The sequence below is a fragment of the Roseimicrobium gellanilyticum genome (genome assembly GCF_003315205.1).
Lineage (GTDB): Bacteria > Verrucomicrobiota > Verrucomicrobiia > Verrucomicrobiales > Verrucomicrobiaceae > Roseimicrobium > Roseimicrobium gellanilyticum.
In genome coordinates this window covers 171980-229650 of the sequence record NZ_QNRR01000006.1, presented here as the reverse complement: position 1 = coordinate 229650, position 57671 = coordinate 171980, and the positions used below count along the sequence as shown (strand labels likewise).

The window sequence follows — 57671 nt, the reverse complement described above, 5'->3', positions numbered from 1 at the left end:
GTTACACTTTGCCACCGAAGGCGAAACGCCGTGCCAATCGCGGCGTGTGGGGGCTATTCCTCCCCCTCGCGATGCACCTGGAGAATGCGCTGGAGAGCGTCGAGAAACTCCTCCGCGTTCTCCATGGGGAGCATGATGGTGTCCCTGCGGCCACGTACATCCTCCGTGATCTTGATGAAGCGACCCCGGTCGTTTTCCTTCAGGTCGAGAAAGAAGATTTTTCTTTCTCCAACGATCTTCTCACTATGCAGCGGGGGCGCGCCGCGCGGGTGCTGCTGATCATCACCACCGAATCCAAACATGCTCATCGTTCCTCCTGTTGCTGCTGCTGCGGGCTCCTGATATGCCGGGTTTGGGTGGAGTTTAGGGGGCGTGTGCTCCCATTGTCAACTTTTTCGGCACATCCCGTCGGGCTGGAAATGCCTTATCCCAGTGATCCCGCAGCGTGGAGGGCAGCAACTAGCGGGCGAAAATCTCGTCCGCCTTGAAGAAGCGTTTGAGCTCGGCTTCGGCGTTCTCGGGGGAGTCGGAGGCGTGGGCCACGTTGACCATCATGTCGCCGCCGTAGTCACCGCGGATGGTGCCCTTGTCCGCCTTGCGGGAGTCCGTGGGTCCAAGGAGGGTGCGCACGCGCTCGATGACATTATCCCCGCTGAGGGCGAGGGCGATCACCGGTACGCTCTTCATGAAGTTGGCCACTTCGGGGAAGAAGGGCTTGTCCGCAATGTGGGAGTAGTGATCCTTGAGCACCTCGTCCGTGAGCTGGATCATCTTCATGCCGCGAATGACGAATCCGGCGCTTTCAAAACGCTTGAGCACTTCGCCGCAGAGGCCTTTGGAGACACAGTCGGGCTTGAGGAGGATGAGGGTCGTTTGCGCGGACATGGGGCGGGGTGTTTAGGTCAAGCCCGTGGGGTAGTCAAGAAGTGGCCGCAGGATTCCTGCGAACTCTCTGCCAGGAGTCATTTTACTTTGCGTATGCGGCGCAGCGGTTGCTCCAGCCTGCGAGCCAGCGTTTTTCGCCCCTTTCGGCGGGACTGTTGGCCACGCGACGGGCCAGCACCTGCTGGGAGGACTTTGCAAAAGCGGCGGGGGCGCTGGCTGCATCTGCCGGGCGCATGTTGATGAGAACTTGGAGAAGGCCCCAGCCCTCACCCTTGTAGCGCTCCTTGGGATTCAGGCCTTCGCCTTTGAAGTTTACATAGTCAATGAGGGCAAAATTTCCCGCCGCCGTCTGGCGCAGGAAGGCGATGTTCCGCTCGACCAGGGCCCCATTCTTTCCGGCTGCCTGCACCAGGCGGGGAGCGGCCTGATCGAGCCGCGCGATGATGAACAAGGTCTGCTCGCTGATCGTTGAGGCGAGCAATTTCCGGAGATCCTTCTGCCGGCTGCCTTCACGGTCCCTGGCAAAGGCGGCTTGATTGGGCCACGGACAGTCTTTGGTGGAGAGCAGCCATGCGGGCAAATTCACGCCTCGCTGGCGAAACCATTGCACGAGCTTGGGAAAGCTTTCCTCAAAGGGACCGTCCACGCCCTCCGGATACCAGATGAAATGACCGATGCCGAGGGAGGCGAAGTTCTCACCCGAGTTCCAGCTTGTCAGTCCTTCGACGGTGCCAGCACATTCATTCTGCCAGATACGCTTCCCAATACGCTGCAGGTCGGCGTCGTTCAGAGCGTGTGCATAAGAGCCAAAACTAACGACGCTTAGAAGAAACAAGAGGGTGTATCGAAACCAACTAAGGGGGAGGAGGTTCATGCGTTGTGGTGTGGTCGCGGTGGAGCCCGGGCACAGTCGAGAGGCCGGCACAAGCCAATCGCGTATGAGGGATTTTCCGGATGCCGTGCAAATGACAACTAAGCCTTAATTGAGGCACGTTTGCGTTGCCTCGGAAAAAAACCATACCTAAATTTAATAAATATTGCAGTCCCGCTGACTCTAAATCATGCCTTATCTGGCTTTCAACCTCAACAACGGTAACGAATTCATCTTCGACCTCGAAGATGCGCGACTCTCTTTAGGGAGGAACAGCCGCAACGAAATCGTCATCGACAGCTCCCAAATCTCCAGCTTTCACGCGGAACTGACGCGTCGACCTGATGGCAGCTATGAGGTGATTGATCTCAAGTCGTCGAACGGGACCTTTGTGAATGGCAAGCGCGTTGAGCGTGCGGTACTGCGCCCGGGTGACAAGGTTCGCTTTGGTGGACTCGAGGCAAAATTCAAGGATTCCCAGGACACGGAGAACGGCCAGCCGAGAGGCAGCGGCAAATCCGTGGAAGAGAAGAAGCGTGAAGCCCAGCAGAGTGGCGCACCCGAGTCAAAGACCGAGGCGGTGCAGCTCACGGAGCGTGCGGCTTCCGTCAGGAACGGAGGCGGCAAGGGACATCAGGCTGCCATGGCGGCTACCAGTGCCGTGCCGGTACTGCGCGATAGCAAAATGCCGTTTTCCGCACCTGCGTCGTCGGGTGCCGCCCGCTTCGGCAGTCCACCCGCCAAGCCGGCGAACCGTGAGGAAGACGGTGTTCCTGCGACCGCTCCCATCACCTTCGAGCCAGCCGCGCCCTCCTCCCTTAGCATGGCTCCTCCCGTTGGGTTGAGTGACGCTCCGCTCACGTTTGCGGCACCGCAGGGCTTGTCTGCCATGCCGCCGCCTGCGTCGCTCTCGGCAGCCCCGCCGCTCCCTGCGCCGCCGCCCGCGCCACCGCAAGCCCCTCCTCAACTCGCACCGCAGCCCGCTCCGCAGCAGCCTTCCATGAGGACGGCTGGCGGGCGTCAGGCGCCGTCCACCGCCACGAGTGCCGTGCCCACACTCAAGGCGACGCGTTCCGTGCGCGTAGGTCTTGGGGCGATGTCTTTCAAGCCGCCGCAACTTCAGTCCCTTGATCGCAGCACAGACACTGCGGCCGGCGATCCCAAGAATCAGGCGATCGTGCCGCCTGCGGCTCGATCCAACAAAAACGGTGGTGGCCGGCCGGCCCCTGCCATGAAGGACACGAGTGTGGTGCCCACGCTCAAGTCCACCCGCGGCGTACGTGTGGGTGCCGGAGCCATGCCGGCTGCTTTTGCCAGTCCTCCGGTGCAGGGCATGCCGCCCGTGGCACCGATTGATCCGACTCCGACTCCGACTCCTGCTCCGGTTCCCGTGCCTCCTGGCCCGGCGGGTGTGAATGTGCAGCCGCTGGTGCTGGACGCTCCGCAGGGCTTCCTCACACCACCGTTGCCTCCGGGCTCCATGTCAACCGGTGCAGCCGCGCCGCCAGCCCCGGCCCCGGCCCCGACACCGCCAGCCGCTCCGGTCCCAGCGCCCGTAGATGCACGTGCGGAATCAGAGGAAGTGGTGCACGCGAGGATGCAGTTCGCCGAGGTGCAGCGGGAGCTCAATCAGTCTCTTGTGGAGCTGAATGCCGTGCAGGCCCAGATTGCCGAGCACCGTGCCGCGGAAATGCGCACGCGCGAACGTGCCGGTCGTGAAGGCCAGGAAGCGGAAGCCTATCTCGCGAAGCTGGCCCGTGATATCCGCGAAGCGGAGGAGAAGATCTCTGTGATGGCTCGTGACGTGTCCACGCGCGAGAGCAATGATGCTGCACTGGCTGCGGCTGCTGCCTCCCGTGTGGATGATCTCAACAGGTCCGTGGGCACCATGCAGTCCCGGCAGAAGGATCTGGAGGAGAACATTGCCGGTCTCTTCAACGAGCGTACTGCAAGGGAAAGAGATCTGGCTGAAGTCAACGCACGCCTCGCCGCGGCCCGTGAAGAAGTTGAGACCGCGAGGAAGCTCCAGCAGACCGTGGCTGAACAGACACGCGAGGCGGAGACGCGTCTGCGTGACGCTGCCACGAAGGCCAATCAATCGCAGGAAGCTCATGGCATGACGGAGGAGCGCGTTCGCGCGCTTCAGGCGGAACTGGCCGCTGCCCAGGAACGGCTCCAGTCGATGCGGAACGAGTCTGACCAGGCTGCCAAGGCGCTGGAGGAGCGGAAGGGCGCGACGGAGCTGGCCATCAGTCAGCGTGAAGAGCAATTGCGTGTGCTCGACATGCGCGTGGCTGAGCACGAAGCGAAGCGGAACGCTGCCGAGACCCGCCTGATGGAGCTTGCCGGTACGGACAACCGTCTCGCCTCTGCGAATGAAGCACTCAAACTGATCCAGGAGCAGCAAACGGCTGCTGAAGTTGCCCTTGCGCGCCTGCGCACGCAGCAGGATCAGGAGAGGACGGAGATGGCCCAGACGGCTGAGAAGCTGGCTTCTGTGATCGTGCAGCAGACCAAAGCCTCCACCCAAATGGAGACGGTCCAGAGGGAACTGACCGACCGCGAAGCAAAGCTGGCCGTGGCCAAGGATGCGATTGCCCAGGCGGAAGCTGCGGCGGCAGCGCGCCAGATGGAACTGGAAAAAGCTTTTGCCGAGAAGCAGGCCTCCTTGGAAAAGGCTGCCGCCGAGCGCGAGCAACAGGCGCGTGATGCCGAGGGGAAGGTCCAGTCGATGGACGCGGTCCTTGCGGCACTCACGGGAAGAATCAACGAACTCCGCGAACTGGAGAAGGTGCTGGTGGAGACCAGACCCCGACTGGAGGCCGTGGAGGCCCGGCGCAACGAGGCGGAGGCATCGCTGACTTCGCTTTCCGCGCAGATGCATGAGCGCACCCGCGAATTGAGCGAGGTGGCAGGGCGAGTGAGCGCGCAGGAAAGCGTGCTGAAGGAGATTGCGGCTCGCGAACAGGAGGCGCAGGCAGCCCTGCAGACTGTCCGCAAGGAGAACGAAGCCGAGCGTGCCCGCCTGGAAGAACTGCGTGCGACCACGGCAGAGGGTGAAAAGGCGCTGGGGGCAAGACGAGCAGAACTCGAGCGCGTCGTGTCGGACATGGAAAGCGCCGCGCGTTCCTCCGAAGAACGTCTCGAGCAGTTGCGCCGTCAGGAAGAGGAGGTCATGCGCAAGCTGTCCGACCTCGCCTCCACGGATACGAAGCTTCAAGATTCTGCGAAGACGGTGCAGGCTCTGGAAGAGCAGCGAGCCCGTGTTCAGGAGCAGATTGCGACCCTCAGTGTGCAGCGCGAAGAGCGCGAGCAGGAAATTTCCGCCTCCGCCGAGAAGGGCGCTGCGCAGCATCTCCTGGTGCTGACACTCTCCCGTCAGCGTGCTGGTCTGGAAGAGAATGTGGCAGAGCTGACCACGGCGACCGAGAAGACCCGCAAGCTGCTGGCAGATATCGAGGCCAAGAAGACTGAGACCGAGACCAAACTCGCGACTCGCACCACCGAGGCAGAGAAGGCGCTTGCCGAGATGGAGCAGAAGGTCGCTTCCGAGAAGAAGGCCTTCGAAGAGTTCAAGACGAAGCGCGAGGAAATCGACAAGCAGCTCGCCTCGCTGAAGGACACCGAGAGCAAGATCGCTTCCGCGCGTGACCTCCTTGCTGCGACCAACAAGGGCCAGGAGGATGCTGAGGCCAAACTCAAGCTGGCGCTGGAAGGCGCGAAATTGGAGCAGCAGAAGCAGGAGGGACTCGCGGCGAAGACGGCGGAGTTGCAGCGCTCCATCGAGACCCACAAGCAGCAACAGGAATTCCTGCAGGAGAACATTGCCAAGCTGTCCCAGGATTCCAGCGCGCAGTTTGCGCTGATCGGAGAGAATCAGGCTGCAGCAAGAGAGGCGGGTCGTGTGCTCGCGCTGAAGCAAACAGAGCTGGCCAGTGTCGAAGACCAGCTCGCCATTGCCTCCAGAAAGCGGCTGGAGCTTGAGAGTCAGATCGCGGAGTTCCGCGACATTGAGCAGAAGGTTGCCGGAGCCAAGGAAGCGTTCCAGACGCTCGAACGCCAAGCGGCAGAAGAGACGCAGCGACTTGCGGCGGCCACGCAGGAGAAGACGCAACTCGATCAAGCCCTGGTTGCCGCCAAGCAGGAGATGGAAGGCCAGCGCACGCAGCTCGACGCTCTGCGCCAGCAACAGGAGCAGGCGAAGCGCGAGATCGAAGTCGCGAAGCAGCTCGCCGAAGCTGAGAACCATCGTGCCGTCGGCATCCGCGAGGAGATGGCGCAGGTGGGTGCCGCGATTGCAGCGCGCCAGGCGGACGTCGCCGCGACCGAGAAGAAGCTCGAGGCGGTGCAGGCCAAGCTGGTGCCGGCAGAGAAGCGCCTTGCTGACCTGCAGGATCTCGAAAACCGGGTGCGCGAAGCACAGGCCGCCCTCAAGGCCACCGAGCAGCTTCGCACAGGGGAAGAACGCAACATTGCCGATCTCGAGAAGCAGCGTGAAAAGCTGCGCCGCGACATTGCCGGTCTGACGACCCAGGAGACCGTGGACCGCGCCAAGGCGGATGAGCAATCCCGTCGTGCGAAGGCGGAGGAAGCGCGAGTTGCGGAAGCCACGAAGCAATTCGAGCGGGTGTCCATTGCCATCCAGCAGATGGATGCGAAGCGCGCCGAGGTCGAGAGCCGTGTGTTGGCTGCACAGGAGGAAGAGAAGGCTGTGCGCGCAGGCATTCCCGCAGTCACCGCGGAGATGGCCAAGGTGCGTGAAGAGCTCCAAGCCATCCAGACCGAGCGTGCACGTGAGGAGTCGAAGGTGAAGATGCTGAACGATGAGTTCGCAGCGACCACCGCCCGCCATGAAGCCGTCACTGCAAAGTGCGCGGAACTGGAGCAGTCGCGTGTGGCTGTGGAGCAGGAAATGGCGGCTGTGCGAGCCCAGCAAGAGCAGGCCACTGTGCGCATGGCCTCCCTGAAAGCAGAAGAGGAAGAGCTCAAGGCCAGCACCGCCGCGGCGCGCGCGCGCCACGAGGAACGGGAAGCTGCCGCCGCAGCGCGTCTTGCCGAGATGGAGAAGGCTTTCGAGAACCTGCGTCAGCAGGAGGAAGCCCTGGTCAACACCTTGCAAAATCATCGTCGACAGCTCCAGGAAGAGGAATCAGCGGGCGAAGCTCTGCGGCAGAAGTTTGCAGCAGCGGAGTCGCGCTACTCTGAACTTTTCCGCAACGGCGACAAGATCCTCTCCATCAACGAAGCACTCGAGCTTGCGGAAGAACGCAGGCGCGAGATGAATCGCGGCCTTGCCGGCATGGCCGAGCAGGAGCTGGGTCTGCAGGTGCGGCTTACCGCGCTGGAGGAGAGCATCAAACGGGACACGCGGCGCGAGGAAGAACTGCGTCGCGAACGTGAGCAGGCTGAAGAGGAGAACCGCCGCATGGTGGAGCGCCTGCGTGGTGAGTTCGATGGGATGAAGCAGCTCTTCAGTGATCAGCTCAAGCGTGAGGAGACGTCGCTGGCTTCGAGGATGAAGGAGCGCATCGCGGATATGCAGCAGAAACATGACATCCTTTCGCGAGGTCTGTCTGCTGCCGCGGATGAGCAGACCGTCATCTTGTTTGCCAACGATCTTATCAAAAGACTGGACCTTATAGACATTCTGATTCAGCGCTACACGGGCACGGGTCAGGACGGAGTGGAGCAGCAGCTTCGCACGTTGAGGGCGTCCTTCGCAGATATTCTTTCCCAGCATGGCATCGCTGAGTTCCGCGTGGATTCAGGCACTGAGGTCGATGTGGCTCTCCGTCAGCGCATTGCCGTGGTGGAGAACGTCACCGGTGAGCAGCGGCCGCGTGTCGTAGAGAGTTACCGCCCTGGCTTCGTCTATTCTCCTGATGGCGCCCGGGAAATGATTCTACGCAAGGTCGAGGTCAAGACTTCGAGCGAATAATGGCTCATACCGCTTCGGTTGCTTGTCTTGATCTGCGAATCCTGCTAAGGATCTTCAGTTCAACCCTCGAATCATGGCGGAATTTGTCGGCATCGACCTCGGCACCACATTGTCTGGTCTGGCTTATCTCAAGCCGGATGGACATCCTGAAATCGTCCCCAATGCAGACGGAGAACGGCTAACGCCCTCAGTCGTCTACTTTGATGCGCATGAGGAGGTGAAGCTGGTGGGCAGTTCCGCTCGCGATGGCGGGGATCCCAACCGTACGATCTACCAGATCAAGCGGCACATGGATGACCCGGATTATTTCGTGGAGATCGACGGGAAGAAGTGGACGCCTGCGGAAGTCTCCGCGCTGATTCTGAGCAAGCTCAAGCGTGAGTGCTCGCGCATTGTGGGTGACATCAAGGAGGCGGTGATCACAGTGCCGGCGAACTTCAATGAGCTGGCACGCAAGAGCACCATTGCTGCGAGCGAGATGGCCGGCATGAAGGTGCGGCGCCTGGTGAATGAACCAACCGCCGCCGCGGTGTACTACGCACACAGCCAGGGGGTGCGTGGCAAGGTGCTGGTATTTGATCTGGGCGGAGGCACGCTGGATGTGACGATTCTCGAGGTGGATGGCGACGGCTTCCGCATCATGACCAGTGAAGGCGCCCGCCACCTCGGAGGTTCAAACTTTGACGAACAGCTTCTGGATCTCTATGCGGATGAGTATCGCAAGCAGACCAGCGCCGAGCTCTTCACGGATGAACGCCAGCGCCGCCGTGTGCTGAATGCGGCCGAGGATGCGAAGAAGATGCTCAGCAAGCTGCAGCGCGTGAATGACACCATCGGCAACGATGTGAATGGCATTGCGCGCATCGACTTCACCAGGGATCAGTTTGAGAGGCTTGTGACAAAGCTGCTCACCCGCGCCATCATGCTGGTGGAGCAGGCGCTCGCAGGGGTGAATCTGAAGCCCAGGGACATCGATCACGTCGTGCTGGTGGGAGGTTCCACCCGCATCCCGAAGGTGAAGATCGCGCTGGAACGTTTCTTTGGCAAGGCGCCCAAGTCTTGCGGCAATGTGGATGAAGCCGTGGCCCTGGGCGCGGCGCTCTTCGCAAGGAAGTCCGCGCGCGTGCGCGAAGTGTGCAATGCCAGCTATGGCACCCTGGCTTACATCGTGAATCAAACCACGGGTGAGGAGGGGGTGAAGAACTCGATCGTCATCCCGAAGAACACACCCATCCCCTGCTCGCACACGCAGATCTACATCACCTCCGATGCCAACGAGCGTTTCATTGAGGTGGACATCACGCAAGGTGAAGATGAGGACCCGCGCTTCGTGGATGTGATTGGCAAGATCACGCTCGAAGTGCCACCGAATCGTCCTGCGGGATGCGAGGTGGCAGTGACCTATAGCTACGATGAAAACCAGCGTGTGCGCGCCCTCGTGGTAGACAAAGAAAGCGGTCGCTCCCAGGAAATCGCCGTGACCTACAAGGGCGCCGGCATCCTCACGGATGAGGAGCTGGAGAACCGCGGCTCCATGCTGCGGCAACTGCGCATTGAGTAGCGAGAACTTTTGAAACCCTCCCCCAGCATGTTCGAGAAGCTCAAGACCATCTTCAAAACCAAGGAGGCTCCTGCGGAGAAGCCAGCCCAGTCGCGCAATGGCAGCAATGGGGATAGTGTCCTCTCCAAGGTGACCAGCGTGGGACGTGAGAAATCATCCCGCGCACCCGTGCCGCTGGCACCTACTGAAGGAGAGGCAAAGAAATCGGCGCCGGCTGCTCCTGAGAGTCCCACACCGGCACCAGCGCCCGCTCAACCGCAGGCACTGCAACCTAAGGCCCCGGCGCAACCGGTGGGGCCGTCGCCTGAGGAGATTTGCGGTGTCACTGCGAAGATGAGCAAGGACGAGGTCCGGACGCGTCTGGCCTTCCTGTACAAACGCTACAACCGAGCCACCAGCAGCCTCAACGCCAAGCTCCGTGCTGAGGCGAACGATGTGCTGGATGCCGTGGTGGCCGTGCGGGAGAAGGTCTTTGGGCCGATTTGAGGACGAGGCGCTTTCAGAAGCCCGGCGGTTTCTGGGTTGTCTCCACGATAAACTCCAACTTGGCACCTCCCACGCCCAGGGCCGCGCGCAGTGGCGAGGCAGGATCGTAGGTGTTTTTCGGAGCTTCAGCTCTTGGATCGGCGGGCACCACGAACCCAAAGGTGCGCTCTCGGAAGTTGCCATTCTGCACGTATTGTTTGAGTTCGGCCGAGGTGACGGCCTCAGGCGTGCCGCCACTTTTGGGAGTGAAGGTGTAGCTGTCCGAAGTGGAGTCGTAGCGGACAATGTAGTCTGGCAGACGCTCCTCCACCTTCTCGACCAGGAACGAAACGGCTCGTTCCAATTCCCGGCCTGCGGCAGGGCTGTTGATCTGAAGGGTCGGGAAGGACCAATGAACCTCCTGTGTGCCGAGCCAGAGCAAGAGGGGAACAGCCGCCATCAAGGCAAGTATGCCAATCACCCGGCAGGCCTTCGAGAGACTGTCTTTGATACCTGGCATCAGGACCTTTGTGAGTTGCGCTGCAAAGCCTAGCTTCAGCAGGGAAGATTGTCGATGCAGGGACCTGACATTTTCCAGCCGGGTGCGGCGTTTCGTCCAGATGCTCCGTGTCTTGTTCCTCGCGTCTGCCCTGGTGTTTCTGACAGGTCCACTGCCTGTGCAGGGCAACGAAGTGGATCCGTTCTGGCCGGAACGTGATTCGCCCAAGCTGACCACCCCTGAGTGGATTGGTGAAGAGGGTGTCGACGCTGCCATCACAATCTCCATCGATGACATGCGGGACACAGCGAAGTACGAAGCCTTCATTCGCCCTATCCTGGAAAAGCTGAAGGAGGTGAGCGGTGGGCGGGCACCGTTCAGCATCTTTACGTGTGAAGTGCCGCCGGATGATCCGCAGCTTCAGGTGTGGCTGAAGGAAGGGGTGAGCATGGAGGTGCACACCTTGAAACACCCGTGTCCGCTGCTGCAGAAAGGGGACTTCGCCGCGGCGAAGGCGACGGTGGATGGGTGCATAGATTTGCTCAGCCAGATCCCCGGAGGAAAGCCGGTGTGTTATCGCATGCCGTGCTGCGACTCCATGAACAGCCCGAGCCCGCGCTTCTATGCGGAGATCTTCCACAAGAAGACATCTGTGGGGAACTTCCTCACGCTGGATTCCTCGGTGGCGTGCATCCTGACCAGCAAGGACAAATCCGTGCCTCAGGAACTCACCATGGATGCCCAGGGGCGCGAACGTTTCTGGAAGTATTACAACCCCCAGCCGGCGCATGTGGTGAAGTCCATGCAGAACTTTGGGACTTACATCGAGGACTATCCTTACCCGTATGTGATTGGTGAGCGTTGCTGGGAACTGCCCATCACCATGCCGAGTGACTGGCTGGCGCAGAATTTCCAGGGGAAGAACAACGATGCGACCGTGGATGATTGGAAGGCGGCGCTCGATATCATTGTGCTCAAGAAGGGCATGATGAACCTGTGCATTCATCCGCACGGCTGGATCCAGGCGTCGCAGATGGTGGAGTTCATCCAGTACGCGCACACGAAGTATGGGAAGAGAGTGCGCTTTCTCAGCATGAAGGAGGCGGGGGACAGGCTGGCGAAGCTGGACATCAGCAAGCATCGTCCGCAGCCACGCAAGATGGCCGAGGCTCCGCTGCCTGAAGGTGTGAAGGTGGTGGACGCGCAGGGGCGCGACAACGGGGTGCGCTTCGTGGATCTCAATGGCGATGGCCATGATGACATCGTCTTCTCCAATGCCGAGCGCTACGGTGTGTACATCTACAATCCCACCGAGAAGAAGAACGTGGATTGGCGTGTGGGGTGGACCTTTGTCATGCGTGAAGGAAAGGCGGGCGATGCCAACTCGATTCCACAAATCGTGCGGGCCGATGGCACGAACAACGGTGTGTGGTTCAAGCACGGATCCATGTGGGTGCAGAATGAGGACACGGACAGGCTGCCAGGCGTGGTGCGACGCATCACCTATGAGCAGCTTCTCAAGCAGCCGGGGCCGCCACCGCGCAGTCCAGAGGAATCGCTGCGCGCGCTTCGTGTCAAAAAGGGTTTCGTGGCGGAGCTCGTGGCTCAGGAGCCGATGGTGCAGGATCCCATCTTCATCGATTGGGATGAAAAGGGCCGCATGTGGGTGGTGGAGATGGCGGACTATCCACTGGGCGTGGATGGCCAGGGGAAGCCCGGTGGCCGCATCAAGATCCTTGAGGACACCGATCGTGACGGAGTCTACGACAAGGCCTCGTTGTTTCTGGATGAACTGCAGAATCCCACCGGCCTGGCACCATGGAAGAATGGCATCTTCGCACTCGCAGGTGGCGAGCTCTTCTTTGCTGCGGATACCAATGGTGATGGCAAGGCTGATGTGCGGGAGACGTGGTACGTCGGATTCAACAAGGGGAACTCACAGCACCTGGCAAACGGCCTCTGCTGGGGACTGGATGGCTGGTTCTACGGGGCGAATGGGGACAGTGGCGGCACGATTCAATCGGTGAAGGGCGGCGCTGTGCATGACCTGAGTGGACGCGACTTCCGGTTCAATCCCGTCACGCGGGAGTTTCAACTCCAACCAGGAAAGACCCAATGCGGCCGCTGGCGCGATGATGCCGGGAACTGGTTTGGCTCCAGCAACAGCTCCATGGGCTGGCACTACTTCATGGATGAGCGCTATGTGGCAAGGAACCCCAAGCTCGCTGTGCCGACCCTGCGTCGCGTGATGAACACAGGTGACGACAACAAGCGCGTCTTTCCCATTGCCACGCAGATGCGCAGGCTGAATTGGCCGGATGCTGTGAATACGCTGACCTCCGCGTGCAATGCCATGCCTTATCGTGACACGGTGTTTGGCGAAGGTTATCGCAACTCCATCTTTGTACCCGAGCCGGCAAACAATCTGGTGCATCGCGAAGTGCTGCAGCCGGACGGCATCAGTTTCACCGGACATCGCGCCGAAGATGAGAAGGACAGTGAGTTCCTCGCCAGTGAGGATCCGTGGTTCCGCCCAACCATGGCGCGCACGGGCCCGGATGGATGTCTCTATGTGGTGGATATGTATCGACTCGTGCTGGAGCATCCGGAGTGGATTCCCAAGCAGATGCAGGCGCACATGGATCTGCGTGCAGGTGAGGACAAGGGGAGGATCTATCGCATCCGGCCCGAGAGTCTGGAAAAGGAAAGGGTTGTCTATCCTTGGGAAGGAGAGGACCGGCTTGCCTGGGACCCGGGCAGCAATGTCTCCCTGATCTACAACCTGGGCAGCAACAACGGCTGGAAGGCGGACACGGCGCAGCGATTGCTCATCGAGCGGAATGCCACCGAAGCCGCGCCCATTGCCTCAGGCATGGTGGAAGGCTCCGCGGAGGTGCCGCCTCCATTTCCTGATGTGGTCAACGTGCGGGCGCTCTGGACACTGCATACCCTGCGAGAGCTCAAGTCCGCAGATCTGGAGTTTGCACTGAAGTCGTCCCTGCCTCTGACGCGGGTGCATGCGGTGAAGCTCAGCGAAGCTCATTTGGGAGAAGAGGAAATCCTGGCGCAGGTCTGCAAGCTCGCAGAAGACCCGGACCTCCGTGTGCGAGTGCAGGTGGCTCTCTCGCTGGGGGAGTCTTCCGATGTGCGTGTGCCCAGGGTGCTGCGGGCGCTGGCCAAGCGAGATGAAGGAAACAAGGATGTGCTCGCGGCGATCCTTACCGCCGTGCCCAGGCATGAGAAGGAATTGGCCGCCGACATCAAGACCTGGCAGACGGCGCTCAAGGCGGAGCCGAAACGCGCTGCCGCGCCGGCGCCCATGGTACTCACCAATGCCAATCCGGACCGCGAGAAGGTGGTGAAGCAGTATGGCAGTGCGGCGCAACTCACGGGCAATCCCACGACAGGTCATGCGCTGTACACGAACCTCTGCTCCGCGTGTCATCGGCTGAAGAATGAAGGCGTGGAAATCGGACCGGACCTGGGCATGGTGGCGGCGAAGCCGGTGGAGCAGATCATCGAGGCCATCATGGATCCGAACCGCGCGGTCGAGGCGCGCTACACGACGCAGACGATTACCACGAAGCAGGGGCGTGATGTCATTGGACTCGTGACGGAGGAAACGCCCAACAGTCTGACCGTGCGCACGACCGGGGGGCTGGAGACGATTCTGCGTGCGGATATCACCAAGCAGGGTGGCAATACCAAATCCCTGATGCCGGAGGGTTTGGAAATGTTGCTGACGCCGCAGCATGTGGCTGACATTTTGTCTTACATCCGGCAAAAGTAATCAGCATCCCATGAAACGTCCCTTCATCCCCTGTGTCCTTGGCTTTTGTGCCCTGCTTCTGCTGAGTTCGATGGCTCGCGGGCAGGAGAAGAATGCGGATACGTGGTTTCGGGAGGGAGTGCAGGCATTCTTTGACGCGAAACCCAAGGAGTCGGTCGTGGCGTTCGACAAGGTCATTTCACTGGAGCCTACCGCAGCACCGCAGCTCTGGCAGCGGGGGCTTTCTCTGTACTATGCGGAGGACTACAAGGAGGGACGCAAGCAATTCGAGCTGCACCAGACGGTGAATAGCAATGACGTGGAGAATGCGGCGTGGCATTTCATCTGCGTGGCGAAGTCCGAGGGGGTGGAGGCGGCACGGAAGGTGTTGATTCCCATCTCAGGCGATGCACGGGTGCCGATGAAGGAGGTGCATGATCTCTTCGCGGGGAAAGGAAGTGAAGAGGCCGTGCTGAAGGCGGCGTCTGCCGATGATGGGAGTGAGGAGGTGAAGAAGAATCACCTGTGCTATGCGCACCTGTATCTCGGGCTGTACTATGAGGCGCTCGGTGAGAAGGAGAAGGCCAAGGCGCACATGGTGAAGTCTGCGACGGAGTACAAAATGGACCACTACATGGGGAAGGTGTCGCAGGTGCATGTGAAGCTGCGGGGGTGGTGAGGTGGGCGCAGAGGCAGAGACTCGGAGAAGCGGAGAAGCGGAGATGCGGAGATGCGGAGATGCGGAGGGCTGCTGGGGAGGCGGCAATGGTGCGGCGCGCGTTCTTCGTCGTTTGTCGTCAGGCCGGAGGCCCAGCGTCCATTGGCAGGCGGGACGCCCAACCTCCTAAATGAAAAAGCCCTCCGGATTGCTCCGGAGGGCTGGGTACTTTGAACTCTTTCGAGCTCAGAGAAGGTGTTCCAAGTGAATTAGAACGTGATGCTGAGGCTCACGCCGCCGTAGATGCGGTCTTCTTCACCGGCGTCATCGAGGTCTTCCAGAGGAAGGTTGCCAGCGATGTAGGGGGTGAGGGTAGCGGTGCTGGTCAGCTTGATCGGAGCGGCAACGCCCACTTTCACGTGGTTGAAGCTGCTCACGCCGTAGTAGTCATCGCCGAGGGAGACGAGGGCTCCGGGGACGAGGCTGATACGGTCGGTGATCGCGAAGGTGTGGGACACGCCGACTTCGAAGTAGAAGCCTTCGGTGGTCCAGTCGTAGTAAGCGCCGCCGCTCACGTCCACAGGACCGAGGGCTGCGGTAGCCACGATGCCAAGTTCATTCACGTCTTCCACGCCGGACTCAACGTCGCCGAAGTAGAAGTAGTGGGTGTACTTGAGGCCCACGTTCACGGCGCCCAGGTCAGCCATCACGGCGCCATAGAGGTCGAGCTCATGGAAGGAACCAGGAGGGTTGCCGAACACGCCGGAGTCATCAGCGGAGGTGCCGAACCAGGCGCCAGCGTTGACGGAGATCACGTCGGTCACCGGGATGGTGGCGTCCAGGGAGGTGGAGACCAGGTTCTCAGCGAACAGCACGCCACGGAACACGTAGTGTGAGTCGTAAGCGATGGAGGCCGTGATGCCGAGGGGTTCTTCAGCGGCAGGAGCCTGAACCGGGACGGGAGCCTTGCCAGGGGAGCCGGCGAAAGCCGACGCGGCCAGCAGCGACAGTGCCGGGGTAAGCAGGGAGCGGAGTTTCATGCAGTGTGTTTTGGTTTGGTTGGTGTTAGTCGGTTGAAATACCACCACTGCCAGCTCCACGGACGAATCCGTGACGTCGGAAAAGGTGTATTTCGAGCGCCGAAAGTAGCGAGCTTTTCCCAGCTGTGAAGTTTTTTTCGCACGATCGGGCACGAAAAGTGCCCTAAAATTGAACATTTTTGCCCGCAGGGGTGTCGTCGGTACGCCGTACACACCGAACTCCCTCAAAAGCAGGGCAATTATGGCCCCTCAAAAAAGAAGGCGGAGGCCCTCAAAAGACGGGCTCCGCATGGAAAACAAGGGGCCGGTTCCACCGGCCAGGGTGCTTCTGAGACAGAAAAATCAGGCCATGTCCGAAGACAGGACGGAATTGGCCTTCCGCTTGGCCAGCATTTGGGCTTGGGCAATCACGCGTTCGGCGGTTTCATCGAACCGGTAGCCGTGGCAGCTCGGGCAGTGAAAAGTTCGCAGGGTGACGATGGAGCCGCAGCCCTCGCACACCTTATAGTCGGACGGTTGTTCCAGAATCTTGGCCGCTTGCTTCAACCGTTCTTTGGAGTCGCTCATGCTTGGTTGGGATGTCTTACTGAATACGCGCCATGTCAAGCGGGGGACTCACGGCTCACGCCTGGAAAAAACAAGGCGCGGTGTGATACCGCGCCTCTTGCCCGCAAGGGTTGGAATTGTCTGGCGAGTGCCTCGGCCTCAGGCCTTGGCGGTCTTGCCGAGCTTCTGGGCCACCCGGCTCTTGAGACGGGAGGCGGTGTTCTTGTGAAGGGTGCTCGTCTTGGCGGCCTTGTCAGCGGCGGAAGCGAAGTTGTTGTAGGCTTCCTGAGCGGCCTTGGAGTCACCGCTGGCGATCGCCGCGAGGACTTTCTTCCGGAGGGTGCGAACACGGCTCTTGGTGGCCTTGTTGCGCGCGGTGCGTGCCTTGATACGGCGGACGTCTTTTTCGGAAGAGCGGATGTTCGGCATAAAGCGGGTGTGAAATGCGGGGCGGAGTGTTTAAGGCACGATCAGCGCCGTGTCAAACGGGATGCAGCGAGTATTTCAGCGAATCATTTGTACCCGGAAATCATGGCGCACAGGGCCTTCTTTTGGGGGCCACCGGCATGGCGCACGGTTACCATGTACACGCCGGTCCGTTTGGGGGTCACATGCAGGGTCACCCCCCAGCCACCAGCAGTCTTTTCCGCTTTGGATTCGATGGGTTTGCCCTCGGCATCCAGCACTTGGGAGGCGATTTGCACGCCACTCTTCGGAGACACGGCGAGACACACCCGGTATTCGTTACCCTTGAAGAGCTGGATGCGCACGGCCTTGCCCACGTCGGGTGAGAGTTCGCGTTCCCAGATGTCCGCACGGAAATCAAACCCCTGGGACTCCTGAGTCTTGGCGAGTTCGACGAGTGCTTCTTCTACTTGGGATGCTTCATCGGCACGGACAGGAGCGAAGGGCATCAGGACGCAGGCGGCGAGAACGCCCAGAAATCGGCGCAATGGCAGGCAGGCACCTGCCCGTGGAGAGAGGCGTGAGGGATGGGGAAAGTCGTTCACACTCATGGATACGCTGACGGATTCCAGTTGGCCAGTCCGCCACTATAACGATCACGCCTCAGTTTGCACCCGATAGTTCAAACGAAAACTTGCTGACGGCAAAAACCCGTCTTTCATCGCACGCACCATGGCGCGCCTTGTTTTTACGCTGGAGGACGGTACTGAAATAGAGACGGAGCTCGACTCCGATGTCATCACGATCGGCAGGCATGCCGACAGCATCGTGGTGCTTCCCAGCGCGTCTGTGTCCAGCCATCATGCCACGGTGAAGCGCCGTGGAGACAGCTATTACGTGCAGGATCATGGCACGACGAATGGCACCAAAGTCAATGGCGTGGAAGTGGAGGAAGCCAAGCTCGAGGATGGTGACCAGCTTTCATTCGGCGATGTCCCGGCCGTTGTGCATCTGACGGATGCACCGGCCATCCCGACAGTGACTCCGCTGCCAAGTTTCTCCAAGCTCCCTCCGGGAGCCCCGGCTCTTCCGCCGAGCAGTGCAACCTCAGGCGTCACCGTATCTTCCACAAAAGGCAGCGGCAGGTCTGCCCAGCAGGTGGCACAAATGGCGCGCACCTCTGGCGTGCGCGGCCGCTCGCCTTCGTATTCACGCACGGTACAGTACAAGGAGTCTACCGGTTGCGCGGGATTCCTGACGTTTCTTTTCTTCCTCCTGCTGGCGTTTCTTATCGGCCTGCATGTGCGCCACGGCGTGGTCACCGGTGGATTCCTGCTGAAGGACGTGCTGATGAAGGCGCGTGAAAAAACGGAGTCCGGTGTGGAAAAACATTCGGAACCGGAAAAGCCTGCTGAGGGCGCGCCGGCACCATCACCTGCTCCAGCCGGCGGTGCTGCTCCCGCAGCGCCGGCGACGCCAACTCCGGCGCCGGGCGCGGGCAATCCTGCTCCGGCAACACCCGCTCCTGTAGGTGGTGGCGCCATGATGATGGACGCGAATAACTAGGCCGGTCAGGCGAGGCTTAAGTCTCCGCGACCCCTTCAGGGTCAAAACTTATTTTTGTTGTCGCACCCAGGGTGTCGGTCGCTGAGGCTCCCTAACCCTGGGCTGCGCTCCTGCGCCCCTTCAGGGCGCGGCTGCGGGACCGATGGATATGCTTGCGAGCTGCTTTGTGTCTATGCGTGCAAGGGTCGACAATGCTGACCAGGGGTGTTCCGTTACGCAGCGCTTCCTGCTGGGATGAGGGCGGGAACTGGCGTTTCTTCCTCGAGATTGTCCGTGTCGAGTTCCGGTTGGTGGCGTCCGGCAATGAGTGAGTAGAACACCGGCACGACGAAGAGCGTGAAGATGGTGCCCACCACCATCCCAGTCACAAGCACGATGCCGATGCTGTTACGTGCTTCGGCGCCGGGACCGGTCACGAGCACCAGGGGGAAGTGGCCGAAGACGGTCGCGGCGGAGGTCATGAGCACCGGGCGCAGGCGCGTGAGTGAGGCCTCGCGCAGGGCTGCCATCTTCTCCAGGCCTTGCGCCTGGAGTTCATTGGCGAACTGCACAATCAGGATGCCGTTCTTGGCGATCAGGCCCACCAGCGTGATGAGGCCCACCTGCGAGTAGATGTTGATTGTGGTGAAGTCGAGGAAGGTGAACATCAGCGCGCCGGAGATGGCGAGCGGCACGGAGCCGAGCAGCACGATGAGGGGATCGCGGAAGCTGCGGAATTGCGCGGCGAGCACGAGGTAGATGAGCACCACCGCGAAGCCGAGCGTCACGGTGAGTGCGGAGCCTTCACGGCGGATCTGGCGGGACTCGCCTGCATAGTCGAGCGTGACGCCTGGGCCGCCGGCCTTTCGTGCTGCTTCTTCCAGGACGCGCAGGCCTTCTTCCTTCGTCACGCCAGGTTGCACGCCACCGAAGATGCGCACGGCATTGCGTTGCTGGAAGCGGTTGAGCGTGCGTGGCGCGGTGTGAGCTTCGATGCTGGTGAAGGTGGACACCGGCACGAGTTCGCCTTCGGGAGTCTTCACCTTGAGATCGAGCAGAGGGCCCACGGCGGCGCGATCGTTGTCGCCAATCTGGGGGATGACCTTGTAGCTGCGGTCGAAGTAGTTGAAGCGATTCACATAGGCGCCGCCAAGGAGCGTGCCGAGTTCCTGGCCCACGCCCGCGAGGTCGAGTCCAAGGTCCGCGAGGCGCTCGCGGTCGATCATGACCCGCGCTTCGGGACGGTCGATTTTCAGGTCTGTGTCCACATAGAGGAACTTGCCGCTCTGGAAACCAGCGCCGATGATCTCGCCGACGGTTTGGAGCATGTTCTCCAGTGGCTCGTTCGTTTGCAGCACCAGCTCCACATCATACTGGCCGGGGGTGGGAAGCGGTGGGTCGAGACGCGGGAAAACACGGAGACCGGGCACGGAGGAGACCGCGCCATAGACTTCGCCGTACATCTCCGCGGTGGTGCGTCCGCGATTTTTCCAATCCTTCGCCACCATGCCGCCGAAGCCGCCCCAGCCTGCGGTGAGAGACCACATGTACTCCGCTTCCGGAAAGGCGGTCACGGCTTCCACTAGCTTGAGTGACTCACGATTGGCCGCCTCAATGGTGGAATCTGGAGGGGTGTCGAGGAAGAGGCTGATGTGGCTCTGGTCTTCCACGGGTGCGAGTTCCTTTGCCGAGAACATGTAGAAAGGCCAGGCGGCAAACATGACCACGATGGCAACGAGCACAATGACGGTGCGCATCTGCAGGGCCACATCCAACATGCTGGCGTAGACATTCTTCACACGTTCGAAGGTGCGGTTCACCAACCGCGTAAGCCAGCCTTCCTTCCCCTTGGCATGAACGAAGTGAGCGCTCATCACGGGAGAGAGTGTCAGGGCGACGAAGCCGGACACAACCACTGCGGCTGCCAGCGTGATGGCGAACTCCAGGAAGAGTGAGCCAGTCAGGCCTCCCTGGAAGCCAATCGGCGCATACACCGTGGCGAGCGTGATGGTCATTGCGATGATGGGGCCCAGAAGCTCTCGCGCTCCGATGAGTGCTGCCTGCATGCGTGTCTTCCCCTCGTGCACGTGGCGTTCCACGTTTTCCACCACGACGATGGCGTCATCCACCACCAGGCCCACGGAGAGCACGATGGCGAGGATGGTAAGCAGGTTCAGGCTGAATCCGCAGGCCAGCATGATCGCTGCCGCGCCGATGAGTGAGATGGGCATCGCAATGAGCGGCACGAGTGCCGTGCGAATGGATCCCATGAAAAGGAACACCGCGAGACCGACGATGAGCACGGTCTCGATGAGCGTCTTGCTGATTTCCTTCAGCGCGTCACGCATGAACATGGTGCCATCCCACGCGAGGTACATCTCGATGTCCTTCGGCAGGTTGGGGCGGATGCGGTCCATCTCTTCCTGCAGATTCCTGGCCACATCGATTTCATTGGAACCGATGAGGGGCCAGATGCCGAGGTACACACCCTCCTTCTTGCTGTGCTTCGCAATCATGTCCGGCTCTTCGGCGCCGAGTTCTACCTTCGCGACATCGCTGAGCCGCACGATGGCTCCATCGCGGTCGGTTACGATGAGGTTGGCGAACTCGTCTGTGGAACGCAGGTCGGTGTTCGCAAGAAGGTTGATCTCCACGAGGTTGCCCTTGGTGCGTCCCACGGCCGCGAGGAAGTTGTTGCGGCGCAGCGCGGCCTGCACGTCACCGGGAGAGAGGTTCAACGCGGCAAGGCGATCGGGATCAATCCAGACGCGCATGGCAATCTGTCGACCGCCTTCAATGGTCACACGTTGCACACCCGGAAGTGTGGCGAGCTGCGGTTGCAGCGTGCGGAGGAGCCAGTCTGTCACGGCGGGCACGCTACGCTCCGTCGAGTTGAAGCTCAGGTAGAAGGTCGCGTAGGGTCGATCCGCGCGCTGCACCTCCACGGCGGGAGGCTCTGCTTCCGTGGGAAGTTCCGCGCGGACCTGCTGTAGACGCGCGGTGACTTCCGCAAGGCCTGCGGTGATGTCGTGATTGAGCTTCAGCCGAACCGTTACCGTGCTGATGCCTGCGCGGCTGGTGGACTCCACATGGTCCACGCCACCAATCTGCGAGACCACACGCTCGATGGGGGTGGTGAGGAAACCTCGCACGGTCTCCGCACTCGCGCCGTAGTACAGCGTGGTGATGATGATCGAGGAGCTCTCAATCTTCGGATACTGCTGCACGGGTAGCGAGCTGATGGACCGCCAGCCAACGAGGACAATCACCAGGTTGACGACGATCGCGAGCACAGGGTGCTTGATGAAGATGTCGGTAAATGAGCGCATGAGATTCCGGCCCTCGGTGGAGTGGAGGAAGAAGGTGGGGAGGAGAGTGATGCGGCGGGAGCCGCTCGCTTGATTGCTTAGTTGGCCTGGCCTGCGTCCTTGGGAGCCTCATTGGCTGCCGCGACGAGCACAGCCTCGCGCAGTTTGAAGGAACCGGAGGCGGCCACGCGGTCGCCCGGCTTCAGACCGGACTCGATGAGCACCTCGTCGCCGTTCACGGCGCCGCTCTGCACCAGGCGCATGTGGGCCCGGTTCGCGCCGTTGGCTTCGGATGAAATCACAAAGACGTGGTCGCCCTCAGGGCCGCGACGCAGCGCACTGATGGGGACCGCCACGGCGGTGCGGGAAGCTCCGACAGGCACGCGGACACGCACGGAAGCACCAGGTGCAGGAGCCTGATTCGCATCATCGATTCTGGCGCGCACATCTGCGTTGCGTGTCTTGGGATCGACACGCGCATCGAGAGCAACGATCTTTGCCGTGACAGGCTTGTCATTGGTCACGTTGATGATCTCCACGGGGAATCCTTCCTTCAGCGTGCTGGAGACGGCCTGGGTCACGGTGAAGTCCACGTGCACCGCACCATCGACACCCTGCAGCGTCGTGAGCTCGGTGCCCTCTTCGAGGTACTGACCGGGGTGCAAATCCGCCATGCCCACGCGAGCGCGGAAGGGGGCGCGGATGATCTTGCGGGCGATCACCGCTTTCGTACGGGCCACCTGAGCAAGTGCGACATCACGCTCGGCCTGCGCGCGATCGAGTTCCATCTCCGGTGCCGCCTTGTTTTCTGAGAGCTGTTTCATGCGCTTCAGCGTGGCCTCGGCGAGTGAGGCCTGTGCCTCCTGCGCTTTCAGTTCCGCCTGCTCCACGGAGATATCCTGGGCCACGAGCACAGTACCCGCCTCTACGATCTGACCGGGTACGAGGGTTGCCTTCTCCACCGTGCCAGCGAGTTCATTGCGCAGGGTGATCGAGCGCAGCGCCAACACGGTACCGATGGACGTGGTGGTCCGGCGGTGCTCGCGCTGTTCGGCGACGGCAACGATCACCGACTCCATGGGCTCGGGCTGGCTGGCTGCCGCGGCGGCAGCCTGCTCAAGGGAGTTGCGTTTCCACGCGGCAAGAGCGTAGCCACCAGAGGCGACGGCTCCAATCAACACAACGGATGCGATCCAACGTGCAGCACTCATGATTTGGGCTTTGGGGGGTTATTTGAGAGCGCCGGCCTTTTCTTTCTCAGCCACGGCATTGTTAAGCAGGGTTTCCAGGGAGGCGCGGAGACGATCCATGACGGATTGATCCACGGGACGAAGTCGAAGCACCCAGTGCAGCCAGAGACCATCAATGGCGGTGACCACGGTCTCGCTCACGTTGGTGGGCAGGCCATCTTCGGCCACGAGGCGATAGAGGTCGGCATAGGCCTCGCGCATGGGCTGGATGAGCGCCGGGTCATGCGCGAGCGCGGCGAAGACAGCGGCATAGCTGCGCCGGAGCTGCTCCGTCCAGGTTTGCGCATCTGTGAGACAGCACTTCAGGATGGCGCGTGCCATGCGGCCGGGACCTTCAGGCACGCTCTGATAGGACTCGGTGAAATGTTTGCGCCAGGCGTCCGCCGTGCGCTTCACCATGGCCTCAATGAGGTGATCCTTGTTGGAGAAGTGGTGGAGCAGCCCTCCCTTGCTCACGCCTGCCTCGGAAGCCACTGCGTCAAACGTCAGGCGGGAAACCCCTTCTCTGGCGGCCACGGTTTCCGCTGCGTCGAGCAGGACGTCCTTGAGGGGATGTGGAGGGCGAATCATGCAGTCTGCCGGATGCATACCGTCCAGACGGTCGGAAATCAAGCCGTCCAGACGGTTTTTTTCGGGGCAATGGGCGAGCAGTTGCATCTCACCGTGATGACGAATACGCCGCGTCGAATGCGACCGGGGGCGGTGGATTTGGTGAACTTTTTACCTGGTTCCCGCCGACTAAGGGGTGGCGCTCACGTTTCGAATTCCAAACAAATGCGCTCGATGTGAATGTGTTATCCCCGTTTGAGGTCAGGCATACGCCACCCATCCCCGAAAGGTGAAAGCGGCGTAGAAGAGGCTGACGCTGGTGAAACCCGCTTCGCGCAACAGGGCCTCGTCGTGCTCGGGTGAGAGGATGGGAAGCTTTTCGCCGATGGCAGTGCGGGCGGACTCTGCGTGAGCGCGCTCGACGCCGGAGGAGATGGCGAATGCAGCGTAGCGGGAGAGCCAGAGGTCTCGTTCGTCCTTGCCTTCCGGGATGCTGTGATGGGCGGCGACAAATGGGGCGCCGGGCTTCAGACGACGGTGAACTTCCTTGAGGGTGCGGAGGCGTTCATCTGCGGGAATGAAGTGCAGAGTCAGCAGGCAGGACGCGGCGTCGAAAGGATGTTCCGGTGCGACATCGATGTAGCCTTCGTGAAGGTGCACACGCTTGCTGAGTGATGGGCCGAGTGTGGCGGTCGCGAGCCTCAGCATTTCAGCGGAAGGGTCGATGCCATCGAAGGTCCACTGCGGGTGGGCTTCGGCTAGGACCTTCAATTCAAGGCCTCCGCCAGCACCGAGCACCAGCACGCGGGCGTCCTCGGGAGTGCGCTCGGCGAGGAGCAGCGAGGTCATGCGTTGTAGGTCTGCGAAGCCTGGCACGAGACGGGGCGGATTTTCCGCATAGCGCGAGACGGCTTGGGGATCGTCGAAGTGGTTCATGCGTGAGCGCAGAGGTGCGCCAGCACGACTGGCAACAGCTTCCCGGAATTGGTTGTAGCGTCTGTCTGGCCTGTCATTGTTGAGAGCCGCCCGGAGAATCAGGCGCATCGGCATCCCAACTTACGTATCGCTCCACAACATCGGACGGATTTAGCTCTCGAACCCAGGACTCGACGAACTCCGGCGGCAGGTCCCCGACGACCAGCAATGTGATTTTGGAGCGAGTATGACCTTCTCCAAAAAAGTGCTCCTGCTCCAGTCTCTTGAGGCCGGTCAGAACGGCGAGCCACATTGGTTCTACAGCCGCCGCAAACTGCTCCGAGGGCAGGTCAAAATTTGCGCGCACAATATCGTTGATTTCGATGAAGTGCTCGTCGGCTATTTCGGGGAAGAATCCCCAGTCTCCATATGCCCAGCGCATTCCAGCATGCGTCGACGTGCAGCCGAATTGGGGATCGACTTCCTTTTTGTAACGCCTGACTGTCTCGGTCAGCGCCTCTTCGGTATTCGCGACAGCATGCAGGAATTGGAGAGAATCGTCAGTGAACAGGCCGAAGGCATAGAAATTCTGATCCGGATGCGCCTTGATCACTGCGGAAAATGCCGCTTTTGAGGCCGCGTAAACGCGTTCTTCCAAACTCAAGTGAGTGCGGGGTGTGCTCATTCCGGTGTGAGTGGCGGTGGAGATCTTGGTCGAACTAATCCTGGAGACCTTTGCCTTTGAGGATTTGCGGTGCGCACTTTTCGATGCGGGACTCGCGGGTCTTCGATTGTTTGGCGGCGGCGAAATGGAGGAGGTAGCCTCGTTGTCTTCCGGGGGTGAGTGCTTCGAAGGCAGCCTTCAATTTGGAGTTTTTGGCCAGCGCCTTCGTGAGTTCGTCGGGAACGGGAAACTCGGAGGTTTCTTTGTACTGCACTTCCAGACCGGCTTCCTGAGCATCCATGGCTTCGCGGATGTAGGACTTGATCGTGGGGGCCAGCTTGGTGATTTCACGGGCGCTGGTGAAGCGCATCTGGCGGGCGGCCTGGGTGTTCTCGCCGGGTTTGATGAGGAGACTCTTGGTGTCCTTCAGCAGGGCGCCTTTGCAGAACATCAAAGCGCAATATTCTTTGAAGCCCTGGATGATGAGCACATTGCTGCCTTGAAACGTGTAGCAGGGCTTGTCCCACTTCAGTTCCTCGGTCAACGGAAGGGTGAGGATGATCTCACGCATTGCTTCGAATTCCTCCCGCCATGTTTTGGTTTTCTTCAGGAAGGAATCGACCTTGGGATTCATGCGTGCGTGGTGGTGCGTCGGTGGGAGTTGAAGAGAAGGCGAGGAGTTGCGTTCAGACTCTCAGCGAGCCTCGGAAGGCCCGGGCGGCGTAGTAGGATTGCGCGCCGTTGTGATAGGTGAAGACGTGGTCGTAGCGACGATCGCAGAAGAGGGCGCCGCCGAGTTTCCGAATCTCGGGAGGTGTCTGCACCCAGCTGGAGGTTTTCAGGTCGAACTTCCCGAGCTTCTGCAGTTCGCGGTATTGCTCCTCGGTCAGGAGTTCGATGCCCATCTCGTTCGCCATGTCCGTGGCGGTGTTTTCCGGACGGGCTTCTTTTCTGGATTCCCAGCCTTCGCGATCGAAACAGGTGCTGCGTCGGCCGGTGGGACTTTCCGCGGAGCAATCGAAGAAGATGAACTCGCCGGTCTTCTTGTCATGCCCCACAACGTCGGGCTCACCGCCGGTGCGTTCCATTTCGCTGAGGGACCAGAGCTTGTCGGGGCTGGCTTCGAGCTTTGCCTGTACGTCGGCCCACGCGATGCCCTTGTGGCGGTTCATGTGCTTGTCGAAGCGGGCGCGCAAGGTGCTGAGCAGGGACTCGCGCTGGTCGGGCGACAGCTTCTTTTTGGATCCAGTGCCGGGCATGGTTGAGGGGCTTGGGGTTACGGGCCGAGGAAGGGGATGGCCAATGCCGTGGATTTTGAGACGGTCTGAAATCGTCCGGCAAGCACGAAGATGGGCGTGAATTGCCAAAGCCGCGGGTGGGTGCCACGTCTCCAACGTCCTGGGTGGAGAAATGGTGCGCGGTACAGGGTTCGAACCTGTGGCCCCTACCATGTCAAGGTAATGCTCTACCACTGAGCTAACCGCGCGGGGATGGCTTTCTGGAAGCCGGGGGAGTGGATACACGCACGCCAAGGGGGGTGCAAATGCTTTTTCGGAGAGGGCACGGCAGATCAAAAATAGATCGAGCGGCTCTGGGAGCGCTGACGTCCCGTCGGCGTTTTTGGGCCGCTGGGTCTCGGATGGCCAAGCTGCAAATACGCCGGCCAGAGGCCAGTGCTCCCAGGGCCGCGTCCGGCATCTTTCATCAGGGGTCCTTGTCAGCGGTCTTCTTGCGTCCCCTCGACCATGATGTTCTCAAGGGCCAAGCGCTGGGCTTCGCATTCTTCTTCGGTCATGCGACGGGGGACGGTGTAGGGGGTGCCGAACTCTACTTCGACGCCGCTGAAGGGCAGGGGGAGGAGGAAGCCGTCCCAGGTGCGGAAGCGGAAGGCGCGGTCGAAGCGGATGTGCACGGGCATGAGCTTGCCGCCGGTGAGCTGGGCGAGCTTGATGACGCCGAGGTTCATCTGGTACTTCGGGCCGCGGGGTCCATCGGGAGTGATGCCGATGTCGTGGCCGCTCTTCACGTAGTTCGCCAGCTCCACCATGGCCTGGGCACCACGGCGGGAACTGCTGCCGCGCACGGGTTTGAGTTTGAAATCCGAGCAGGCGTCCGCAATCACCTGGCCGTCACCGCTGGGGCTGGTGAGGAAGGCGCCCTCCTGTCCAGGGATGAGTGTCTCACGCAGGTATGGGATGAGGAACATGCGGTTGTGCCAGAAGACCCAGATGTGCCGCTCGTCCGTGGGATATGCCATGCCGGCATGATTGATGAAGCGGAAGCGCAGGGTGTTGCCGATGGCGCGGATGAGCCATGCGACCGCTTTGCCGGGACGTTTGATGATGCGAATTTTTGCCACGTAGCGCGATGCGGAAAATCAAAGATACTCCACCTCGCGCAGACGCTGCGTGAGCCTGCTGAACTGCTCGAGCTTTTCAGCATAGAGCGCGACGCGTGCGGGATCCGGACGGCAGCGGGTGCTCTCATCCAGGGTCACGAGACGTGAGGTGAGTTCCTCGATGTTCGTGGCTTTGCCGTCGCGCTTCTGCAGGGCGAAGGCGGCCTGGATGGCGGAGCCGAGGGCCGCGCCTTCCGCGGTGGCAAGGGTGACGACCTCGGCATTGAAGATATCCGCGGCAAGCTGGCGCCATGCCTTGCTCTGGGAGCCGCCGCCGGTGAGGCGGATTTCAGCGGGATTCATGCCGAGCTCACGGAAGCGCTGCAGGCCATAAGCGAGGCCGAGGGTGGCGCCTTCCATGGCGGCGCGGGCAAGGTTGCGCGGGTTCATGTTACCCGGGCGCAGGCCGTGGATCACACCGGTGCCATTGGGCAGGTTAGGGGTGCGTTCGCCATTGAGATAGGGGAGGAAGAGAAGACCTTCCGCGCCGGGCAGGGCTTCGGCAGCGGCGGCTTCGAGCTGGGGAATGGTCCAGCCAAACATCTCGCGCACCTGCTCGGTGACGACGGTCACGTTCATGGTGCACACGAGCGGCAGCCAGAGGTCATTGCTGTCGCAGAAGGCGGCGACTTCGGCCTGGCCATCCACCACGGGAGCATCTGCCACGCCGTAGAGGGTGCCGCTGGTGCCGAAGCTGGCGGTGATGATGCCGGGCTTCACATTCCCGGTCCCGATGGCGCCCATCATGTTGTCTCCACCCCCGGCGCTGACGATCACGTTGTCATTCAGGCCCCACTTTTTCACGAGCTCGGGGCGGATGGTGCCATGCACTTCCTGCGAGGAGCCGAGCGGAGGCAGCATGCTGAGCACACGCTCATCCACGAAGTCACAAATCTCGCGGTTCCACGTGCGCTGGCGGACATCGAGGATGCCGGTGCCGCTGGCGTCGCCGTACTCCATGCGCTTTACGCCGGAGAGCCAGAAGTTGATGTAATCATGCGGCAGCAGGATGGAGGTGACCTTGGCGAAGTTCTGCGGCTCGTTCTGTTTCAGCCAAAGGAGCTTCGGGATGGTGTAGCCGGGGAGGATGGCATTTCCTGCGAGGGCAATGCAGCCGGGCTGACCGCCGAACTCATGCGCGATCTGCTCGCACTGCGGTGCGGTGGAGGTGTCGCACCAGAGCTTCGCGGGGCGCACGACCTGGTCGTCCTTGTCCAGCACCACGAGGCCGTGCTGTTGGCCGCTCACGCCGATGCCGGCGATGTCCTTCCGTCTGTCGCCGAGGTGCTCCACGCACTCACTGATGCAGCCTTCCACCGCGGTGATCCACTCAGAGGGATGCTGCTCGAGATGACCTGCGGGCAGGCCTTCGATGAGATCATACTTGCGATGGGCGTGGGCGACGATCTGGCCGGACTCGAGGTCGAGCACGATGGCCTTGGTGCTCTGCGTGCCGCTGTCGATGCCAATGAAAAGGGAGGACATGGGTGAGGAAGTGGGTTGCGTTCCGCAGGCTATAGCGCGGTGGTGCGGGCTTGCCAGCCATCTTTTGCCATTGCCGCCATGGTACCTGCTCCTCCGCCCTTTCGGGGTTGGTAGGGAGGGCGACTTACCCAGAGTGTCGGCCGCTAAGGCTCGCGAACTCTGGGCAGCAACTTCGGGTCGGCGGTCCAAGCAACATGCTGGTGACCATCAATCGGCCAATCTTCTGAACTTCGCTTCGAAGCAGTCGCTGGAAAAGGACGCGGCATCTTCGAAGTATTCCGCAGGAAGCTGTTCCAGCTCTGCCAGGAGGCGGTCGCGAACGGATTCATCCGGCATGGCGAAGGAGAAGGTCCAGGTATCCAGCAGCACCTGGACTTCCGTGCCGAGGAGGGTGAGGTCGGCGATGTAGCCATCCAAGGTCTCCACCACGCTGGTCGGTGCTGCCCCGTAGGTGGCGATGAGGTGGGCCAGCAGCCGGGGAAAATAACGGGCCTCCGCGGGATCGATATCGATGCTGGGCCAGCCATTCCCCTGCCAGCGGTCTTTCCTGAACGTGAGCATGTTCCTTGGCATGAAGACTGCCTTATCCGAACCCCGGCAGCAACAGATGAGAAAACTTTTATGAAAGGCTGCGTGCTTTTCCGGCTGGATGTACTAGGGACAAGTGACGGGCGCTCTCGGGCGCAACGCATTCGCGACCCTTTTCCTCACCCATGGTTTCAAAACTTCTACACACCCGGTATCGAGTGACCGACCTGGAGAAGACCATCTCCTTCTACAAGGACGTGCTCGGGCTCGAGGAGGTGAAGCGGCACAAGTCCCCGCGTGGCTCTGAGCTGGTCTTTCTGAAGGCGCCAGAGAGCGAGGAGCTTATCGAGATCTGCAGCTATCCGGCCAGTGGTCCGGTGGTGGTAGGGCCCGACCTCACGCACCTGGCCTTCGAGGTGAAGGACCTGGAGACCTTTGCCAAGCATGCCGCCTCCAAGGGCTATCCCCTCTCCGACGGACCCACCAAGAGCAGCAGCGGAGTTTTTGCATTCATTGATGCTCCGGAAGGATACGAGATTGAACTGATCCAGTATCAATCCTAGAATGCTTTGAAATTCACGTATATACACATGCCCCGCCGATAGACGCATGGAATTTGACTGGCTCGACGTCCCATTCGACCTCTCCCAATTGCCCCCCAAGGACATTGAGGAGACGTTCGAGGACCCCTTTGCCCTCAAGTTCCTGCCGGATGGTGAAAGCGACAGTCCGCGCGAGGCACGATATTTCTCCCTGGGCAAGTCGCTCGCGGGGAAGGGCATCTTCAGCATCTTCTGGACGGACGGGAAGCGCTACCGCGTGATCCTGTCGCGTCCCATGACCCCGGAGGAGGATCACTTCTACGAACGGAAGAAATCCGAGGACCTCTAAGCGCACCCTGGCCGCCATCTACCTCTCATGAAATCTGTCCGGACCTGGAGCGAACTCCCCCACTTCGAAACCGAAGAGGATGAGGCCAAGTTTTGGTCCGAGCACCAGTTGGATGCGCGGTTGATGCAGAGTTCCATGCACCGCCCGGATGTGCGTGAGAGCACGACGATCACGTTGCGGTTCGACCCGCGCATGCTCAGCCGCATCAAGCGCATCGCCCGCCGCCGCTACCTGAACTACCAGAGCATGATCAAGCAATGGCTCAGTGAGCGGATGGAAGAGGAGATGAAGGACTAGCCGGGAGCTAGACCTACTGTCTGACAGTGGAAGTTGAGTCCTCTGACCCGGCTGTGATTCGGGGCGACAAAAAGCCTCTCCCCTGTAGTGCAGAAGAGAGGCTCGAGAAATCAACGCTGCGGCAGCTTACTTGCCAGCCTTGAAGGACTTCAGAATCTTCACGGCTTCTTCGACAATCTTCTTGTCGGTGTCGGCGGATTCAAACCAGATCTCAGCGATCTTGCCCTTGCCAACAAAGACCCAGGCGAAACCGAACTCTGTGGGAGTGCCGTCTTCGTCCTTGCCTTTGCCGGCAGCGGCGAGGGCGGGCTTGCCATCAATCTTGGTTTCCTCGGGCTTGGGCAGTTCTGCCTTCGGGTAGGTTTCCTTCACATATTCGTAGGTTTCTTCGATGGCCTCGGTGAGAGCTTCTTCGGTGCCTTCGACCGTCTTGAAGTAGAGGACGGTGTCTTCCTTGGTGAGGGTGCAGTAGGGGTCGTCTTCCGTGCCAGCTTCAAATTCCCAGTCATCCGGAGCGGTCACGGTGAAGACTGCGTTCTCCTCGTCGGGGTAATGGATGGTCGTCGTGTCGGCGGAGGCGACGGAGGTGAAGGCAAGGCAGGCGACCAGGGAGAGGAGGGAGGACAGTTTCATGTGTGGATTAGGAGCCGGACTTTAAGCGCATGGATTAGTTAACAACAATCAAAATTCCTAGAAAGATTGTGTCGATAAATTCGTGCGCTGAACTGCCAAAAATGGGCCTGTGACCGAGCGTAGGAGAGGGATGAGTCCCCTTGCCGTCCGAGGGAAAGGGGGCGTCTAGGATGGACAAAACCTTCAAAGTGCGGTGCCACGCTTGCGCAAGGCGGGCTCTACCACGAGATTTTTGCTTTCCCATCCCATGCTTCGCCGTCCCGGTTTCTGGTTCCTTGCTGTCGCCATTTGGTTTGTCGCGCTCTTTGTGCTGTCCAACCAGTCCCACCTGCAGCCTCCAGGCCCGGAATTCGACGATCGGGACAAGGTCTACCACGCCGGGTATTTCACGCTGGGCTCGCTGTGTCTCTTCGTGGGGCTGCGTCTGAAGAATCCCGGAAGGACGGTGCTGAAGACGGCGCTCCTGGTGCTGCTCTTCGCGGCGTTCGTGGGCGCGTTTGATGAGTTCCATCAGACCTTCATTCCCAACCGCAGTGGCAATGATTTGGGAGACTGGCTGGCGGATTCGGCAGGTGGGATTCTCGGTTCGCTCTTCGGAATGGTGCTGCTGTGCGTGCCGGGCATCCGGATGAAACAAAAGCAGCCTTGCGAACCCTGACCCGCCCCTGCTAATCCTGTCCGCATGGACAAGACCCCCGCGAAGCGTGCCGAACACCTGCGCTCTGAACTCGAGCGCCACAACCGCCTCTACTACCAACAGGCTGCGCCGGAGATCAGTGACCGTGAATTTGACCTGCTTCTGCGTGAGCTGCAGGACATTGAGAAGGAGCATCCGGAACTCATCACGCCGGACTCACCCACCCAGCGTGTGGGCGGCGCTCCGCTGGATGGCTTTGCGCAGATCACGCATCGCGTGCCGATGATGAGCCTGGATAACACGTACTCCGAGGAGGAGCTGCGTGAATTCTACACACGTCTGCAGAAGGGGCTGGGGCGGGAGAAGATCAAATGCACCATCGAACCGAAGGTGGACGGCGTGGCCGTTTCCGTGCGCTATGAGAACGGCGTGCTGAAACACGGTGTGACGCGCGGCGATGGACGTGTGGGGGATGACATCACGCAAAACCTCAAGACCATCCGCTCGCTGCCGCTGCGTCTGCCGAAGCATGTGCCGCAGACCTTTGAAGTGCGTGGTGAGGTGTACATGAACCGCGCGGAGTTTGAGAAGATGAACCAGGAGCGTGAGGAGGCGGGCGAGCCGCGCTTTGCGAATCCGCGCAACTCGACGGCTGGCTCTCTGAAGCAGCTCGACTCGCGAGATGCGGCGAAGCGCCCCCTGAGCGTCATCTTCTACGGCATGGGTGATCATGGGGAAGCGAAGCTGCAATCGCAGAGCCAGATCTATGACCTGCTGCATGCGGCGGGCCTGCCCAAGGCGGAACTGCTGTGGGACTGCGATACCATCGAGCAGATGCTGGGCGTGATTCACGAGCTGGACGAGCGCCGACGGAAACTGCCGTATGACACGGACGGTGCGGTCATCAAGGTGGACTCCTTTGCAGAGCAACGTGACCTGGGCTCCACCAGCAAGGCGCCTCGCTGGGCGATTGCCTACAAGTATGCGGCAGAGCAGGCGGAGACGAAGCTCCTCGCGGTGGACATCCAGGTGGGCCGCACGGGCGCGCTCACGCCGGTGGCGCGGCTGACTCCGGTGTTTCTGAGCGGCAGCACGGTGAGCAATGCGACGCTGCACAACTTCGAGGAGATTGTGCGCAAGGACATTCGGGTGGGTGATTTCGTGACGATTGAGAAAGCGGGTGAGATCATCCCTGCGGTGGTGTCCGTGAACACGGAGAAGCGCACGGGGGATGAGACGCCGGTGCCCGTGCCAACGGAGTGCCCCGTATGTGGTACACCGGTGCGCAAGGACGAGGGACAGGTGGCCATCCGCTGCCCGAACAGTGATTGCCCAGAGCAGGTGAAGCGGCGTGTGGAGCACTTCACGCATCGCGGCGCCATGGACATTCGTGGCCTCGGCGAGCAGGTGGTGGGACAGCTCGTGGACATCAAGCTCGTGCATGATATCGCGGACCTTTATGACCTGGATGAAGCGGCGCTCAGCAAGCTGGAGAGGCAGGGAAAGAAGAGCATTGAGAATCTGATCAAGGGACTCACGGAGAGCAAGACGCAGCCGCCGTGGCGACTGCTGTTCGGCCTGGGCGTGCCGCAGGTGGGCGCGTCCTCGGCGCGCTCGTTGGTGGAACATTTTGGTTCCATCGATGCACTGTCAGCGGCTTCCATGGAAGATCTGCTGAAGGTGCAGGACATTGGCGGCATCGTGGCGCAGAGCATCCATGACTGGTTCCGCGATGAGAAAAACGTGAAGCGGCTGGAGCGCCTGCGAGTGGCAGGGCTGACCTTTGCCAATCCCCAGGAAGAGCGCGCCAGTGACAAACTGGCAGGCACCACGTGGGTGATCACGGGCACGCTGGGCCGGGGACGTGACGAGGTGGCGGACATCATCCGCTCCCATGGCGGCAAGGTGTCCTCCAGCGTGAGCAGCAAGACCAGCTATCTCCTTGCGGGGGAAGAGGCGGGCAGCAAACTTGAGAAGGCGACGAAGCTTGGTGTAAAAGTGCTCAGCGAAGCGGAGTTTCAGGAGATGATTCAATGATGCCACGGAGCAGCGGCAGCCTTTGCCAGCTCGCACACATCCTGCTTTCATCTCCACCGCATGGCCGCCTCTGCCTCTTCTTCTCCCGGACTCCTCCGCGTCACCAAGGGTGACTTCGATGGCTTCTTCGGACTGTTTGTCGACAACCTGCTACAGCTCCTGCTGATCTATCACCTGTGCCCGGTGCTCTGTGGGATGACGCCGGGGGAGGTGACTTCGAAGATTCTGCCGGGTGCGGCGGTGTCCATCCTGGTGGGGAATTTTTTCTACGCATGGCAGGCATGGCGGCTGGCGAAGCGGGAGGGACGTGATGACGTGACGGCGATGCCATACGGCATCAATACGGTCAGCTTGTTTGCCTACATCGTCTTCATCATGGCGCCCATCTACCGGCAGACGGGCGATGCCTCGCTGGCGTGGAAGGCGGGGCTGTTTGCGTGTTTCATCAGCGGCGTCATGGAGTTCATCGGCGCGGCGTTTGGGCGGGCGCTGCGGGCACACGCACCGCGTGCGGCCTTGCTGTCCTCGCTGGCGGGCATTGCGGTGACGTTCATCGCGATGGGGTTCGTGTTCCAGCTTTTTGCGATGCCGTCGGTGGGTGTGCTGCCCATGCTGCTGATTCTGTTCTGCTATGCGGCGAAGCTGAAGTTGCCGCTGGGATTGCCAGCAGGGTTCGTGGCGGTGGTGCTGGGCACGGGCTTGGCGTGGCTGTTGCGTGCGCGAGGACTGGCCCCGGATTGGAGCAGCCCGTCGGTGGAGCCCATTGGCTTTCATGTGCCGCACTGGTCGGGTGGAGATTTGTTTGGGTTCCTCTTTTCCGAGGTGGGGTGGAGCTACATGGCGGTGATTTTCCCCATGGGCCTTTTCAATATCATCGGGTCCCTGCAGTGCCTGGAGAGCGCGGAGGCGGCGGGAGACAAGTATGACACTGCGCCCTCACTCGTGGCGAATGGCGTTGGCAGCATCGTATCTGCCTGTCTGGGCAGCCCGTTTGCGACCACACTGTACATCGGGCATCCGGGTTGGAAGGCGATGGGCGCGCGCTGGGGATACTCGTGGATGAATGGCACGGTGATCTGTGTGCTGGCCGTGCTGGGTGCGGCGGGACACGTGCTGCAGGTGGTGCCGCTGGAAGCCACGCTGGGCATTCTGCTGTGGATTGGCATCGTGATGACGGCGCAGGCCTTTCAAGCCAGTCCGAAGCCGCATGCGCTGGCCGTCGCCATGGGGCTCATTCCGTCGCTGGCGGCGTGGCTGCTGGTGCAGATTGAAACCACCCTGCGGGTGGCTGGCACGAGCCTGGCGGGCACGGCGGACAAGTTCGCACCCAATCTGTATGTTTATGGCGTGATTGCCCTGAGCCAGGGGTTCCTCATCACCTCGGTGATCTATCCGGCGGTGATGGCATTTGTGATTGATCGCAAGTTCCAGGCGGCGGCGATGTGGCTCTTGGTGGCGTCGTTCTTCTCCTCGGTGGGATTGATTCATTCCTACAAGCTCACACCCGCCGGGGTGGAGAATCATTTCGCGTGGTTCACCGCGGCGCCGGAGTTTACCATCGGCTATGCAGCAGGTGCAGTGCTGCTGAAGGTGATGGCGGTCGTGGCGGTGAAGGGGGCGGAGGAAGTGGAGACGCGGGGGGAGTGAGCGTTTGCGTCCTGAGAGGCTCGTTACTGTGCCTCTTCTACGCCTTCAGCGTAAGAGGCAACCGGTCGAAAGCATCAAGGAATTTCTGAAGGAGAAATTTCACCACGCCGCAGACGACCCCCAGCGATCATGCCGAAATCGTGTGGCATTCCAGGTCGGCCGAGGGTGGGATATTCTGGTTCGCAATCCCAATATCCATCAATGACCCCATTCAAGTAATTGCGGGCTTCTTTTCGGTCTGGGTAGTAGTGTTGGATTCCCTGAAGCATGGCGCGTTTGTTGAAAGGGAACCGCTGCCATCTCCAAACCCTTCTGATTCCAAGAAACGTCAGGAGAAAAGGCAACATCAAGCACATCCACCCCACCATCCAGCACGCACAGAGGTAGTCCCAGAACTGCTTCAGCCGATTGGCAGCCCCTTTGGTGCGAGCGCATGCGGGACAGGTTCCGTGGTAAGTCGCTACGGTGATCTCAAGGATCATGGCCGGGCACTTGCGGCATTTCACTCGAGCGGTCATGGGCAAATGGGGAATGTGCGCGTTACGTTCCCGAGGGTATCTCAAATATTCGTGCCTTGCTGACTCTTCTTACCCTGCACCAGCACATAGATCATGTACGCCAGAACGATGACATTGATCACGAGGATGGTCACCTTGGGCCAGTTGATGCCATGGGTGAGTTCGGAGAGTTCGAGAGGAATGTAGATGCCGCTGCTGATGGCGGCGAACCATTCGGCCCAGCGGCGGCCTTTCCAGAGGCCGTAAGCCTCGATGAAGCGCACGGTGGCATAAGCGGCGGCGCAGACGGCCAGGAACTCGATGCGTGAATCGTTCACCGTGCCGGCGGCCTGGATGAAGACCTTGGGGATCTCGTGCGCGGGGTTGAGGTGGAAGCGATGCACGAGGGCTTCCGCAGCCGCATGCACATCATGGTGTATCAGGGTGAGTAGACCGCAGCCTGCCAGTAGGACGAGGGCGCCCTTGAGGGCCTCGATGGCGGCGATGAAGCTGAGTCCTTTGGTTGGGGGCATGGAGGCGGTGTGGTGCGCTTCGAGGTGGCGACGAAAGTGCACGCGCTGTTTCGGAAAATCCAGATGGAAGAAATGGGGGGACGAAGTCTGCGTAGTTACGCGGGGGAAGGCCACTTGGGGTTGTGGAGCTTGAGGCACATGTTCGGTCAGGCTGGAAAGCCTAACTCCCACTGTCAGGCGAGGACGCCTAACCTCCTTGGGGTGCCGGCGGCCAGTTCACGCCTTCGAGTTCTTTGGGCAATTGCTTGGGGTCTTCTGGATAGAAGCGTTTGATGTCGAAAGGTTCGCCGGGAGCGAATTCGTTGTCTGGTGCACCGAGGATGAGCCAGAGGGTTTCGGTTTCGGTGTCGTTGAAAACCTGCCGCAGCATCTCGGGGCCTACGAGGACGGCGCCGTATTTAGGGACGGTGAGGGTGTCTTCACCGATGCGGATGCGACCGGTGCCTTCGAGAACGAAGTAGAATTCCTCCGCGCAGATGTGCTTGTGCCAGGTGCCGGCACTCATGGCTGGGTAACGCCAGAGACGTGCGCCGAGGAGCTGGCTTCCGGTGCGTTCGAGGTAGTCCGCGTTGGGGATGAGCATCTGGTTGGAGGGGCGCCATGAAAGGTCCTCCGGGGTGATGAGGCGGTAGCCGGTGATGGGGGTCATGGAGAGGACGACAATTTAGAGTTGGCGAGTAATCGTGCCTACAGCTATCACTCGCATGGCATTTCCTCGAACTTGCTGAATGGATGGACTCAATACGTTCCATGCATCCTGCAGATCCGGATGGGACGAGAGGGTGTTCATGATGTTCTCCGCGGCGCTCATGGGGTCTTGCTGGATGAAGTGTTGCCACATTCGAATCAGCAGGTCCCGTTTTTCATCAGGGAGGCGATCCCAGCAAGGGCCAATGATTTCCGTGCCTTGGATCATGCTTCCGATAACTCTCGCGGAGGTTTCTACAGGGTGCATAGGACGTTACTGGAGGGGCACGTCGTAGACTTCCGTGTGTTTGCGGACAATGAGGATGATTTCTCGGAGCCGTTTTACATTATTGGATGGGACGGTAGGGTCGAGAACGATGCGTGGAGAGATGAACTTCACTGAGGTCACCCAGCGAGCGAGCCTTTGATCGAGTCCGGAGAGGTCAGGCAGCGGTTCACCGTCGAGTTGCAGCGTGCCGTCAGCTGCGATCTCGATGATCATTCCTTCATAGCGATCAGGCACCTCTATTTTCGGAGGATCCGCCGGTTTGAGGAAGATCGGTTCTGTTGGTTTCGGCGGATCAGCGGCGATGGCTAGAGGGGCGGCAATCCCCAAGACGATGGTGGAGATGAGCAATGTCCTTCTCATGGTGGGTGAATTGTGAGACTTCGATGATCGCGCGAGGCTTCCATTGAATGGCAAACGGATTCACGCGCTCATGAGTCCAGGCGTTGAAGAACGGCAGTGAAAGGAATTCATTGTTGCCGTAGGGCAGTCGCGATTTTGCCTCCGGCTTCCACTCATCGAAGTGACCAAAGGCAAACTCCGTGTAGTTGAAGGCAGGATTAGCGGTCAGATAGGTCCCGTCATTCAGGATGGCTACGTAGAGATAGCGTCCTGTAGGAAGGTACATGTACAGCAGCGCGCGCAGGGTGCTGCCAGCAATCTGCTCGGAAGAAAGTTCCCCGTCTCCGAACTCGTGATCAAAGTTCGCGTGAACCGTCGTGGAATCAATGTCGTAGAGCTCGTGAGGATGGGAGAGATTGAGGACAACACAATTCTCTAATTCGATGCCCACGACGCGGTAATTTGCGCCTTCAATACCGGCACACGTGCTGTGGACGGCTTCGATGCGCTGGGAGAGCACTTTTTGCCAGGGCCAGAGGGGTGCAGGAGGATGATTCACCTGCGCAGCGTATCACGACTCCGCGACCCCTTCAGGATCGAGCATCTTTATTCGCTTACCCAGGGTGTCGGTCGCTGAGGCTCCCTAACCCTGGTCCCGCCCTGCGGGATCCTGCTGCCTTTCAGGCAGCGGTTCCGGAGAGCCATTGTCGAGGAGTGGTGTGATTCGGAGAAATGACAATCGCCACAGCAGGCTGCGCGCAGTCCAAGGCCTTCGGCGACTGATGGCTACCTCGAAAGGTGGCGACTACGGCAGCACCGGCGTCTTTGCGCCGATGGCGTACAGCGAGTCCTGCGTGCGCACGTAGATGCGGCCGTGGCCGATGGCGGGGGTGGCGTTGATGGGGCTGTCGAGTTTGTTAGCAGCGAGGATTTCGAACTGGTCACCGGCCTTCACGACAACGACTTCGCCGGTCTGGGAGCAGCAGAAAATTTTTCCATCGGATGCCACGGGGCTGGCGAAGTACTTGGTGCTGCCGCCGCTGCCGCCGACCACGCGCTCGCTGTAGACTTCCTCACCGGAGGGCCACTTCAGGCAGGTCAGGATGCCGCCGTCCTTGAGCATGTAGAGACGGTCGCCGATGAGCAGAGGAGTCGGCACATACGGAATGTTCTTGATGATGGAGCCGGCCTCTTCGGCCTTGCCATTGCCGAGCTTCAGCAGGGCGCTTTCCTTGCCGCCATCGCCCGAGCCGAAGGCTGCGAAGAGGAGGTTGTTGGCCAGGACGAAGGAGCCGACGCTGCGCTGGCGGAGGCCGGGATTGTGCTGCCAGTTGATCTTGCCGGTCTTGGTATCCAATCCCATCACACCACTGGTGGTATTGGCCACGATGAATTCCTTCTTCCCATCAGGCAGGTCGCGCACCACGGGGGTGCTGTAGGGATTGATGGTGTGAGGCAGGTCAATCTTCCACAAGGTCTTTCCGGTGGCGGCATCAAGGCCCTGCAGGCTGGGCTTCCAGTCCACCTGCTCTGGAGTGGCGAGGCTTTTGCCATTTTTCTCCAGGGAGAATTCGGAGCGGATGAGCATCACGCCATCTGCCACGATGGCGGAGCAGCCGGAGCCGTGCTCATGGACATATGGGGAGAGGTTCTCACGGCGCCAGAGAGGTTTGCCGCTATGGTCGAGAGCGAGGGCGGCCACGGAGTCGCCGCTGGTCCAGTTGATGTAGATGCGCTCGGCATCGACGAAGGGGGAGCTGGAAGCGAAGGAATTGAACTTGTGCTGCTGGTGGCTCTGAAAGGCCTCCTCATGTTTCCACAGCGTCTTGCCATCCACGGCACTGAGGCACATCACGGCACGATGGCCGCCGTCTGTCTCCACGGTGGCGATGACCTTGTCCTTCCACAGCACGGGGGAGGACCAGCCTTTGCCGAGCTTCACCGACCAGGCGGTGTTGCTGTCGTCGAAGGTGGCGGGGAGGTTTTTCGCATCACCCACACCGGTGCCGTTGGGACCACGGAAGCGGGACCATTCCTCAGCATGAAGCGAGGACGCGGTGGTGAGAGCAAGCAGGGCGGTGGAGGTGAGCAGGGACCGGATCATGGCAGGGTTGGGAAACGCGCGTGTGGCACGGGTCTTTTCGGAGAGTGCGTCTTTGAATCAGAAACGTGCAGCGCACTTCAGCTCTGGGAAGGCGGAGCCGTCGGCTTCTTCTCGTCCTTGGGAGGTGTGGAAGAAGGAGTGGGTGCAGGCACAGGCGCGGGAGTGGGCGTTGAGGGTGCAGGTGTCGCTGTTGGTGCGGGTGGTGGAATCTTGTCGGGCACTTGCGCAGGCTTCGGCTTCGGGGCAGGTGCGGCTTTGGGAGCGGGTTTGGTCTCGCCTGGTTTGCCAGTGGCGGGGGCAGGTGCAGCGCTTGCGGGGGAGGGCGCCGGAGCGGCAGGGGAGGAGGGCTTCTCAAACTGCTGATAGACCAGCACCCCTTTCAGTACATCCGTGGCGCGCTCGAGCTGGCGGTCGCCGAGCTTGGCCAGGTCCAGCCCACGCGCTTCACCGGAGGAGGTGTCTGCGCGCCATTGCATGATTTTGCCCTCCTCCTCGCTGGTGAGGGAGGAGACGATGTTCGGCTCCACCCCGTTCTCGTGGATGGTGCGGTGGGCGGGGGTGTAGTACTTCGCGGTGGTGAGGCGCATGGCCGCTCCGTTCTTCATGGGCAGGATGGTCTGCACCGAGCCTTTTCCGAAGCTGGTGGTGCCCACGATGATGGCGCGCTTCAGGTCCTGCAGAGCACCGGCCACGAGTTCAGAGCCGCTCGCACTGCCGTGGTTGATGAGCACCGTGAGGGGGTACTTGCGCAATGCTTTGCCAGTGCGTGAAGGCGTGCGGTAGGGCGGGGGATTCTGCGAAGCCACGCGGCCCTCAGTAGTCACGACGACCGTATTCGGCGGCAGGAATTCGCCACACACACCCACCGCGGAGTCGATGAGGCCGCCGGGATTGTTGCGCAGGTCGAGCACGAAGGCCTGCATGCCAGCCTTCTCCAGCTTGTCGAGTTCATTGCCCAGGTCCTTGGGCGTGTTCTGGGTGAACTCGGTGATGCGTGCGTAGCCAATCTTCCACGGTGAGGCGAGGCGGTCATGCAGCAGCATGGCATCCCGCACGGAGCTCTCATGGAGCGCCTGGCGCACCAGATTGAAATCGAGGAACTGCTTCGTGCCCGGGCGGCGCACGGTGATGCGGATGGGCTCGCCTGCTTTCCCCTTGAGATGCTGCACCGCTTCCATGGTGCTCATGCTGTCCGTGAGCACTTCTCCGATGCGGATGATCTGGTCATTGGGCAGCACGCCGGCTTTCGCGGCGGGTCCATTCTCTTGCACCGTGATGATGGTGAGGGTGCCCTCACGCAGGGCGATGGTGATGCCGACGCCTTCCGAGGTGTCGCGCTGCTCCTGCTGCATCTCCTCGAAGAGGGAGCGGCCCATGTACTCGCAGTGGGGGTCCAGCTTGCGCAGCATGCCTTCCAGCGCGCCTTCCACGAGCATTTCGTAATTCACCTTCTTCTCATCCACATAGTTCTGGCGGATGATTTCCATGGCCCGGGTGAGCAGCTCGAGCTGGGCATAGGCCGGGTCATCGCCGGGCTTGCTGGTGGCGGCGGGCGGCGGCTCCTGCGCCTTGGCTGGAGCAGGCAGCAGGGCCACGGCAGTGAGGCCTGAGGAAAGCGTGAGGAGAAAAACGAGCCGCAGCGGGGCAGGGGTCATGCGGAAAGTATGGCGGGGCCACGCGCGCGTGGCATCTGAAAAGTGCGGGACTGTCATCGCGACGTCACGTGCATGGTCACTTCCGTGCCTTGCTGGTGCGAGCGTGATTCTCGTTGCCACCACCACTGCCGTTCTCATGGCCGTTGTGGCCGCGCTTGTGATTGCTCTTCGCCCTGGCGGTGGCAGAGGGTGCGCCTTCCGCCAGCGGCGAGTACTCCGGTCCCAGCTTGATGACTTCCTCCTTCACGATTTCCATGAAGGTATCCCGCAGGTCTGAGGGGAACTTCTGGTTGTACATCATGTGAAGCTCGTAATCGAGGCCCTTGTCCAGCAGGGGCACGACCACGACACCGGGTGTCTCCGGGCGCTGGGCCACGATGGGTATGAGCATCACTCCAGCGCCGGCAGAGACCAGGCTCATGAGATTGTCCACCGTGGTGGCGCTGGTGCCGATGCGGGCGACGAAGCCCATCGACTCGCAGATTTCCTCCGTCCACATGCGCTGCGCATCTGAGCCGAACATGGTGATGTGAATGAAGGTGCTGTCCGCCAGTTCCAGCAGATGCAGGCCGGGTTTCTTCGCCAGCGGGTTCGAGGCGGACATCATGACGGCGAGCGGGCAGTGGATGATGCCGACTTTGCCAAGTCCGCGTCCCGCCGCGAGTCGCGCGAAGTGCATGGGCACGAAGCCGACGTGAATCTTGCCCGCCTGCAGAAGGGGAAGCTGCTCGGAAGGCGCACGCTCCTGCACATGCACCTTGGCGGTGGGCGTGGAGGAATGGAGGCGGGTGAGGCTGCCGGGGAGGAACTTGATGGTGAGCAGGTCCACGGTGGCGATGCGCAGCTCTCCGGTGATGCCGGCAGCGGCCTCACGCGCACGCGCCACCGCTTTCTCCGCCCGGGCGAGCACGCTGCGCGCTTCCTTCAGGAAGACGGTGCCGGCATCCGTGAGGGAGACATTGCTCCGGTCACGTTCCAGAAGTTTCACGTGAAGTTCCGTTTCCAGATCACGTATCTGGGTGCTTAGTGAGGGCTGGGACAGGCGCAGTCGCGTGGCGGCCCTGCTGAAGCTCAAGGCTTCTGCCACGGCGATGAAGTAGCGGAGGTGCCGCAATTCCATGTGGGGCAGCTTATAGGTTTTGCTTATAAGACGCAAAGGAAACAAGTCCTATCGTAAAAACGATTTAGGCGGACCTTTAGTCAAACCCCAAACCAAGCAGTCCCGTGCGGTGTGCTTGATTTCACAGGAGACCAAGTCTGTGAGATTGCCGCCGCACGGGCAGCTGCCTCCCCTGAACCAGGAGGCCGAAGCACTCTGCCCACCGGGGAGCATTGTGATCCTTTCAAGCAGCGAACATCCCCGGGCCGGCAGCATGCCATGCACACTTGCTGCCCCTCACCAGGCTCCGGGGAAAGGCTGCGCTGATTGCATGCACCCGGTGGGCAGCTTCTTTTTCTGGAAGCAAAGAGGCGTCTTTTCCGCAATTCAGAGTAAAGTTACCCTCATCGTGACCGCCTTTTGTAAACGCTGCTTCAAATGTGGGGAGCGAAAGCCGGGATTTCTTGCTAGCGGCAAGAATCCGTGGGAAGCCCAAGTTCTCTCACCCGCATAGCAGCAAGGGGTTGTCGTTGAAGGAAATGAAAGTGACGCAGGAAAGGGATGCCTCTGAACTGCAGCGCCTCAATGAAGCGCTGCAGGAGAGTCAGCGCCGACTGGAGGAGGCCCAGCGCATGGCCCGCATCGGCCACTGGGACTTGGACCTGCAGACCCAAAATGTCACCTGGTCAGAGGAGATTTTCCGCATTTTCGGCATTTCGCCCCAGCGCCGGCTGAAGCTGACGGACCTGCTGGAAGTCATTCACGACGAGGACCGGGAGCGGTGCCGGAAGCACTACGCGGAGGCCATCGCGGGACTGAGGCCCTATGACATCGAGTACCGCATCGTGCGGCCGGATGGCGCGATACGCTGGGTGCACAGCCGTGGCGCCATGGATCGCGATGCCAGTGGCCGGGTGGTGAAGATGCTGGGCACCGGACAGGACATCACCGACCGCAAGCAGGCTGAGGAGGCGCTGCGTGACAGTGAGCGGCGCTTCCGCCAGGTGACGGAGAGCATTGGCGAGGTCTTCTGGCTTACCGACCTGGCGAAGAACCAGATGATCTATGTGAGCCCCGCCTATGAGAAGGTGTGGGGCCGCCCCTGCGCGGAGCTGTACCAGTCTCCACAGACATGGATGGAGGCCATCCACCCGGAGGACCGCAATGCGGTGCGGGAGGCGGCGCTCACCATGCAGGCCACGGGCGCCTATGATGTGATATACCGCATCCACCGGCCGGATGGCGCCGTGCGGTGGATTCATGACCGCGCCTTCCCCATCCGTGATGAAGAAGGTCGCGTGTACCGCGTGGCAGGTGTGGCGGATGACATCACCACGCAGCGGGAAATGGAGCTGCAGCTCCGGCATTCCCAGAAGATGGAGGCCGTGGGTGTGCTGGCCGGTGGCATTGCGCATGACTTCAACAATCTGCTGGCCGTGATCCAGCTCCAGACTTCCCTGCTGCTGGCCACGAAGGGGCTGCCGGACCGCGTGATGAAAGGCATGGGAGACATCATGGATGCCTCCGAGCGCGCGGCCACGCTCACGCGGCAGCTCCTTACCTTCAGCCGTCGCGAGGTGAAGAAGGCGCGACCGCTCGACCTTGGCGAAACGGTGGAGAGTACCATCCGCCTGCTGCGGCGTGTGCTCGGTGAGGATGTGGCGCTGGAGACGCACTTCGAGCCTGGGGTGCCGCTCATCCATGCGGACCCGGGGATGATGGAGCAGGTGCTCATGAATCTGGCCATCAATGCCCGTGATGCCATGCCCTCGGGAGGGCTGCTCACGGTGACCCTGGAGCCAGTGCAGGTGACGCCGGAGCGCGCCGCGCTGCATCCGGGCGTGCAACCGGGCAAGCATGTGTGCCTCTCCGTACGGGACACGGGGACCGGCATCGCTCCGGAGCATCTGCCACGTATCTTCGAGCCATTCTTCACGACGAAGGAGAGCGGTCAGGGCACGGGATTGGGCCTGGCCACGGTGTTTGGCATCGTGGAGCAGCATAACGGCTGGATCGAGGCCCACAGTGAGCTGAATCGCGGCACCCTCTTCCGCGTGCACTTCCCGGCGCTGGCGCGTGAGTCGACCTCCAGCAGCACGCAGGCGGAACTGCCGCCGGTGCGCGGAGGCACGGAGTGCATTCTCATGGTGGAGGATGACCAGGCGCTGCTGCATGTGGCGCAGCTCACCTTGGAGCACCACGGCTACCGCGTGCTCACCGCGGTGAATGCGGTGCATGCGCTGGAAATCTGGAAGAAGGAGCGGGCGAATATCGAGCTCCTGCTCACGGACCTCATTCTGCCCGGCGGGCTCTCTGGACAGGAACTGGCGGACCTGCTGAAGCGGGACAAGCCCACGCTGAAAATCATCCACACCAGCGGGTACAATGATGAGGTGGTCACGCGCCGCCTGCGTGAGCTGGAGAACAGCATCTTCCTCCGCAAGCCCTACTCCGCAAGACAGCTTGCGGAGACGGTGAGGACATCACTGGATAGGATAAGCTGATATACCGAAAGGTGGTGGGGTGCTTGCAACGTGTGCCGCCCCCGCGTCTGTCTGTGCCGGAGTGCCGGCATGGGCTCCAGAGCTTGCAGCTTGCCCGATGCCGGTGATGGCATATCCGCGCATATCATCCCGCAGGATTCGGCCATTTCGATAGAAGGGACGTGTCCGGGCGGTTCGGGGTAGGTTCATGGATTTTGTCCGTTCTCTCCGTTTCATTGCATCTTCCTCCAAGCGCGCTGCCATTCTGATTTTGATGATTGGCTTGTTAAGCGGCGGGGCCTTTCCCGTGCCTGCGTTGCGCGCGGAGACCTTCACGTGGGACGAGACGGCGGCGAGTTCCACGTACAACTGGAACGTGAATGCCAACTGGACCGGTGTGGTCGCCGGTTTCCCCAATGCAGAGGGTGACGTGGCGAATGTGAACATCGACATAGCCGGGAACCAGACGATCCGCCTCCGTCAGGACATCACCCTGGGCGTGCTGAATCTGGGCGACAGCAATGCGACCACGCCCAGTTCCATCAACATCTCCAATGCCAGCGGGGAGACGTTCCGCCTGATTTTCGACAACGTCGACCTGCTGCCTGCGCAACTCAACACCACGGGCGCGGGCTCTCCTTCGAATACCATCGGCGCGCTGGTGGAACTGAACTCAGACCTGCAGGTCCGATTGGGTGGTGGCGATACGCTGACCATGAGCGGTGCCATCACCACGAATGACAACGACATTACCTTCAGCGGGGGAGCGGCTTTCGTCACGGGCGTGACGGTGAATGGGAACATCACGGGCAGCGGGGTGATCACGAACAACGGAGCCATGTCCGTGTCCTTCGGCGGCACCACTCCGAAGAGCTTCACCGGCACGCTGGTGGCGAATCGTGGCATCGGTGGCACAAATACCGGCAGCTTCACTCTGACCAATGCCTCGATGGCAAGTGCCTCGGAGTTTGTCATCAATGGATGGCTGACCGGCCTGACGCAGAATGGAGGCAGCATTCACGCGGGGAGTGGGAGTCCTCATGCGGAGAATCCAGGCCAGCGGCTCACCACCGGGACCATCACCATGAACGGTGGCTCGCTGCGCACGGTAGGACAGGCGGCGGCAACGACCCCGGCGGATACACCGTGGCGGCTCGGACAGGAACTGGTGACGGACAATGTGAGCGTGCTGCATTTCAAGAGTGCCTACAGCCAGATTGGCCTGTCGGGGGCGACCACGACAGCGGGCACACGATTGAATATAGCTACGCTGCAGCGCAGTGCGGGCGCCAGTGCCTACATCACCAGTGGCACTCTGGGAGGCACGGCTCGTCTCACGTTTGCCAATGCTGCGTCCTTCCTTGTCGGTGGAGGCGGTGCGGAAGGCAGCACGACCATGAGCATCATGCCATGGATGGGTGCTGCGAACATCAATGGTTCCCAGCAATACGCCTCGGGCTTTGCCACCCACACGGCGACGGGCGTGCGTGCGCTGGTGGATGCAGAGTATGCGAATAACTACACCTCCGGTCCCACGACCAATGTGAGCCTCGACAACGTGACCATTGCCGGAGCCACCACGATCAATGCGCTGCGTTTCACGAGATTCAGTGCCAGCAACATCACTGACAACCAGACCACAGGTGTGGGCCAGACGCTCACGGTCACGAGCGGTGGTGTCTTTTTCTCCAACAATGGTGGCACCATCGGCGCCACGGGAAACGTGCGCGCCGGTACATTGAACTTTGGCACCGCAGAAGGCGTGGTGTGGGCGAATGGGACGAACACCACACCGAACACAAACACCATCGGTGCGGTGATCACCGGAAGCAATGGCATGACCAAGGCAGGCAGCGGGAATCTCGTGCTCTCCGGAGCGAACACCTATACCGGAAACACGTATGTGGGCGGCGGTACGCTGCAGGTGGGCATTGGCGGTGTGGGCCGCACCGGGGCGGGAGATGTGATCATGAATGCGCGTGGCACCACGCTGGCGGGCACAGGCACGGTGCAGGGCTCGACTACTCTGACCTACGGGAAGCTGGCACCCGGAGACACCGCAGGCTCCGGTGTGGGTACGCTGACCATCAATGGCGGACTCGCACTCACCCCACTGGAGGATTCCCAAGGACCGTACGTGACGGTGACTGAACTCACGATTTTGAATGGCACCACCTCGGACAAAGTCATCGTCGGCCAAGGCCTCACGCTCAATGCTGCCGCACGCATTGTGGTGACCCTTGATGCAACCTATACGGCTACGGAAGGCGATACCTGGGACCTGCTGGATTGGGCGGGTGTGCTGGCCTTGAATGGATTCTCCACCGGGGAGAATCTTCGCAATGGTGCCGATGATGCGAATACGAATCTCGACCTGCCGACGCTGGGTGACGGACTGCAATGGTCCATCTCGAATGTGAGCGATGGAGGCTCTCTGCGGCTCACCATTCAAGCCGTGCCGGAGCCTTCGAGTGCCCTATTACTCGCAGTGGGATTGAGTGCGCTGGTGCTGCGGAGACGGAGGCAGTAGCGGCGGTGACGGCAATCCATGTGGCTCGCGAACGGTGGTAAGCAGCTTCAGCCGAATCAGGAGACGTGCTTCATTCGCTGAGGCCGAAACTGGGTTGCTGCACTCGCTTCAAGGAGTCTTGGTCGTCATGGGAGGAGATGCCCCATTCGCGACCAGCGGTCACAACCACAGTTCTGAAGCTCAGTCATTCCTCTGCCGCCATGGGCATGGGTTTTCGCACCGGCAGCCCTGCGATTACTGTGGCTGACTGCAACTGCTGTGGCTGACTGCAACTGCTGTGGCTGACTGCAACTGCTGTGGCTGCGACCGATGGTCGCGGTTTGTTGTTCGAGCGCAACTCAATCCAACAACCGCTCCACCCGCATCCGCTCCGCCAGCAGCAGACCACGGAAGCGGTCGAGGTCCAGCTCGCGGGTGTCACTCACGAGGGCGTACTGGTATTCGTGCCAGTGCTCGATTTCGGTGAGCGCATTCTGCAGGCGGAGGGAGAGCTTCTCTTCGCTCTCCGTGCCGCGTCCGGCGAGACGCTCGCGCAGGGCCTCCACAGTCGGCGGCATGATGAAGACATCCACCAGGCAGCGCTGCACCAGCTCATCCGCACAAGCGCGCACCTGGGCGGCGCCTTGCACGTCGATGTCCATCACCACGTCGATGCCACGCTCCAGGTTCTGCTTCACATAGGTCTTCAGCGTGCCGTAGAGATTCCCGTGTACCCGGGCGTGCTCGAAGAACTCGCCACGCTGCACATTGTCCAGGAACTCCTCCTCGGAGAAGAAGTAGTAGTCCCGCCCGTGGGCCTCCCCCTGGCGTGGCGCGCGGGTGGTGGCGGAGATGGAGTACACCACCTCGCCGAGGTCGGCGAGCTTGCGGCAAAGCGTCGTCTTGCCCGAGCCGGAAGGGCCGGACACCACCATGAGCACACCGAGACGTTTGGCAGGGAATTGACGGGACATGCGGGAATGAAAAGCGGAATGAGGAGCCGCCCTAGATGCACGCGGATGCGGGCTGTGGCAAGTGAGGTTGGCAAGCTGCGGATCACGGGTGACCGGCGATGGGCAGAAAACAGGGCTAAAATCAGCTATTTACGCGACTTGTTGATTGTAAGCTGGTTGCGTAACTGACATGCATTCGTTATTCGTGCTTTTCGTTTCATCGTTCGTGCCCCCCGGCGCTCCAGCTGCCCAGCGTGACGTTCGCCTCTCGCTCGAAGCGTGAGAGAACGACAGATGAAGCGGCCAATCCTTGAGCTCCGTCAGCCTGAGAGTACTTGACTGGATAGACAAGGAAATGGCGCGGCGCGCACCTCTTGACGCACCAGGTCGCTTTGCGTCTTGGTGCGCGGTGGCAAAGGTCTCCCTTGAGGCCGCGACACCGCTTTGAACGGAGGAATCTCGTCCTGATATATAGTGGAGGACTCCAGTGGAATCCAGCATCCGGAGCTTCCCTGCGGGGGAATATTTCGGAATTGGATCGCGACACTGCTTGATGATGCTCATCCTCTCCGTTCAAAGCGGTGTCGCGCTAACGCTTGCCACACGCACTCCACGACGCAAAGCGCTCCTTCAACGTGCCAGAAGAAAGTGAACCAAATTCACGGTTCGACAGGCATGCAGTTCTCCATTTACCAACCTGACACACATGCGCCACCGCCGCTTCTTGAATGACGGTGAATCAGGTGTTGGCAAGGCAGCAGGCCCTTGCATGTCTCTCCTATACAAAGTTTGTCTATATAATAGTGCAATGAGAAGGGGGTTGCGGAGAGTTTTCTTCCCCTTGTTTGGCACACCGTGTTATGCCATCTGACAAGGACCCCAATTCAGAAGTGGTTGGGATGGATTTTTGCGTGTGTTCCAACTGAGGGACTTATGCAACCGGGTGTCTCTGGGGGAGCGGGTACGAAGAAACGAAAAGTACGAATAACGGACCGTCTGACGGATGGCCGCGTCTCGCAGTCCCTCTATCAGTTCCGGTCCGGCCCGCGCATCACTTCACCTCCACTTTCGGTGGCTGCGCATAGTCCATCCATAGACGCTCCAACTCGTTGGCGTCCGGCTTGCCATCCATGAGGACGAAGCGGTACTTCAGCACGAGGGGCTTGCCGGGTTCGATGGACCAGTCGCCATCCGCAGACGGGGCCACGCAGAGTTGCGGGTTCTTCGGGTTCAGGCGCAGGGGCTGGGGGAAGCGGAAATTGTCCGGGTGGATGAGCACGGTGATGCCGGTGGGAGTGCCCTCCACCTCGCCGCCGAGCCAGACCCAGCGAGCCTTCGTGGCGTCGCCGGTTTTGCGGTCGTGGCCGCTGCTGGTGAGCATGGTCACCTGGTCCACGGCATCCCACAGGGCGCTGCCGCGCACGCCGAGGCCGCCGTAGTGGTACTTCGGCAGTTTCAGGGGTTCCTGACCGGTGACGGTCTGGGTGGAGGTGAGGTCCAGCAGGTAGACGCCGGGCAGCTTGCCTTTCTCCTTCTCGCTGGAAGGCGGGGTCGCGGCGGCGGTATCAGGGTGTCCCATGGTATGATAGGCCTTGAGGTCCCACGTTTCCAGCATCACCTCCCGCTCTGTCCCGGTGGTGTGATCCAGCCAGCGGTGGGTGCTGGTGAAGCCGCCGTGCACCGGGCCGCTCCAGTGGTTTAGCAGCTTGTCGAAACGGATTTCCCCCGTGAGCTTGCCGGACTTGTCCTTGCCCATGTTCCAGAAGTCAGGATGCCCCGCCCCGAATTCGGTTTTTGTCCAGGACATCCAGATGCCGCGCTGGTGTGGATGGTCTGGTGGATGATTTCCCGTGAGCAGTTTTCCACTGGGTGAGTACACGGGATGCAGGTGCGCGCCATGCGCAAAGGCCTCGGACGTGCCCGCAGGCACCGGGCCGGGCGTCATCTGGTACGTGGCGATGAGGGTACTGAGATTTGGAATCGTGTCGCCCGTCGACTTCGCGACGAGGTTTAGCGAGCCGTCGCCGGGTACCACGTCGATGCCGGAGGTGCTGTTTCCCACCGGGCTGGCGGGGACGAGCGTGAGCGTGCGGCTGGTGCCCTTTGCCAGGCTGGGGAGTATGAATGAGGCGCGGCCCTCGGAGTCCACCTGCACGGGGACGTCGGTTTCTTTTGCCGAGAGGGTTTTGTCATGCCACTTGTCGCCGAGGGTGAAGGTGACGACCGTATTGGTGCGGTCCTGCTCACCTGCCTGGATGGTGATGGTGGGGTCTGCGGAGAAGGCAGATGTGGTAGGAAGAATGAGCGCTGCCGCGAGAAGGGCGGAGAGAGAACGGGGTGCAAAGGGTGGAGTCGCGGGCATGGCGGCAGTGGGTGAGGAAGGGGAAAGAGGCAAAGCGGGATCGTCGCAGGTAACGCGGTTGGGTGGAGAATCCTTCGCGGATGGTGGCCCGTATGAAGCGGCTCCGTCAAGGTGCGGCTGCTTTGGCTGCCGTGGATGGGAAAGGGTACGATGGTACGAATTAGACGATACTCAGTGCGTTTGACGGATGCATCACCACATGAGGTGAGCGCAGGCCCAAGGAGGGGGAACGCCTCGTTCCCCTGGGCGCGTGAATGGTTGCGAGGCTAGTGTACTACCTCACATGCATTTCGCCCCCTCGCGAAGGGACTCGCGAGCTACGTAGAGCTTCGCTAACGCGAGCTATGTTGGGTTTCGTTCGCTCCGCGCCTCAATACAAGTCCCCCACGCCGCCCTTCAAGTTCATCAACTCCTTCACCTCCGCTGCGCTCAAGGGACGATTGAAGACGGCGAGGTCATCCAGATGTCCCACGTAGGCAGCACCGAGGACGAGCAATACTTTCGTGGGGTCCCAGCCGAGGGTGAGGTCCCAGCCTTCAATCGCGCCTTGCAGTTCCCCATTCAAATACAGTTTCCCTGTGGGCTTGCCATCCTTCTCGTTCAGGCGCTCCAGGGTGAAGACGGCGTGGGTCCACTTCTCGCGGGCGAAGGGCGCATTGGCCACCTGCACCATGGGACGTTTCTCCATGGTGGCCCAGTCCTTGTTGTCGGGATTCCACAGATGCACCAGCGGGCGGATGGCATAGCGGAAGAAGCGCGGGCGTTCATCGCGGGACCACTCCAGGAAGATGAAGCCCTTCTTCGTGTCATCTCCCACAATCTGCACCGGGTCGCAGTAGCCGGGCTCCAGGTCCTGGTCAGGTGTCAGGCGCAACCACACGGAAACCGTCGCGCTCCAGCTCTTGTCGTTGTAGCCCAGCACGCCGTCTTGGCCGCTGTACTGCGGACGTGTGCCACCCTTCTTCGTGAAATGCAGTGCTTTGCCATACTTCGCGCCATCGCTCACGATTTTCACCTCGGCATTCTCCGCGGCTGGCACGGTCTCCTTGCCCTGCTTCACGGTGCAGGCCTTGCTGCCCTTGGAGAAGTCGGCGTCGAAGCCGTGGTCGAAGGACGCGTGGAAGGTGAGGGCCTCCTTGAGCGATGCGGGCGGGGTGCTCTGCGCGTGTAGAGAGGAGGAGAGGACGGTCAGTGCCGCGAGGAGAATGGGGAGTGCGGTGGGTTGCATGGTGGGAGGTGGTTTCCGGTGCGACGGTAAGCGGTGCGACGGTAAGCGGTGCGACGGTAAGCGGTGCGACGGTAAGCGGTGCGACGGTAAGCGGTGCGACGGTAAGCGGTGCGACGGTAGGACGGTGTATCAGGAGCTATCAGGCACAGCACAGACACTTTGCTCCGAGGTGAAAGGAAAGGTGTCAGTCAGGTGCTCCTACGCAGGGCAGGCACCGCTCTTTTCCTGTGCTGCAAAAATGAAACACAATGGCACCGGCTCCAGGCAGAAAAGTAGGATTTCTGGAGGGGGATGATCCCGTGTTGCACGTGAGTTTGTGCGCTGAGAAATGACGCAGAACATTCCCTGGAGACGTCTCGTGAGTTTGGTGGCGTCTAAAAATGCAGAGTGTACCAATACGTGCACCACCTTGCGCGAAGTGCTTTGGAGTGCGCGTGCGAAGCACCGCTTTTTGCGGCGCGACACCATTTCCAATACCCACAGCGCAAGCAGCACCCCTATATCCTGTCCTTCTCCGAGGTCGGTTATCTTCGTCCGACTGCATTCCCACAGCCCCTCCGACCGCAAAGTTCCCCACCAAAGCGGTGCTTCGCACGTGCACTCCAAAGCGCTTCGCGCAAGGTGGAACATGCTCAGGGTTGCCGTTGTCAGTCGTGCCTACGTGTTCACGAGACGTTTTTGCAGTCCGCGCCCCTTTTTACCCCCTCTTTACAGACAAGATTCCTTCCGCATTGAACAAATCCCCACAGCCCCACGTCATACAAGCGCATTGACTTTTGCCCGGACCCTCGCGTAACTTCCCGCCTGCATGAACCGCACGGTTAGATCCTTCGTAGTCCTGTTCGCGCTTCTGGCGCTGGCGGGCGCGCAGGTGTTTGGCCTGCAGCGCGGGTTCCTCTGCGAGTGCTCAGGCGAGGCCGTGGAGACCAGCTACGAGTACTGCCACCACGTCCATGGAGACCTGCATGCTCCCTGCGAGGAGGACCATCACGAGCACGATGGCACCGTTCCGCGGAATCATGAGCATGAGAATCAAGGTGGCTCCCATGAGCACACCCCGCTGAAGGTGAATCTCACGGCCGCCTCCCAGGGCAAGGACACCACCGCCTCGGTCGCTGTGCCGGTGCCGGTCCTCATTGCCATAGCAGAGCTTCCTGACTTCCTTTCTTTCCTGCTGGCCGCTCCGGGCGATACCACCCGCGAGAGCGCCACGCTGCCGTACATCCGCAGTAGTGGGCCTCCCGGCATCCGGGAAACGGCCAAGTGCATGGTCCTGCTGATTTGAGGCAGGACATCGCAGCGGCATGTCCCGCTGCTTCGCGTTGATAAACCCTGCGCGGCTTCGTCATGCCCGCGTGGGAGTGTTCCTCCAACGAACCCTGCACTGTCAGTTCATTCCCTTTTCCTTCCACCCCTGCTCTCACCCAGCAAACTCCGCATCTCCATGCGCTCATCTCTTTTTCTCACCCTTGTCACGCTCTTCGCCGTGCATCTGCCTGCGGACCTCTCCGCCAGGGAGGTGCGTGTGCCGTACAGCAACGTCGCTGCCTACACCTTGAAAAACAATCCCGCCCTCGCTGCCGCGCGTCTGCGCATTGAGGAGGCAAAGGGCCGCCTCATCGGAGCGGGCCGTCTTGCGAATCCGGAACTCGGCATCGACTTCAAACGCGATGATCGTTTCTACGAGGGCACCTTTGGCGTGTCCTTTGACCAGAAGTTCCCCGTCACTGCGCGTCTCCGTCTGGAAAAGGTGGTCGCGCAGAAGGAGATTCGCGCCGCTGAGCTGGAGGTGCGCGAGGCCGAGCGCAAGATGATTGCCGAGGCACGGCCCCTCGCTGTGAAGCTGCTGTCGCTGGACCAGCAGCGCACCCTGCGCCAGCAGCAGGCGGACCTCGCGCTGAAGCTCTCCGACTTTGCCGCGAAGCGTGCCCAGACCGGGGAAATCTCCGCACTAGATGCGGCCCAAGCGCAGGTGGATGCGCAGCGCATCCTGCTGGAGGGTCGCCAACTGGAGACGGAACGCACCACGCTGCTCGGCCAGCTCAAGCCCATGCTTGGCGTGCGGGACACAGACAGCCTCGCCATCACCGGCAGCCTGCCCGCGATGACCAATGGCGCTCCCAAGGGCAACTGGGAATCCCGCCCGGACTACCTGCTCTCCAAGGTGCATGAGGACGCGGCCCGCTCACAGATTGAGCTTGCCCGGTCGAAGAAGTGGGAAGACTGGACGGTAGGTGCGTTGTTCGAGCATGAGCGCTCGGAGGATGCGCCGGAGGGCTTGGACAAGACGCCCTTCTTCGGCGTGCGCGTCTCTATTCCGCTGCCCTTCTGGAACAAGAACGAAGGCGAAGTCGTGGAGAAGAGCGCTGCGGCGCGCCGTGCCGAGCTGGAGACGAAGGCCCTCGCCTTCCTCATCCGCAATGAAGCCGCCGCCGCCCGTTCCGAGATGAACGCGTATGCGAAGCTGTCCAGCGAGACGAAGGAGAAACTCCTGCCGCTGGTGCTGGAGCAGACGGACAAGCTGGAGAAGGCCTACCAGAGCGGTCAGACCGACCTGCTCACCGTGCTGCGCGCGCGAGAGCAGCGCCTGCAACTGGAGGCCGCCGTGCTGAATGCCACGCGGGACTACCACCTGGCCCGCATCCGCTACGAAGCCGCCACGAACAGCGGCCGCTGAACCCATTTTGTATCCATTTCTGATATACCATGAAACTTGAGAAGAAGATTTTTGCAAGCCTGCTGGCGTTGCTGTGCCTCCTGGCAGTGCCATGCACCCTGAGCGCCCGTGAGGGGGCTCCAGGAAAAGCACACAGCCATGGAGACAAAAAGACCTCCAAGGAGGAAGCCCCTGCCAAGGACAAGGAAGAAGGCGAGCACAAGCGTGCCGAGGGCGAAGAGCACGATCATGACCATGAGGAAGCCGAAAAGGCCGACCCCAACCGCGCGACGAACACCGTGGTGCTTGATGAGCAAGGTGTGAAGAACCTCAACATCGAGACCGCGGAAACGGAAGAAGGTGACTTTGAGGAAACCATCTTCGCGCTGGGTCGCATCGAAATCCTCCCGGGGAAGAAGGCCATCGTCAGCAGCCGCATTCCCGGCCGTGCCTTCTCCGTGCTCGCGCTTCCCGACCAGGAAGTGGACCAGGATGAGGAGCTCATGTGGGTGGAGAGTCGCCAGCCCGGTGACCCACCTCCCACCGTCATGCTGGGTGCGCCCATCGCAGGCACCATCGCGAAGGTGAACATCGCCCAGGGGCAGCCCATCGAGCCGAATGACTCACTCATCGAAATCGTGAACCTGGAAACCGTGGAAGCTGCGGCCTACGTGCCGGAGCATCTCGCGGGAAAACTCAAGAAGGGGCAGAAGGCACGCATCAAGATCGCGGGCTATCCGGACAAGGTATTCGAAGCGGAGCTGGCGCACATCGGCGCGTATGCGGATGAAGAGAGCGCCACCATCGAGGCTGCCTTCCACGTCGCGAACCCCGACAAGGTATTGCGTCCTGGCATGCGTGCGGAGTTCGCCATCGTGGTGAGTGCGCGGGAGAATGTGCTCTCCATTCCGAAGGAAGCCGTGCAGGGAGATGCCACCGGACGCTTTGTCTTCATCAAGGACTACGATCTGAAGAACGCGTTTGTGAAAACACCGGTGGACTTCGGTGTCAGCAATGACCAGTCCATCGAAGTCATCAGTGGTCTCTTCGCCGGGGATGAAGTGGTGACGAAGGGCGCGTACACCCTCACCTATGCGGGCAAGGGCAGTGTGAGCTTGAAGGAGGCACTCGATGCCGCCCACGGCCACCCGCACAATGAAGACGGCACCGAGATGACGGCGGCGCAAATCGCCGCTGCCAAGAAGGGCGCGGGCGGTGGCGACCACGACCATGACCACAGCCAGTGGACCATGGTGGCCATCTTCTTCGCCGCGACCACGGGTCTCCTGCTGGCATTGCTGGTGGTGAGCATGTTCCTGAAGCGCCCGTCCGCTTCCGCCTAACCACACCCGGGATCCGATCATGCTGAACAAGCTCATACGCTTTTCGCTGCACCATCGACCTTTGGTGCTGATGGCTTCCGTGCTGCTGATGGTCTTTGGCTATCAGACGCTCACGAAGCTGCCGGTGGAAGTGCTGCCGGACATGACCAAGCCGACGGTGACACTGCTCACCGAGTGCCCCGGCCTCGCGCCGGAGGAGGTGGAGATGCTCGTCACCCAGCCGCTGGAGAGCGCCATTCAAGGTGTCGCCAGTCTGGACCGTGTCAGGTCAAACTCAGACGTGGGCCTCTCGCTGGTCTTCGCGGAGTTTGCCTGGGGCACGGACATCTATCGTGCACGCCAGCTCGTGCAGGAGCGCGTGCAGGCCGTGCTGGGGAATCTGCCCAAGGACGTGACGCCCGGCATGACGCCGGTGTCTTCACTCATGGGTGAGATCCTCCTCGTAGGCGTGAAGAGCAACAAGAAGCCCGGTGAAAAGGGCTACATGGAGCCTCGCGACCTGCGCACCCTCGCGGACTGGACCCTGCGGAGGCGCTTGCAAAGCATCAACGGTGTCGCGGATGTGCTGAACATCGGCGGCGGCGTGAAGCAGGTGCAGGTGCAGCCCGACCCAAATCGCATGCTCGCGTACGATGTGAGCCTGGAGGAAATCAACATCGCCACCGCGAAGGCGGCGGGCAATGCCACCAGCGGCTACCTGCAGGCTGGACCAAAGGAAATCATGGTGCGCAACCTCGGCATGAGCACCAGCCTGGAGGAACTCGGCAAGACCGTGGTGAAGATGGTGAAGGATCGTCCCATTCTCCTGCAGGATGTGGCGAAGCTGGACTACGGCGTGCAAATCATGCGCGGTGACGCCAGTGTGAACGGGCAGATGGGCGTGATCCTCAGCATCGATAAAGCGCCTGGCTTCGATACGCTTCGCCTCACGGAGCAAATCGAGAAAGCGTTGGAGGGCCTAAAGCCCACCCTGCCGGAAGGCGTGGAGTTGGAACTGCTCTTCCGTCAGGGGGACTTCATCACCCATGCCATCGACAACCTGAAGGAGGCCATTCGCGATGGCGCCATCATGGTGACCGTGGTGCTCTTCCTCTTTCTGCTGAGCATCCGTACGACCTTCATCACGGTCATGGCGATGCCGCTGTCATTCGCCATCACGCTGCTTGTGTTCCGTCTCTTTGAAGTCAGCGTGAACTCCATGACCCTCGGTGGTCTCGCCGTGGCCATCGGCATGGTGGTGGATGATGCGATTGTAGACGTGGAGAATGTCTTCCGGCGATTGCGCGAGAATGCTTCGCTGGCCAATCCGAAGCCGCGCATGGAAGTCATTGCCACCGCGTCCGGTGAGGTGCGTAACTCCATCCTCTACGCCACGGTGCTCATCATCCTGGTGTTCCTCCCGCTGCTCGGGTTGGAAGGTCTGGAGGGTCGTCTCTTCACCCCCATTGCCATCGCCACCATGGTGAGCATGGCGGGTTCGTTCGTGGTGTCGCTTACGGTCATTCCCGTGATG

At 61.0% G+C, this 57671-nt stretch carries 49 protein-coding genes and 1 tRNA gene (1 of these 50 cut by a window edge); 18 read left to right on the top strand and 32 right to left on the bottom strand.

Features of this window, described 5'->3' with window-relative positions; genetic code table 11:
* Positions 1–53: 53 nt before the first annotated feature.
* From DES53_RS17740 to DES53_RS17730, 3 genes are all read right to left on the bottom strand, one after another.
* Positions 54–302, bottom strand: a complete 249-nt coding sequence (locus tag DES53_RS17740) for a DNA-binding protein (RefSeq protein WP_245958198.1) — start codon at positions 300–302, stop codon at positions 54–56.
* A 157-nt stretch (positions 303–459) separates the two neighbouring features.
* The gene (ndk, locus tag DES53_RS17735) at positions 460–885 is read right to left on the bottom strand and encodes a nucleoside-diphosphate kinase (RefSeq protein ID WP_113959627.1); all 426 of its coding nucleotides are present in this window, start codon (positions 883–885) and stop codon (positions 460–462) included.
* 82 nt (positions 886–967) lie between these two features.
* Positions 968–1759 carry a hypothetical protein gene (locus tag DES53_RS17730; protein WP_113959626.1) on the bottom strand — a complete coding sequence of 264 codons (792 nt, stop codon included), beginning with the start codon at positions 1757–1759 and terminating at the stop codon, positions 968–970.
* Between the two features lie 187 nt (positions 1760–1946).
* Between DES53_RS17730 and DES53_RS17725 the strand changes: the two genes are divergently transcribed.
* From DES53_RS17725 to DES53_RS17715, 3 genes are all read left to right on the top strand, one after another.
* Positions 1947–7694: an FHA domain-containing protein gene (locus tag DES53_RS17725; RefSeq protein WP_113959625.1), complete on the top strand. Its 5748-nt coding sequence runs from the start codon at positions 1947–1949 to the stop codon at positions 7692–7694.
* Between the two features lie 73 nt (positions 7695–7767).
* Complete coding sequence (locus DES53_RS17720) at positions 7768–9255, top strand: Hsp70 family protein (RefSeq protein WP_113959624.1); 1488 nt, start codon at positions 7768–7770, stop codon at positions 9253–9255.
* A 27-nt stretch (positions 9256–9282) separates the two neighbouring features.
* Positions 9283–9741 carry a hypothetical protein gene (locus DES53_RS17715; protein ID WP_113959623.1) on the top strand — a complete coding sequence of 153 codons (459 nt, stop codon included), beginning with the start codon at positions 9283–9285 and terminating at the stop codon, positions 9739–9741.
* 13 nt (positions 9742–9754) lie between these two features.
* On the opposite strand, the gene DES53_RS17710 is transcribed toward DES53_RS17715, so the two are convergent.
* Positions 9755–10240 (bottom strand): hypothetical protein, encoded by a 486-nt coding sequence (locus tag DES53_RS17710; protein ID WP_170157195.1) that lies wholly within the window; start codon positions 10238–10240, stop codon positions 9755–9757.
* 100 nt (positions 10241–10340) lie between these two features.
* Between DES53_RS17710 and DES53_RS17705 the strand changes: the two genes are divergently transcribed.
* Together DES53_RS17705 and DES53_RS17700 are read left to right on the top strand one after the other, a co-directional pair.
* Positions 10341–14009 carry a PVC-type heme-binding CxxCH protein gene (locus DES53_RS17705; RefSeq protein ID WP_170157194.1) on the top strand — a complete coding sequence of 1223 codons (3669 nt, stop codon included), beginning with the start codon at positions 10341–10343 and terminating at the stop codon, positions 14007–14009.
* A gap of 10 nt (positions 14010–14019) precedes the next feature.
* Entirely contained in the window at positions 14020–14667 is a 648-nt protein-coding gene (locus DES53_RS17700; RefSeq protein ID WP_113959620.1) for a tetratricopeptide repeat protein, read from the top strand.
* Between the two features lie 248 nt (positions 14668–14915).
* On the opposite strand, the gene DES53_RS17695 is transcribed toward DES53_RS17700, so the two are convergent.
* The 4 genes from DES53_RS17695 to DES53_RS17680 form a co-directional block, all read right to left on the bottom strand.
* Positions 14916–15686, bottom strand: coding sequence for a TorF family putative porin (locus DES53_RS17695; protein ID WP_170157193.1), 771 nt, complete (start codon positions 15684–15686; stop codon positions 14916–14918).
* 342 nt (positions 15687–16028) lie between these two features.
* Positions 16029–16253, bottom strand: coding sequence for a hypothetical protein (locus tag DES53_RS17690; RefSeq protein ID WP_113959618.1), 225 nt, complete (start codon positions 16251–16253; stop codon positions 16029–16031).
* Positions 16254–16391: 138 nt separating this feature from the next.
* Positions 16392–16661, bottom strand: coding sequence for a 30S ribosomal protein S20 (gene rpsT / locus DES53_RS17685; RefSeq protein WP_113959617.1), 270 nt, complete (start codon positions 16659–16661; stop codon positions 16392–16394).
* 83 nt (positions 16662–16744) lie between these two features.
* Complete coding sequence (locus DES53_RS17680) at positions 16745–17248, bottom strand: hypothetical protein (protein WP_147263458.1); 504 nt, start codon at positions 17246–17248, stop codon at positions 16745–16747.
* 121 nt (positions 17249–17369) lie between these two features.
* Here DES53_RS17680 and DES53_RS17675 point away from each other — a divergent pair, with 121 nt between their 5' ends.
* On the top strand, positions 17370–18203 hold the full coding sequence (locus DES53_RS17675) for an FHA domain-containing protein (RefSeq protein ID WP_113959615.1): 834 nt from the start codon (positions 17370–17372) through the stop codon (positions 18201–18203).
* Between the two features lie 212 nt (positions 18204–18415).
* Here DES53_RS17675 and DES53_RS17670 read toward each other — a convergent pair whose 3' ends face one another.
* From DES53_RS17670 to DES53_RS17620, 11 genes are all read right to left on the bottom strand, one after another.
* On the bottom strand, positions 18416–21511 hold the full coding sequence (locus DES53_RS17670; protein ID WP_113959614.1) for an efflux RND transporter permease subunit: 3096 nt from the start codon (positions 21509–21511) through the stop codon (positions 18416–18418).
* A 77-nt stretch (positions 21512–21588) separates the two neighbouring features.
* Positions 21589–22701 (bottom strand): efflux RND transporter periplasmic adaptor subunit, encoded by a 1113-nt coding sequence (locus tag DES53_RS17665; protein WP_113959613.1) that lies wholly within the window; start codon positions 22699–22701, stop codon positions 21589–21591.
* Positions 22702–22719: 18 nt separating this feature from the next.
* A complete protein-coding gene (locus DES53_RS17660; RefSeq protein ID WP_211325593.1) occupies positions 22720–23310 on the bottom strand; it encodes a TetR/AcrR family transcriptional regulator in 591 nt (196 codons plus the stop codon).
* 240 nt (positions 23311–23550) lie between these two features.
* Positions 23551–24225: a class I SAM-dependent methyltransferase gene (locus DES53_RS17655; RefSeq protein ID WP_113959611.1), complete on the bottom strand. Its 675-nt coding sequence runs from the start codon at positions 24223–24225 to the stop codon at positions 23551–23553.
* 73 nt (positions 24226–24298) lie between these two features.
* On the bottom strand, positions 24299–24889 hold the full coding sequence (locus DES53_RS17650; RefSeq protein WP_113959610.1) for a DUF4303 domain-containing protein: 591 nt from the start codon (positions 24887–24889) through the stop codon (positions 24299–24301).
* 34 nt (positions 24890–24923) lie between these two features.
* The gene (locus DES53_RS17645; RefSeq protein WP_113959609.1) at positions 24924–25502 is read right to left on the bottom strand and encodes a YdeI/OmpD-associated family protein; all 579 of its coding nucleotides are present in this window, start codon (positions 25500–25502) and stop codon (positions 24924–24926) included.
* A 52-nt stretch (positions 25503–25554) separates the two neighbouring features.
* Entirely contained in the window at positions 25555–26127 is a 573-nt protein-coding gene (locus DES53_RS17640; RefSeq protein WP_113959608.1) for a DUF4256 domain-containing protein, read from the bottom strand.
* Between the two features lie 152 nt (positions 26128–26279).
* Positions 26280–26354: transfer RNA gene (locus DES53_RS17635), tRNA-Val, on the bottom strand.
* A 231-nt stretch (positions 26355–26585) separates the two neighbouring features.
* Entirely contained in the window at positions 26586–27227 is a 642-nt protein-coding gene (locus DES53_RS17630) for a lysophospholipid acyltransferase family protein (protein ID WP_113959607.1), read from the bottom strand.
* An 18-nt stretch (positions 27228–27245) separates the two neighbouring features.
* Positions 27246–28751 (bottom strand): xylulokinase, encoded by a 1506-nt coding sequence (gene xylB / locus DES53_RS17625; protein WP_113959606.1) that lies wholly within the window; start codon positions 28749–28751, stop codon positions 27246–27248.
* Between the two features lie 207 nt (positions 28752–28958).
* Positions 28959–29312 carry a hypothetical protein gene (locus tag DES53_RS17620; RefSeq protein WP_113959605.1) on the bottom strand — a complete coding sequence of 118 codons (354 nt, stop codon included), beginning with the start codon at positions 29310–29312 and terminating at the stop codon, positions 28959–28961.
* 152 nt (positions 29313–29464) lie between these two features.
* On the opposite strand from DES53_RS17620, the gene DES53_RS17615 reads away from it, so the two are divergent.
* Genes DES53_RS17615 through DES53_RS17605 form a run of 3 tightly spaced genes read left to right on the top strand, consistent with a single transcriptional unit; the run spans position 29465 to position 30467 of the window.
* The gene (locus tag DES53_RS17615; protein ID WP_113959604.1) at positions 29465–29842 is read left to right on the top strand and encodes a VOC family protein; all 378 of its coding nucleotides are present in this window, start codon (positions 29465–29467) and stop codon (positions 29840–29842) included.
* Between the two features lie 46 nt (positions 29843–29888).
* Entirely contained in the window at positions 29889–30170 is a 282-nt protein-coding gene (locus DES53_RS17610; RefSeq protein WP_113959603.1) for a BrnT family toxin, read from the top strand.
* A gap of 27 nt (positions 30171–30197) precedes the next feature.
* Complete coding sequence (locus DES53_RS17605; RefSeq protein ID WP_113959602.1) at positions 30198–30467, top strand: CopG family antitoxin; 270 nt, start codon at positions 30198–30200, stop codon at positions 30465–30467.
* 126 nt (positions 30468–30593) lie between these two features.
* Here DES53_RS17605 and DES53_RS17600 read toward each other — a convergent pair whose 3' ends face one another.
* A complete protein-coding gene (locus DES53_RS17600; protein ID WP_113959601.1) occupies positions 30594–31100 on the bottom strand; it encodes a hypothetical protein in 507 nt (168 codons plus the stop codon).
* Between the two features lie 247 nt (positions 31101–31347).
* On the opposite strand from DES53_RS17600, the gene DES53_RS17595 reads away from it, so the two are divergent.
* Genes DES53_RS17595 through DES53_RS17585 form a run of 3 tightly spaced genes read left to right on the top strand, consistent with a single transcriptional unit; the run spans position 31348 to position 35421 of the window.
* The gene (locus tag DES53_RS17595) at positions 31348–31758 is read left to right on the top strand and encodes a VanZ family protein (RefSeq protein WP_113959600.1); all 411 of its coding nucleotides are present in this window, start codon (positions 31348–31350) and stop codon (positions 31756–31758) included.
* Between the two features lie 24 nt (positions 31759–31782).
* Positions 31783–33774, top strand: a complete 1992-nt coding sequence (ligA, locus tag DES53_RS17590; protein WP_113959599.1) for an NAD-dependent DNA ligase LigA — start codon at positions 31783–31785, stop codon at positions 33772–33774.
* Positions 33775–33834: 60 nt separating this feature from the next.
* Positions 33835–35421, top strand: a complete 1587-nt coding sequence (locus DES53_RS17585) for an NCS2 family permease (RefSeq protein ID WP_245958197.1) — start codon at positions 33835–33837, stop codon at positions 35419–35421.
* Positions 35422–35495: 74 nt separating this feature from the next.
* On the opposite strand, the gene DES53_RS33550 is transcribed toward DES53_RS17585, so the two are convergent.
* From DES53_RS33550 to DES53_RS17545, 9 genes are all read right to left on the bottom strand, one after another.
* A complete protein-coding gene (locus DES53_RS33550; RefSeq protein ID WP_211325592.1) occupies positions 35496–35903 on the bottom strand; it encodes a hypothetical protein in 408 nt (135 codons plus the stop codon).
* Between the two features lie 77 nt (positions 35904–35980).
* A complete protein-coding gene (locus DES53_RS17580; protein ID WP_113959814.1) occupies positions 35981–36451 on the bottom strand; it encodes a DUF2127 domain-containing protein in 471 nt (156 codons plus the stop codon).
* A 187-nt stretch (positions 36452–36638) separates the two neighbouring features.
* Positions 36639–37100: a cupin domain-containing protein gene (locus tag DES53_RS17575; protein WP_113959598.1), complete on the bottom strand. Its 462-nt coding sequence runs from the start codon at positions 37098–37100 to the stop codon at positions 36639–36641.
* Positions 37101–37115: 15 nt separating this feature from the next.
* Complete coding sequence (locus tag DES53_RS17570) at positions 37116–37367, bottom strand: hypothetical protein (RefSeq protein WP_113959597.1); 252 nt, start codon at positions 37365–37367, stop codon at positions 37116–37118.
* Between the two features lie 45 nt (positions 37368–37412).
* Entirely contained in the window at positions 37413–37754 is a 342-nt protein-coding gene (locus DES53_RS17565; RefSeq protein ID WP_211325591.1) for a hypothetical protein, read from the bottom strand.
* Complete coding sequence (locus DES53_RS17560; RefSeq protein WP_113959595.1) at positions 37720–38325, bottom strand: hypothetical protein; 606 nt, start codon at positions 38323–38325, stop codon at positions 37720–37722. Before DES53_RS17560 ends, DES53_RS17565 begins: the two co-directional genes overlap by 35 nt.
* A gap of 246 nt (positions 38326–38571) precedes the next feature.
* The gene (locus DES53_RS17555; RefSeq protein ID WP_113959594.1) at positions 38572–39870 is read right to left on the bottom strand and encodes an outer membrane protein assembly factor BamB family protein; all 1299 of its coding nucleotides are present in this window, start codon (positions 39868–39870) and stop codon (positions 38572–38574) included.
* A 77-nt stretch (positions 39871–39947) separates the two neighbouring features.
* A complete protein-coding gene (locus DES53_RS17550; RefSeq protein WP_170157192.1) occupies positions 39948–41525 on the bottom strand; it encodes a S41 family peptidase in 1578 nt (525 codons plus the stop codon).
* A 76-nt stretch (positions 41526–41601) separates the two neighbouring features.
* A complete protein-coding gene (locus DES53_RS17545) occupies positions 41602–42645 on the bottom strand; it encodes a LysR family transcriptional regulator (protein WP_113959592.1) in 1044 nt (347 codons plus the stop codon).
* 518 nt (positions 42646–43163) lie between these two features.
* Here DES53_RS17545 and DES53_RS17540 point away from each other — a divergent pair.
* Positions 43164–45128, top strand: a complete 1965-nt coding sequence (locus tag DES53_RS17540) for a hybrid sensor histidine kinase/response regulator (RefSeq protein ID WP_113959591.1) — start codon at positions 43164–43166, stop codon at positions 45126–45128.
* Positions 45129–45315: 187 nt separating this feature from the next.
* Positions 45316–47637 carry an autotransporter-associated beta strand repeat-containing protein gene (locus DES53_RS17535; RefSeq protein ID WP_113959813.1) on the top strand — a complete coding sequence of 774 codons (2322 nt, stop codon included), beginning with the start codon at positions 45316–45318 and terminating at the stop codon, positions 47635–47637.
* A gap of 338 nt (positions 47638–47975) precedes the next feature.
* Here DES53_RS17535 and gmk read toward each other — a convergent pair whose 3' ends face one another.
* The 3 genes from gmk to DES53_RS17520 all read right to left on the bottom strand — a co-directional run bounded on the left by gmk (position 47976) and on the right by DES53_RS17520 (position 52159).
* The gene (gene gmk / locus DES53_RS17530; RefSeq protein WP_113959590.1) at positions 47976–48590 is read right to left on the bottom strand and encodes a guanylate kinase; all 615 of its coding nucleotides are present in this window, start codon (positions 48588–48590) and stop codon (positions 47976–47978) included.
* Positions 48591–49620: 1030 nt separating this feature from the next.
* Positions 49621–50931, bottom strand: a complete 1311-nt coding sequence (locus tag DES53_RS17525; protein ID WP_113959589.1) for a DUF6807 domain-containing protein — start codon at positions 50929–50931, stop codon at positions 49621–49623.
* A 370-nt stretch (positions 50932–51301) separates the two neighbouring features.
* Positions 51302–52159: a LamG domain-containing protein gene (locus tag DES53_RS17520; RefSeq protein ID WP_113959588.1), complete on the bottom strand. Its 858-nt coding sequence runs from the start codon at positions 52157–52159 to the stop codon at positions 51302–51304.
* 808 nt (positions 52160–52967) lie between these two features.
* Between DES53_RS17520 and DES53_RS17515 the strand changes: the two genes are divergently transcribed.
* The 4 genes from DES53_RS17515 to DES53_RS17500 all read left to right on the top strand — a co-directional run.
* Positions 52968–53444, top strand: a complete 477-nt coding sequence (locus DES53_RS17515) for a hypothetical protein (RefSeq protein WP_113959587.1) — start codon at positions 52968–52970, stop codon at positions 53442–53444.
* A gap of 159 nt (positions 53445–53603) precedes the next feature.
* On the top strand, positions 53604–54836 hold the full coding sequence (locus DES53_RS17510; protein ID WP_113959586.1) for a TolC family protein: 1233 nt from the start codon (positions 53604–53606) through the stop codon (positions 54834–54836).
* 29 nt (positions 54837–54865) lie between these two features.
* Positions 54866–56158, top strand: a complete 1293-nt coding sequence (locus DES53_RS17505) for an efflux RND transporter periplasmic adaptor subunit (protein WP_113959585.1) — start codon at positions 54866–54868, stop codon at positions 56156–56158.
* A 19-nt stretch (positions 56159–56177) separates the two neighbouring features.
* Positions 56178–57671 carry the 5' portion of an efflux RND transporter permease subunit gene (locus DES53_RS17500; RefSeq protein WP_113959584.1) on the top strand. 1638 nt of this gene lie beyond the right edge of the window, so the window shows 1494 of its 3132 coding nt (coding positions 1–1494); the start codon lies at positions 56178–56180; its stop codon lies beyond the right edge, outside the window.

What these genes read in the sequence shown, in the direction of transcription:
- ligA (WP_113959599.1), top strand. Translation starts at nt 31,783, where the DNA reads ATGGACAAGACCCCCGCGAAGCGTGCCGAACACCTGCGCTCTGAACTC.
- DES53_RS17545 (WP_113959592.1), bottom strand. Translation starts at nt 42,645, where the DNA reads ATGGAATTGCGGCACCTCCGCTACTTCATCGCCGTGGCAGAAGCCTTG.
- DES53_RS17605 (WP_113959602.1), top strand. Translation starts at nt 30,198, where the DNA reads ATGAAATCTGTCCGGACCTGGAGCGAACTCCCCCACTTCGAAACCGAA.
- DES53_RS17510 (WP_113959586.1), top strand. Translation starts at nt 53,604, where the DNA reads ATGCGCTCATCTCTTTTTCTCACCCTTGTCACGCTCTTCGCCGTGCAT.
- xylB (WP_113959606.1), bottom strand. Translation starts at nt 28,751, where the DNA reads ATGTCCTCCCTTTTCATTGGCATCGACAGCGGCACGCAGAGCACCAAG.
- DES53_RS17650 (WP_113959610.1), bottom strand. Translation starts at nt 24,889, where the DNA reads ATGAGCACACCCCGCACTCACTTGAGTTTGGAAGAACGCGTTTACGCG.
- DES53_RS17655 (WP_113959611.1), bottom strand. Translation starts at nt 24,225, where the DNA reads ATGAACCACTTCGACGATCCCCAAGCCGTCTCGCGCTATGCGGAAAAT.
- DES53_RS17725 (WP_113959625.1), top strand. Translation starts at nt 1,947, where the DNA reads ATGCCTTATCTGGCTTTCAACCTCAACAACGGTAACGAATTCATCTTC.
- DES53_RS17670 (WP_113959614.1), bottom strand. Translation starts at nt 21,511, where the DNA reads ATGCGCTCATTTACCGACATCTTCATCAAGCACCCTGTGCTCGCGATC.
- DES53_RS17640 (WP_113959608.1), bottom strand. Translation starts at nt 26,127, where the DNA reads ATGCCCGGCACTGGATCCAAAAAGAAGCTGTCGCCCGACCAGCGCGAG.
- DES53_RS17515 (WP_113959587.1), top strand. Translation starts at nt 52,968, where the DNA reads ATGAACCGCACGGTTAGATCCTTCGTAGTCCTGTTCGCGCTTCTGGCG.
- DES53_RS33550 (WP_211325592.1), bottom strand. Translation starts at nt 35,903, where the DNA reads ATGATCCTTGAGATCACCGTAGCGACTTACCACGGAACCTGTCCCGCA.
- DES53_RS17645 (WP_113959609.1), bottom strand. Translation starts at nt 25,502, where the DNA reads ATGAATCCCAAGGTCGATTCCTTCCTGAAGAAAACCAAAACATGGCGG.
- DES53_RS17730 (WP_113959626.1), bottom strand. Translation starts at nt 1,759, where the DNA reads ATGAACCTCCTCCCCCTTAGTTGGTTTCGATACACCCTCTTGTTTCTT.
- rpsT (WP_113959617.1), bottom strand. Translation starts at nt 16,661, where the DNA reads ATGCCGAACATCCGCTCTTCCGAAAAAGACGTCCGCCGTATCAAGGCA.
- ndk (WP_113959627.1), bottom strand. Translation starts at nt 885, where the DNA reads ATGTCCGCGCAAACGACCCTCATCCTCCTCAAGCCCGACTGTGTCTCC.
- DES53_RS17715 (WP_113959623.1), top strand. Translation starts at nt 9,283, where the DNA reads ATGTTCGAGAAGCTCAAGACCATCTTCAAAACCAAGGAGGCTCCTGCG.
- DES53_RS17580 (WP_113959814.1), bottom strand. Translation starts at nt 36,451, where the DNA reads ATGCCCCCAACCAAAGGACTCAGCTTCATCGCCGCCATCGAGGCCCTC.
- DES53_RS17600 (WP_113959601.1), bottom strand. Translation starts at nt 31,100, where the DNA reads ATGAAACTGTCCTCCCTCCTCTCCCTGGTCGCCTGCCTTGCCTTCACC.
- DES53_RS17680 (WP_147263458.1), bottom strand. Translation starts at nt 17,248, where the DNA reads ATGAGTGTGAACGACTTTCCCCATCCCTCACGCCTCTCTCCACGGGCA.
- DES53_RS17610 (WP_113959603.1), top strand. Translation starts at nt 29,889, where the DNA reads ATGGAATTTGACTGGCTCGACGTCCCATTCGACCTCTCCCAATTGCCC.
- DES53_RS17615 (WP_113959604.1), top strand. Translation starts at nt 29,465, where the DNA reads ATGGTTTCAAAACTTCTACACACCCGGTATCGAGTGACCGACCTGGAG.
- DES53_RS17575 (WP_113959598.1), bottom strand. Translation starts at nt 37,100, where the DNA reads ATGACCCCCATCACCGGCTACCGCCTCATCACCCCGGAGGACCTTTCA.
- DES53_RS17550 (WP_170157192.1), bottom strand. Translation starts at nt 41,525, where the DNA reads ATGACCCCTGCCCCGCTGCGGCTCGTTTTTCTCCTCACGCTTTCCTCA.
- DES53_RS17570 (WP_113959597.1), bottom strand. Translation starts at nt 37,367, where the DNA reads ATGATCCAAGGCACGGAAATCATTGGCCCTTGCTGGGATCGCCTCCCT.
- DES53_RS17595 (WP_113959600.1), top strand. Translation starts at nt 31,348, where the DNA reads ATGCTTCGCCGTCCCGGTTTCTGGTTCCTTGCTGTCGCCATTTGGTTT.
- DES53_RS17520 (WP_113959588.1), bottom strand. Translation starts at nt 52,159, where the DNA reads ATGCAACCCACCGCACTCCCCATTCTCCTCGCGGCACTGACCGTCCTC.
- DES53_RS17585 (WP_245958197.1), top strand. Translation starts at nt 33,835, where the DNA reads ATGGCCGCCTCTGCCTCTTCTTCTCCCGGACTCCTCCGCGTCACCAAG.
- DES53_RS17700 (WP_113959620.1), top strand. Translation starts at nt 14,020, where the DNA reads ATGAAACGTCCCTTCATCCCCTGTGTCCTTGGCTTTTGTGCCCTGCTT.
- DES53_RS17540 (WP_113959591.1), top strand. Translation starts at nt 43,164, where the DNA reads ATGAAAGTGACGCAGGAAAGGGATGCCTCTGAACTGCAGCGCCTCAAT.
- DES53_RS17535 (WP_113959813.1), top strand. Translation starts at nt 45,316, where the DNA reads ATGGATTTTGTCCGTTCTCTCCGTTTCATTGCATCTTCCTCCAAGCGC.
- DES53_RS17705 (WP_170157194.1), top strand. Translation starts at nt 10,341, where the DNA reads ATGCTCCGTGTCTTGTTCCTCGCGTCTGCCCTGGTGTTTCTGACAGGT.
- gmk (WP_113959590.1), bottom strand. Translation starts at nt 48,590, where the DNA reads ATGTCCCGTCAATTCCCTGCCAAACGTCTCGGTGTGCTCATGGTGGTG.
- DES53_RS17710 (WP_170157195.1), bottom strand. Translation starts at nt 10,240, where the DNA reads ATGCCAGGTATCAAAGACAGTCTCTCGAAGGCCTGCCGGGTGATTGGC.
- DES53_RS17675 (WP_113959615.1), top strand. Translation starts at nt 17,370, where the DNA reads ATGGCGCGCCTTGTTTTTACGCTGGAGGACGGTACTGAAATAGAGACG.
- DES53_RS17665 (WP_113959613.1), bottom strand. Translation starts at nt 22,701, where the DNA reads ATGAGTGCTGCACGTTGGATCGCATCCGTTGTGTTGATTGGAGCCGTC.
- DES53_RS17690 (WP_113959618.1), bottom strand. Translation starts at nt 16,253, where the DNA reads ATGAGCGACTCCAAAGAACGGTTGAAGCAAGCGGCCAAGATTCTGGAA.
- DES53_RS17660 (WP_211325593.1), bottom strand. Translation starts at nt 23,310, where the DNA reads ATGATTCGCCCTCCACATCCCCTCAAGGACGTCCTGCTCGACGCAGCG.
- DES53_RS17555 (WP_113959594.1), bottom strand. Translation starts at nt 39,870, where the DNA reads ATGATCCGGTCCCTGCTCACCTCCACCGCCCTGCTTGCTCTCACCACC.
- DES53_RS17740 (WP_245958198.1), bottom strand. Translation starts at nt 302, where the DNA reads ATGTTTGGATTCGGTGGTGATGATCAGCAGCACCCGCGCGGCGCGCCC.
- DES53_RS17695 (WP_170157193.1), bottom strand. Translation starts at nt 15,686, where the DNA reads ATGAAACTCCGCTCCCTGCTTACCCCGGCACTGTCGCTGCTGGCCGCG.
- DES53_RS17525 (WP_113959589.1), bottom strand. Translation starts at nt 50,931, where the DNA reads ATGCCCGCGACTCCACCCTTTGCACCCCGTTCTCTCTCCGCCCTTCTC.
- DES53_RS17620 (WP_113959605.1), bottom strand. Translation starts at nt 29,312, where the DNA reads ATGCTCACGTTCAGGAAAGACCGCTGGCAGGGGAATGGCTGGCCCAGC.
- DES53_RS17720 (WP_113959624.1), top strand. Translation starts at nt 7,768, where the DNA reads ATGGCGGAATTTGTCGGCATCGACCTCGGCACCACATTGTCTGGTCTG.
- DES53_RS17505 (WP_113959585.1), top strand. Translation starts at nt 54,866, where the DNA reads ATGAAACTTGAGAAGAAGATTTTTGCAAGCCTGCTGGCGTTGCTGTGC.